Source organism: Paenarthrobacter sp. NPDC091669 (genome assembly GCF_044756725.1).
Classification (GTDB): Bacteria; Actinomycetota; Actinomycetes; order Actinomycetales; family Micrococcaceae; genus Arthrobacter; species Arthrobacter bambusae_C.
In genome coordinates, this window is record NZ_JBIVTK010000014.1 from 57,460 (window position 1) to 114,571 (window position 57,112).

The window sequence follows — 57,112 nt, forward strand, 5'->3', positions numbered from 1 at the left end:
GGCGGAAACCCACCGCGCCGCGGAAATCCGCATGGAATCGCAAAGGAGGCCCGGTGACCGCGCTTGAGGAATTGTCTGCGCTGGTGACCCGCTTCGAGGCTGGCGAACAGCAGCACTCTGCCCTGTGGGAGAGGCTGCCCGTCCTTCCGGAGACCAACCGGCCCGCCGCCGTACTCATGCTTTTTGGCGTGTTGGATGACGTGCCGGCTGAGTCCGGGCGCCCGATAGCCCCGGCCGACCTCGACGTCCTGTTGCTGGAGCGGGCGCACACCCTTGACGACCATCCCGGCCAGGTAGCTTTCCCCGGCGGCATGGTGGACCCGGAGGATGAGTCGGTGGTGGCTGCAGCGTTGCGGGAAGCAGTGGAAGAAACCGGGCTGGACGCCGGCGGAGTCCGCGTTCTCGGCGTCATCCCCGAGCTTGGACTGATCCGCAGCAATTTCCGAGTGACACCCGTGCTGGGCTGGTGGGATGCGCCGTCGCCTGTCCGCGTAGTTGATTACGCCGAATCCGCACAGGTGTTCAGGGTTCCGGTGCGCGACCTCCTGGATCCCGTCAACCGGGTCACGGCCACCATTTCCCGCTTCGGACGCACGTACACCAGCCCGGGCTTCACCGTGAACGGCGTGCTGATTTGGGGCTTTACAGGGATGGTCCTGAGCGGGCTCTTTGACGAACTCGGCTGGACCGTCCCCTGGGACACGGACAAACTCCGCGACGTCGATCTCTAGCAGCCGGTGTCTTTCCGCAGCGCCGGGGTTTTGAGTCGCGCTGGTTCGCTGTCAGGCGGCCCTGCGTGCCGCCGTCGAACGATCCACTACCAGTCCGGTGGCAGCGTTTTCGCGGACGGCGTTGATGCCTGCAATGACACCCTCAAGGTGTCTGAACGTCGGTGATTCGGCCACGACGGTTCCGTCGGCCGCGGTCAGGCGGAACCGGTACGTTTCGTCGTTGTCCTTAAGAATTTCAAACCTGCCAGCCATTGATGCTCCCCCTTGATGCTTCCTTGCACACATATGTGGACCAGCAATGTATCCACATAGTGAAAGTAACCAGAACCGGGGGAGAACAAAAGTTACTTGGCGGTACCGGTCATTCGGCCTCATCTGGCGAGATATGACTGGATAGTCCACGAGGTTGTGGGTACTGTGCGGCTACTTCGCCTTGTCGTAGGACTCGACGACGGCGACACTCACCGGGAATTCGACCGGGATGCGTCCGAACATCAGCTCCTTGGCCGCCGCGGCGGCCTCTTCGATGGCTTGGATACAGGCTTCCACCGCGTCGTCCGGGGCGTGAACCATCACTTCGTCGTGCAGGAAGAAGACGAGCTCCCCGGAAGGTGAGCCTTCGGCGCGCATGGCCCGCAGCCGGCGTCGTAATTCAGCGAGCCAGCACGCCGCCCATTCAGCGGCCGATCCCTGGACCACGAAGTTGCGGGTGAACCGACCACGGGATCGCGCCAGGTTATCTGCGCGGCGCTGTTCTTCCGCAGTGGTGGATTGCTGGCTGCGCAACCAGCCGGTCGACGGCGGCGGGCTGCTTCGGCCGAGCCGCGTGGTGACTGTCCTGCCGGCCTCGCCTTGGCGGGCTGCTTGCTCCACGAAGCCGACGGCGCGTGGATAGGTGCGCGTGAGCTGCGGCATGAGCCTGCCCGATTCGCCAGTAGTGGCGCCGTAGATGGCACCCAAAAGTGCGATCTTCGCCTTGGCCCGGTCGCCGCCGAAGCCCTGCGCGGCGATGCCCGCGTAGAGGTCTTTGTCGCGGGCAGCCTCGGCCATTTTCGTATCCTGGGCCAGTGCAACCAGCACGCGGGGCTCCAGTTGCGAGGCATCGGCGACGATGAGTTTGTGGCCGGGATTCGCATGGACCGCGCCCCGGATGTTCCGGGGGATCTGCAGGGCACCGCCGCCCCGGGACGCCCAGCGACCGGACACTACGCCACCCACCACATATTCCGGGTGGAACCGGCCGTCCTGCACCCACGCGTCCAGCCATGCCCAGCCGTTGGCCGTGTGGAGCCGGGAGAGTTTCTTGTAGGCGAGCAGGGGCTGGATGGCAGGGTGCTTTGATTCCTGCAGCTCCCATTGACGCGTGCTCTTCACCTCAATCCCGTTCCGGTGCAGCGCCCGCATGAGGTCCTGAGGGGAATCCGGGTTCAAACCGGGGGAATTGAGGATGGTCCGGAGCTCGGCGCAGAGCGCTTCAAGGGCCGGAGGCCGGTGTCCCATCGGCGGCCGGGGGCCAAGGACGTCGGCGAGGATCTGCTGATGCAGCTCTTCGCGCCACGGGACGCCGGCGTGTTGCATTTCGACCGCGATGATGGCGCAAGCCGATTCGGCGGCGAGCAGCAGTTGAAGGCGCTGCTTTCGCTGCTCGTCGGTGGGGACTTGGGCGACTGCATGCTGTTGGGCTGCGAATTCGGCTTTGAGTTCGGCCAGCCCCGCCTTGGTAGTCGACGGCGCAAGGTCGTCGAACAGTGCGCCTTGGTCTGCCGGCGGCGCCGGGGGTTGGAGGACGCGAGGCGGCGCCGAGTCGTCGTCCTGCGTGAGCTTGACCGCATGCCGGGCGTAGTCCGTGTCCGCCGTGAATTCCGAGTGCACCAGAATGGCCCCGCACAGCGCCAGATCGTGGCATCGCTCCAGCTCAATGCCTTGGGTCAGCAGTTCCGGATACCAGTCCATGGCGCGATGCCATACCCAGCGGGGCCGCTGGGCTTCAAATTCACGCACGACGCCGGGCAGCTCACCGCGGGTGACGACGCGTGCGTCAGCCGTGGCTTTTCCGGTGGGAGAGATCCTTTGTATGGCTGCGCCTTCCGGGTGGGCGGCAAGCAGCAAATACATGGTCTCCATTCTGCCTTGTGTGCGGTGCTGCCGTGGCACTGTTCCTCCACAGCGGTGCCAGGCCACGGGGTCGAGTGCACGTTGTGCACATACGGGCTTCAGGCCCTTATGGTGTTTTGCCGGGTCCACCATGGTGGGTCCATGAGCAAGAGAGATCGCTGGCACAGGCAGCCCATCAACAAGCCATTGGAACCGGACATGGACGGAACCTGGGTCCCACACGATACTGCCGGGATACTGCTCGTCTCCGCAGACCCCTATCTACAGGAAGAGGCGAAACGGATTGTTGCAGCCGCTGGTGGAAGCCTCTCGACAGCCACGGACGTGAGCGAGGCTGTGCACGGATGGGACAGTGCCGACGTGGTCTTGGTGGGCAGCGATGTCCGCGAGTTGCCTCCTCGACGACGTTCGCCCACAGTGTTGTTGGGCAGGGCTTCCGACGGGGACGAACTCTGGGAGTTGGCGGCTGCCCTGGGTGCTGAACGGGTTGCCGTTCTTCCCGAAGCTGCGGCCTGGCTGGCTGAACACCTCAGTATGTCCGGGTCTCCCGACCCCGGGGGCACAGTCACGGGCATCATCGGGGGCAGTGGCGGCGCGGGAGCAACCACTACGGCCATCTGGCTGGCTCAAGCGGCCGCTGATTACGGCGTGAGCACCATGCTCATCGACGGCGATCCTTGGGGTGGTGGCCTTGAACTGGCTGTCACGGCTGAGGACATCCCCGGACTCCGGTGGCCCGACTTCTCCGAAACCCGCGGAAGCCTGGATCCCGCGCAGTTTCGGGATTCTTTGCCCTTCGCCGGCGGCTTCGCTTACTTATCCTGGCCCGGAACCCGGGACGCGATCCACAGCCCGGACACGCGTGCAGTAGCCGCGGTCATGGACGCCGCCCGCCGCAGCTTCGAGCTCATCCTCGTGGACATAGGGCGCAGCGGAGAAGGGGTGCGCAACCTTGCCTGGGACTGCGACCGGATGATCCTGCTCGCAAGGGCGCATCTCAAATCCGCAGTTGCAGCAGGGCGAATCTTGAGCGAGCTTCCACCCATCGACGCAGGACTGGTGGTCCGTGGCAGCAGTGCCTCCTCCGTAGATGCCGGGCTCATTGCCGAGTCACTGGGACTGCCGCTGCTGGGCGTCCTCCCCGAGGTGAGGGGCGTGGCAGCCGGTACCGAAGTGGGACGGATCCTCGAATTCGGCCGGCGCAGGCCAGTCAACCGTTTTGCCATGTCAGTCCTCGGATTCGACGGTGCCACCCAGTGAACCCGTTCGAGGGAACGCGACGCAGGCAGGGCCGGAAACTTGATTCCCTGCTCCTTGAAACCGTGCGGGAATCTGTGCTCGCGGGCAACGGTCCAGTCACACCGTCCACGGTCGCAGCGGCGGTTCAGGCGAGCGGCAGGCTGCTGGGCACCGCCGGCGCCTTGGAAGCCGCCGAGTCCATCAACGCTGAGCTGAACGGACTGGGCCCCCTGCAACAGCTGGCCCAGGATCCGGCGGTGACAGACATCTTCGTCAACGGTCCCACCTCCGTCTGGCTGGACCGTGGGCAGGGGTTGGAAAGATCATCGGTGCATTTCGACACCGAGCAACAAGTCAGGTCCCTGGCGTCCCGGCTGGTGTCAGCCGGTGGCCGTCGGTTGGATGATGGGTCGCCCTGTGTAGACGTGCGCCTGAACGGCGGTTACCGGGTGCACGCGGTCCTCTCGCCGATATCCACTACCGGAACCCTTCTATCCATCCGTATCCGCCGAGCGAACGTGTTCACCCTGCCGGAGTTGAGGGAAAGCGGCATGTTTTCCGAGCAAGGCGAGTGGGTTCTGAGGGCCATCATGGGCCAGAGACTGAGTTTTCTGATCAGCGGCGCTACTGGCTCGGGAAAGACCACCCTGCTGTCCACCCTGCTCGGCTTGAGCCACCCGACGGAGCGGTTGGTCCTGATCGAAGACGCCGCTGAACTCAACCCCGTCCACCCTCACGTAGTGACGCTTGAATCCCGGCACGGAAACCTCGAGGGCGGGGGTGCGCTGGATCTCGGCGAACTGGTCCGCCAGGCGCTGCGCATGCGGCCGGACCGGCTGATCGTCGGAGAATGCCGCGGGGCTGAAGTCCGGGAACTGCTGACGGCCCTCAACACCGGGCATACAGGCGGCGGCGGGACCATCCATGCCAACGCGGCAGAGGCCGTGCCCGCGCGGTTGGTGGCCCTCGGTGCGCTGGCGGGGTTGAACGCTGAGGCCGTGCGGCTGCAGGTTTCCAGTGCCCTGGACGTCGTCATTCACGTGGACCGGACCCCCACGGGACGGAAAGTGGCTTCCATAGGGGTACTGACTGACACATCCGAAGGCCAGAAGGTCGTCTCTGCCCTCCACTGGCATCCGACAGGAATGACGTGTGGGCCCGCCTGGCCTGCCCTCGCCCGCCGGCTTGCTCCGGCGTTGCCCGCCGGTTTCGACTGGTCCGGTCTTGGCGGGGCACCGGGTACATCAGCTGAGACGTGGTCAGTGGACGGAGCGTCAGCACCCGCGGTGTTGGACACACAGCCGGACGCTTTGCCGGGCGCACAGCCGGACGCTTTGCCGGGCGCACAGCCGGACATACAGCCGGACGCGGTCCCGGACGGGAGCTGGGCGACCCTGAACGGTTCGCCGAGTCCCTGGCCCATCCCATGATCGGCGCATTCGTCCTCGTTGCAGGGCTCGCGGCCTGGCAGCACTTCCGGGGACATCGTGTTAGTGGCCGACGTGTACGGAAAAGTTTGGGGGAGCCTGGAGGAGGGACTGGTGCCGCCCTCCGCGCCCGTTCGGGTGTGGGGTTTCGTCACGCCTGGCGGCGAAAGCGAACTGAGCCCTTGCCACTTGTGGTGCTGGTGCAACAGCTGGCGGCCTTGCTGCGTGGTGGGCGGGGAACGTCGAGATTGTGGGAGGAACTCTGGTTGGTCCACGGCCCCCGAGCGACCAAAGATGGCGGCCCGGACACAGTGGCAGAAGCGGTGACTGCCGCACTCAGCCAGGAGTCGCTGCTGGTTGTGGCCGCAGCCAGGGCCGCATCCAGCCTGGGAAATTCTTCGGCTGAAGCAATCCGGGATACCGCAGCCCGGACATATCCCCGGCGCGGAAGCTCTGAGCGACGTGTGTGGATGGAGTTGGCGGCGTGCTTGGAGGTGGCAGAAACCAGCGGTTGCCCGCTTGCTGACCTCCTCACCCGTTTCGCCGCCCAGTTGGAAGCCGAAGAAGACGCAGAGGCCGCACGGCAAACGGCGCTCGCCGGACCAAAAGCCACAGTCAAGCTGTTGTCCTGGCTCCCGGTCTTCGGGCTGGTGCTGGGGATGGCGTTGGGCGTTGACCCGTTGGGAATCCTGCTGGACAACGTCCTGGGCGTTGCTACCTTCGCAGCCGGTCTCCTCCTGACGGTGGCCGGTCGCGTTTGGTCCTCACGGCTGGTGGCCTCCGCAGCCGGGAGTGCGTGATGCTTGGGCCCCTGGTGCTGGTGATGATCGTCGTCCTGGGCTTGGCGGCTTTCGTGTGGTTCACCGCGCCGACTCGTGCCAGGGCCCGCGTGCTGATCCGGAATGCCGACGCCGCGTCACTGACGCGCTCCTCCCGCCGTGGTCCGGCCGGTAGCCTGGACAACTTTCAGGGCCCGGACCTACGAACGCGGCTAGATCTCCGAATGCGGCCAGATCTTCGTGCGTGGGCGGATCCCGGGGGAGGGCCGGCCCCCACGGATTCTTCTGATCTGAAAGGTCCGTCCGACGGCCTCCGAGACACCGCGATGATGCTGGAGCTGGTGGCGTCAATGCTCGACGCCGGAGCTGGAATCGGGCGGGCACTCGAACTCATCTCCGCGTGCGCCTCACCACCCATCCGGCGATCGCTCAGGCCAGTGGTGGCCGCGCTTGCCATTGGCGCGGATTGGGAGACGGCGTGGCGGACCCCCGCCCAGCACGCGCCTGAGGTGGTCCGTCTCAAAGAGGCACTGGCTTTCGCTGCCTTAACCGGAGCCCCCTCGGCATCCATCCTCTACGCACAGGCCGCCAGGGAACGGCGCGAACAGTTCCGGGCGGCGGAGAAGCGAGCCGCCGCCTTGGGCGTGAAACTGGTAGTACCTCTGGGCCTTTGCTCACTGCCGGCATTCATCTGCCTGGGGATCGTGCCTGTCTTGATCGCCATGCTTCCCACCGGATGACCTGTTCCACGATGGTCGGCACAGACACGATGATCGGCACAGAGCGGGCTGCGAATGGCGCCCACTCTCCCTCCACATCCTGCTGATCGCGAGGGTTATCCACTTGGAGGAATCCCCTTCTTACGGGCAGCACCGAGCCACGGAAGAGTCGAATCAGTCGGCGGACCCGCTGGCTTTTTTGAAAGGAACCCACAGTGAGAACACTCTTCAGGGCCGAATCCGGCCGCCGCCAGGAGCGCCGTGCTGCCGGCCAGGATCGAGCCGCCGTTACCGGGAAGCAAGGAATGAGGACCTTTGGAATTGAGCAGTTTGAGCTCGAGGAATTCACGGATTCCGGTTTCGGAGAGGCGGGCCGCCGGGAGGCTGGAACGGACCTTCAACCCACCACGTCACACGGTGCGCTGGCCGTGCGGAATCCGGAGGGCCTCCGGGACCAGAGCACGCTGCGGAGGCGACCAAGGCGCCTTCATCGGAAGAAACTGTGGATGCACCATGAACGTCTCCGGACACGGGGAATGCTTCCGGGCTCGGAGAGCGGTATGGCCACGGCCGAGTATGCCATCGCTACCCTCGCCGCGGTGGGTCTCGCAGGGCTATTGGTGGTCCTCCTTCGGAGCGAAGAAGTCCGCGGCTTCCTGCTCAACCTGATTCGCACGGCCCTGTCCTTGCCATGACGCACGTGCTGCCTGCCGGCGGGAGGTCATCTGCTGCCTGTGTTGGACCAACATCCGGCCAGAAGGCCCGACCATCATCCAGCCAGAAGACGGGGCCGTCATCCAGCCAGAAGGAGGGCGGGGAGGAGTCGGGCGTCGTGACTGCGGAGTTCGCCGTTGCCTTGCCGGCCGTGGTCTTGCTCTTGGCTTTCCTGCTGGCAGGCGGCGCTGCGGGGATCACTCAACTGCGGTTGGAGGAAGCTGCTACGGCAGGAGCCCGGGCCTCCGCGCGGGGTGAGACGGGTGGTGCCGTGGAAGGAATTGTGAGGCGGCTTGCCGGTGACGGCGTCAGTTCCTCCGTTACCGACGACGCCGGGTGGCTCACGGTGACAGCCTCCGCCAGGGTAGGCGGAGCCGTGGGATCGCTGATCCCCTGGACGTTGACGGCGTCGGCCTCCGCCCGCGCAGAGTCAGCGGGTTCGGGGGCTGGTGCCGAATCGGTGGGCTCAGGGGCCGGCACGCCATGAACCCGTTTCTATCAACTGCCCTTCCTGAGCGCGGGGCGGGAACAGTTCTCGCGCTGACACTGGGTGCAGTGGTGATGGCCTTGCTCGTCGGCGTCCTGGTCCTGGCCCAGGCAGCCGTGATGGCGTCCAGGGCTGCGTCCTCTGCGGACCTGGCCGCGCTCGCCGCCGCCGATGCTGCCAGGGGCCTCACCTCAGGGGAACCATGCGCGGTGGCCTCCGAAGTAGCGGCGCGGCACGATGCGACAGTCACATCCTGCGCCGTGACAGGAGGGAACGTAGCTGACGTGGCTACCGAGTTGGCTCATCCCTTCGACTGGGGAGTCGCAACGGGCCGCGCGCGGGCAGGGCCACCTCCGTAGGCGCCGGTGTTTGCAGGTTTGACCTTTTGTTCGCATGGGTCGACCTGGAGGGGCCTAGACGGCATCCTTCAGCAACACACCAAGCAGCGTGACGGCGGCTGCCTTGTCCAGCGGGTTGTTCTTGTTGCCGCATTTGGGTGACTGGACGCAGGACGGGCAGCCGGCCTCACACTCACAGGCCTGGATGGCTTCTTTGGTTGCCGTCAACCAGATCTTGGCCTTTTCAAAGCCCCGCTCAGCGAATCCGGCGCCACCTGGATGTCCGTCGTAGACGAAGATCGTGGGCACACCGGTGTCGGCATGGAGGGCAGTGGAGACGCCGCCGATGTCCCAGCGGTCACTGGAGGCAACCAAGGGAAGAAGTCCGATGGCGGCGTGTTCTGCCGCATGAAGTGCCCCCGGGAACTCTGCTTCCACCAGACCTGCCCCGTGGAGAGAGCGGTTATCCACAACAAACCAGACGGCCTTCGTAAAGAGATCCCGGGCGCCCAGCTCCAAGGGTTCTTCACCCAGGATCTCGTTGGAAATCAAGGCTTTGCGTTGAAAGGAGACAACTTGTGTCGTCACTTTGACGTCGCCAAAATGCACGGTGATGTCGCCCCACTGGACCGATCGCGACGTTTCGAGGACCTCAATCTGGGTCACGTCGCGCGCCGTGGTGTAGAAGTCGGGGTTGACCCGGCGCACCATCACGCAATGGTCGGCCTCGTTGAGGTCCTCCACCAGGTAGCTCTCACCTTGGTGGACATAGATCGCACCTGTGTGGGCCTGGTAGTGGGTTTGCGGCGAGTCCATGGTCCCCAGGAGCGACCCTGTTTCGGCATCAACGATGCTCACGGGACCGCCTCCATCCGCCCGGAGGTTCACCATCCCGGCAGCACTCTCCGGATGAGTCCAGAACCATCCCGCGGGCCGTTTGCGGAGGTATCCCTGGACCACAAGACGGTCCAGCAGCCCTTCGGAGGTGGGGCCAAACAGATCAAGCTCGGCCGGTCCGATCGGCAGCTCAGCGGCCGCGGCACACAAATGGGGACCAAGCACGTACGGGTTGCCGGGATCAAAAACGGTGGCTTCCACAGACACATCAAAGATGGCCTCGGGATGGTTCACCAGGTACGTGTCCAAGGGGTCGTCGCTGGCCACAAAAGCGGCGATGGCATCCTGTCCTGCCCGCCCGGCCCGGCCAATCTGTTGGAAAAGCGAAGCCCGGGTGCCCGGCCATCCAGCCACCAGCACCGCATCCAGCCCCGAAATATCGATGCCCAGTTCCAAGGCCGAGGTACTGGAAACGCCCAGCAACTGACCGGACCTCAGGGCTTGCTCCAAGGCCCGGCGCTCTTCGGGCAAGTATCCGGATCTATAGGCAGCAACCCGTCCCGGCAGGCTGGGGTCCACCTCGTCCAGGAGTCTTTTGGTGATGGAGGCAATGGACTCGGCTCCGCGGCGGGATTTGATGAACGCGATGGTCCGCACCCGCGAGGAAACGAGGTTTGCCAGGATGTCCGCTGTTTCGGCTACGGCGGTCCGCCGCTGTTTGGCTCCGTTCTCACCCTTGACGTCCGTGAGTGCAGGCTCCCAAAAAGCAACTGTGGTGGAACCGTGAGGGGAGCAGTCCTCGGAAACCTCCCTGACAGGGGCACCGATGAGCCGGCCAAAAGAAACGCCGGGGTCGGAGGCAGTGGCAGAAGCGGCAATGAACACCGGCTCGGGGAACGTGTTTCCTGCACCGTAGTAGGCGCAGATCCGCCGGAGGCGCCGCATCAGGTTGGCCACATGGGAGCCGAAGACGCCGCGGTAGCTGTGGGCCTCGTCCACGATCACGTAGCGCAGCCGCCGGAAGAACTTTGCCCACCAGGTGTGGTTGGGCAGGATTCCAAAGTGCAGCATGTCCGGGTTGGCCAGAATGAAGTTCGCGTGATCGCGGATCCAACGGCGCGACGCAACGTCGGTGTCGCCGTCGTAGGTCTCTGCCCGTACGGTGGGCAGCTTCAGCGAGCGGATCCCCGCGAGCTGGTCTGCCGCCAGCGCCTTGGTGGGGGACAAGTACAGGGTGACGGCACCGTCGTCGTGGATCTTCCCGGGGTCGGCCAGGACTCGCAACTCGGAACGGTGTATCGCGTCCAAAGCCGGCAGTTGATACGCGAGCGACTTCCCGGATGCCGTTCCAGTGGCGATGACGACGTGCTGTCCGGAGTGGGCGAGGTCGGCTGCCTGGACCTGGTGGCGGAACGGTTCGTGAATCCCCAGGGCCTCATAGGCTCCCACGACGTCGGGGTGGACCCAGCCCGGCCACGGCTCGTTGACGGCCTTCCTTGCGGGGATGGTGTGGACATGGCGCAGCTGCTCAGGGTCCGGCGTCCGGCCCAGCAGGGAGATCAATGAATGAGGTGCAGCCACCAAATCATTCTGTCACTGTGCGGGCCAGCGAACGGCGGCACCCGAGGGCGCCGCCGTCGGACCCCACCCGATCAGCCGTCGAACCTGGCTCAACCACCCTCGGAGCGAGAAGCTAGGCCCCCGAAAGGTCGGACCCTTCAGTGCCGCTGGCGGACATCATCAGCACGTGGCCCACCACGTCCCAGCCGAGGTGTGAATAGAGCTTCTGACCGTCCAGGGAGGCGAGCAAAAGGCCGTTCTCAACGTCGTGCGAGAAGGCTTGGGCGGCGAGGGCCTTCATAATGAAGCTGCCCAGGCCGCGCCGCTGGAAGTCCGGTTCGGTGACGATCTTGTCGAAGACGGCAGTACCGTCCACTACGAAGACCCGTCCGCTGGCAGCTACCTGCTCGCCGGAATGGACCACGGCGTAGTGGACTCCGTTGGATTCGGAGGTGGCGAGTTCAAGGTCGTCGTCGGGCAGCCATGGGTCCTCGGAATCCTGGGTTTCCATGTCCACGATCATCATGGTTTGCGATGCGGACGTCACGGTCAGCCCGTGCTGTTCAGCCAGATACTTGTATCGTTGGACGTCGTTGGTGAGGACCGTCAGGATCCGGGTGGGGGCTTCTGCGGTCTTGCCCGCAAGGGTGGTGAACTCTTCGTCCGAGGGATCATGGGCAAAATACTCCCAGTCACCGGTTTTGTCGGCGCGAAGCGCAGCAGGAAAGCGGCCTTCTTGGCGTGACTCATAGCCGCGGCAGCCGGACCAGCCGGCTACCCAGACTTCCAAAAGGTGCGCAATGTCTTCAACCAAGGCGTCTGGACTCATGTAGAGAGAGTATGCCAGCACACCATGAAGCAACAGAGCCGGATCAGCCCCGGAATGCTTGCTTATGGAATTGTGACTTCTCCTTTCGGCAGGCGCTGCGCCAGCCGGGCCGGAAGTGTGGGCGGCCGGCGATTTTACTGCACCAAGTACCCTTGAATAGTGGCTTTGAACCGAATTGTGCTCTTCTATGGCTTTACTCCGATCGCCGACCCCGACGCCGTGCGTCTGTGGCAGCGTGCCCTCTGCGAGAAACTGGGCCTCACCGGCCGGATCCTCATATCGAAGGACGGCATCAATGCCACGGTGGGCGGCGAGCTGAACAACATGAAGCAGTATGTGAAGACCACGCGTGAATATAAGGGCTTCCACGGGATCGACTTCAAATGGTCGGAGGGAAGCGCCGCAGATTTCCCGCGCCTCAGCGTCAAGGTCCGCGATGAAATCGTGTCGTTCGGTGCTCCCGGGGAACTCAAGGTTGATGACAACGGCGTGGTGGGCGGCGGCAAGCACCTGCAGCCGGAGGAACTCCACGCGCTGGTGGAGGCCAGGAAGTCCAGCGGCGAGGACGTGGTGTTCTTTGACGGCCGCAACGCGTTCGAGGCACAGATCGGCAAGTTCAAGGACGCGATCGTTCCGGACGTGGACACCACGCACGACTTCATCAAGGAACTGGACTCGGGCAAGTACGACGACCTCAAGGACAAGCCGGTCGTCACCTATTGCACCGGTGGAATCCGCTGCGAAGTCCTGTCCAGCCTAATGGTCAACAGGGGCTTCAAAGAGGTCTACCAGTTGGATGGCGGGATTGTCCGCTACGGCGAAACGTTCAAGGACAAAGGGCTCTGGGAAGGTTCCCTTTATGTCTTCGACAAGCGCATGCACGTTGAGTTCAGCGAGGACGCCAAAACCATCGGCGAATGCGTCCGCTGCGCTGCCCCCACCAACAAGTTCGAGAACTGCTCCAACCTCAGTTGCCGCACCCTGACCCTGTACTGCGCCGAATGCGCCTCAAGCCCGGAAACGCTGCGCTGCCCCGGAGGATGCGAAGCCGCTTAGCGCGGTCTCAAAGCCTGCTCACCCGGTAGGCAAAATTCGCATCGGACCTGGAACCGACTGTGATGGAAAGGATGGCGTCCTTGTCCAGTTGAACCACGCTTACCCGCGCGTTGGCGCACCCCAACGTCAGGTCCACCAGGGCCACCTCGTTCAACGTGACGGAGAACGTCACCCTGCGGGTACCACGGCAGGCCAACGTCACAGCGTATGTGCCGCCGGGCAACTGCACTGTCTGCTCGGATTTGGACTCACCGGGGTTCAAATAGCCGGTGCTGGAGTAGAACGACTGACCTTGCGACTCAGGCAGCGCAGCCTTTGCCCATTCTTCAAGGGCATCACCGCTGACAGTTTCTTCCAGCGCCGGATCGGGCGGGAGGGCGACGTTTCCTGCTGTGGAAGTGGCGGTGGCCTCCGGCCTGCCGCCGTCCTCATAGGTGTATTCGCAACCGGCTACGCCGCCGCACAGGACAACGAGAAGCACGACGGCGGCCCTCGCCAGCCGCTGTGACATCACCGAGCAAGCTGCCTTGCTGCCCATGGACTGACTTTACGCCCGGGCGGCCATTGTCTGAAGACTTCCCGGTGGAAGAATCCGGGGCCTTCTAGCCTGCTGTCGGAGCCAGATGATATGCGTAGATCAGTGGGGCATCGACGCTGCTTGTCGAGATGTTGAGGGGACCGGCAGCAGGCACTTTGATTTTCACCACATCGAGGCTGCCGTTGCATGCTGCAGCCGCATCGGCGATTTTGTTTCCGCTCAAAGAGACTGCGAAGTAGGCCTTGCCGCCGCCGTCGCAGGCCATGGTGAGCGTGTAGGTTGCGGCGGGCACGTTGGGCGAATCCTTGACCAGGGGGTCCCGGTTGAGGATCTTGCCGGAGTCCTCAAGGACCGCGCCGCTTGCTGCCGGGAGGACCTTTTCCTTCCAAGCGGGAACGTCTGCATCTGCGATGTTGACCGGCGCCTGGCAGGCGCTGACCCCCAGCAGGACACCAGCGGCCAAGGCACCAAGGCCCGCGCGGCGCCTTGTGGAGGAGAAGTTGAGCATGATTCCACGCTACCGGGTTCCAGCGGCGTCCTTTGTCCACATAACCCGGAACGGGACCGCCCGACCCAGCGGGCCGCCCCTACACTTGCAGGGTGACTGACACAGCATTCTTGTTTACCGCCGGCAACACTGCCGATGCTCCCCGAAGCGACCAACCCGGGCTGCTCCAGGCGCTTGCCGGGGACCTTCGCGCCCTCTCCTACACCGTGGACGGCGTGGCTGCCCTGCTGGGGGAGTCGGCCTCGGCAGCGCTCAGCAGGGACCAGGTGGTTCCGGCGCTCCTGGCTACCGAGCGGTTGAAGGACTCGCATGATCCCGCGGTCCGGTCACTTGCTGTGATGGTCCGTCTCTGGCTGCTGGCCGTCCCACAGTCCGTGGCCGACGTTGACTCAGCCCTGCCCGGAATCCGTACCCAAGGACTCGTGGAACTCGGTTTGGCCTCCGTGGATGGCGGCGTCGTCCGGGTCACGGTAGATCTGCGCCCGTACGGTTGGGACGCGAATGCAGATGGCAGCGGCGGCGCCGAACTCTGGGTCGCCAGTGACCTGGCGGCCCATCAGCAGCCGGGAGTCCTGCGTCATGACCATGTCCTGGGCATTGGCGGCGCCTCCACGACGCTGGTCCAAACCACCTTCAGGCAACACACCAAACGCGCCCTGGACCTGGGGACCGGATGCGGGATCCAAACCTTCCACTTACTGCACCATTGCGAGCACGTTACGGCTACGGACATCTCCGAGAGGGCGCTGGCATTTACCCGGTTCAACCTGTTGCTGAACGCGGCGGAGCTTGAGCTGGATCCCCAGGATTTGGAAAGCCGGGTGAGCCTGCGCCTGGGATCACTCCTGGACCCTGTGGAGGGCGAGCAGTTCGGCTTGGTGGTGTCCAACCCTCCCTTCGTGATCACGCCCAGGACGGGTGGGGAATCGTCGTCGGACCAGTTCACCTACCGCGACGGGGGACTTCCCGGTGACGGGATCGTGGCGGCGTTGGTGCAATCCATCGCCAAGGTCCTGGAACCCGGGGGCACCGCACAAATGCTGGGCAACTGGGAGGTTACCGAGGGGGCGGACTGGAGAGACCGTCCCACTGCGTGGCTCGCGGACTCGGGTCTTGACGTGTGGTTCATCCAGCGCGAGCAAGTGGATCCGGAACAGTATGCCGAGACCTGGCTGCAGGATGCCTCGCAGAACCGTGACCGTGAGCAGTACAAGGAGTCGTACGCCGCGTACCTTGATGACTTCGCCTCCAGGAACGTGGAAGGGGTGGGCTTCGGCATGATCTGGCTGCGCCGCCCCGAGCCCGGACACCAGCCCACTATCAGCCGCTTCGAAGAGATCACCTATCCCATCGAACAACCCATCGGACCGCATCTGGGCGCAGCCGTGGAACGGGCCGATTGGGTGGCCGCCACCCCGGTGGCCGACGCGCATCTGGTAGTAGCGGAGGACGTGACCGAGGAACGCCATCAGCGACCCGGAGCTGCCCACCCCGGCGTCATTCTCCTGAGGCAGGGTGCAGGCCTCCGCAGGACCAACCTGCTCAGCACGGAGCTTGCAGGTTTCGCCTCTGCCTGCGACGGACAGTTGTCGGTCCGCCAGATCGTGGCTGCCCTGGTCTCGCTGTTGGGCGGCGGCGAGGACTTTGACGAGGATGCTTTCAGGGAGGGCCTGTACCGGGACGTCACCAACCTCGTCCTCGAGGGTTTCCTGCTTCCGGACCCGACGCAGACCAGCCAATGAGCAGCGACGCGAAGCCGCCGGAGACGAACTCCGATGGTCCGGCAAGTGACCCTGACTACACTGATCAAGTGATTGCGAACAACGAGACATCCCAAACGTCGGGCGACGTTCCGCGGCGGAAGCGGGCCGAGAAGACGGTTGAGATCACCGATCCCAAGGCTATCCGCGCCTTGGCGCACGCTGCCCGCATCGAAGTCATCTCAGAGCTTTACGCCACCCAGGTGAGCCACACAGCAACCGAACTCGCTGCCCGGACCGGCCTGACCCCCAGCGCCATGAGCTACCACCTCCGTGCCCTCCAGAAATGGGGAATCGTGGCACCGGCCGAAAACGCCGGCGATGCACGCGAGCGGCGTTGGAAGGCGGCCGGAACAGACTTCACCATCTCGGGAGGCAGCGTCGCCAGCCCCGAGATTGCTGTGGTTGACCTGGAGCTCGATGCGTTCCGTCGACGCGCTTCGGCCTTCGCCAAAGCCCGGGGGGAGCGCCGCCAGCGCGGTGAAGGGGGAGAAGAGCCGGTATCGGTGGTCCTCTCCAGCAACCTGCTCTATCTCACCAACCCGCAACGCAGGGAACTGGCGGACAGAATCCGCGAGGTCGTGAGGGAGTACGAACTCGAGGATCCCACGCAAATACCGGAAGGTGCCGAACGTGTGGCAACCTTGTGGTCAATGATCCCGGATGACCGCGTGGCACCCGGGCAATAACCCTCCGGCCTGGTCACCGAATGACCGCCCTGGTTTCCGTACCAAAACGCAGGATTCTGCAAACTATGGTGAACTAGGCCAATATGGGCACCAGCCCAATTACACATTTTTTCTGTAGGAGCACCGTGCCCAGCAAGGCAAAAACCGGCAAGAAACTCGTGATCGTGGAGTCTCCCGCCAAGAGTAAGACCATCGCCAAGTACCTTGGCGAAGGCTTCATCGTCGAGGCTTCCATCGGCCACATCCGGGACCTCCCGCAGCCGTCTGATCTCCCTGCAGAACTGAAGAAGACCTCGCTGGGCAAGTTCGCCGTCGACATCGAAAACGACTTCAAGCCGTACTACGTTGTCTCTCCGGACAAGAAGAAAAAGGTTGCCGAGCTCAAGGCCCAGCTGAAAGACGCTGATGCGCTCTACCTCGCAACCGATGGGGACCGCGAAGGCGAGGCCATCGCGTGGCACCTCCTGGAGGTCCTGAAACCCAAGGTTCCCGTCTACCGCATGACCTTTGGTGAAATCACCAAGGAAGCCATCCACCGTGCCATGGACAACCTGCGCGATGTGGACACCGCTTTGGTGGATGCCCAGGAAACCCGCCGCATCCTAGACCGCCTGTATGGCTACGAGATTTCTCCTGTCCTGTGGCGCAAGGTTGCCCGCGGGCTCTCGGCCGGCCGTGTGCAGTCCGTGGTGACCCGCATGGTGGTGGACCGCGAACGTGAACGCATGGCCTTCCGGGCCGCGTCCTACTGGGACCTCACGGGCCAGTTCGGTGCCGACTCGGGTTCCTTCAAAGCGAAGCTTGCTGCTGTGGACGGTTCGAAGGTTGCCAGTGGCCGTGACTTCAATGACAACGGCCAGCTCACCTCCTCTACCGTGGTGCACCTCAACGAGGAACTTGCCACGTCTCTGGCCGCGGGCCTGGAAAACGCCGAATTCCGCGTACGCTCCGTAGACACCAAGCCGTACACCCGCCGTCCGGCCGCACCGTTCACTACCTCGACGCTGCAGCAGGAAGCCGGCCGCAAGCTGCGCTTCTCCTCGAAGAGCACCATGCAGGTAGCCCAGCGCCTGTATGAAAACGGCTACATCACCTATATGCGTACCGACTCGTCGGCGTTGAGTGATGAAGCCCTGACGGCCTCCCGCCGCCAGGCCGCCGAGCTCTACGGCCCCGAGTACGTGCCCCAGAGCCCCCGCGTGTACGCCAACAAGGCCGCCAACGCCCAGGAAGCGCACGAGGCCATCCGTCCCGCAGGAGACTCCTTCCGCACCCCGGCACAGGTGGCCAAGCAGCTGAGCGGCGATGAGTTCCGGCTTTACGAGCTCATCTGGAAGCGCACGGTTGCTTCGCAGATGGCCGATGCCAAGGGATCCACGGCCACCATCCGCCTCGGTGCTGTGGCGGCAGACGGACGCGACGCCGAATTCTCGGCTTCCGGTACCGTCATCACCTTCCCCGGCTTCCTGGCCGCCTATGAAGAAGGCAAGGACGAGAGCCGCGGCGACGACGAGTCGGACGAAGCCCGTCGCCTGCCCAACGTTGCCAAGGGCGATTCCCTGAAGGCATCGGACATCCAGGCTGTCGGACACGAAACGTCACCACCGCCACGGTACACAGAAGCATCGCTGACTGCTGAACTGGAAAAGCGGGGCATCGGCCGTCCGTCCACCTATGCCTCCACGATTTCCACCATCCAGGACCGCGGTTATGTCCGGAAACAGGGTTCCGCCCTAGTTCCGAGCTGGATCGCTTTCTCGGTGATCCGTTTGCTGGAACAGCACTTCACGGACTACGTGGACTACGAGTTCACCGCGGACATGGAAGGCGACCTGGACAAGATCGCCAATGGCCAGGCCGCAGGCGCTGCCTGGCTCAAGCACTTCTACTACGGTGAAGACGCCGATCCGGGCCTGCTGAGCATCGTCAACAACCTCGGCGAGATCGACGCCCGCGAGATCAACTCCGTGCCCATCGCCGAAGGCATCACACTGCGCGTAGGCAAATTCGGGCCCTACCTGGAAAGCTCGATCCCGACCATCGACGAGAAGACCGGCGAGGTTGTTGAGTCCTCCAGGGCCAACGTCCCCGAGGAACTTGCTCCCGATGAGCTCACGGCCGCCAAGGCCATTGAGCTCATGGAGACTGCGGCCCCGGAGGAACGCGTCCTGGGCGAGGATCCGCACACCGGGCACACTGTGGTGGCCAAGAACGGCCGCTACGGAGCCTACGTCACCGAGATCATCCCGGAGATGACCGAGGAACAGCTGGCCAACCAGCCGGTTGAGTATTACAAGAACGGCAAGCCGAAGCCGCCCAAGAAGCCCGTCAAGGCCAAGCCGCGCACAGGTTCGCTGTTCAAGTCCATGACCGTGGACACGGTTACCCTTGACGAGGCGCTGCAGCTCATGAGCCTGCCGCGGGTACTCGGTGAGGATGCTGACGGCAACCCCATCACGGTGCAGAACGGCCGCTTTGGTCCATACCTGAAAAAGGGCACGGATTCCCGCTCCATCGGTTCGGAAGAGGAAATCTTCACGATTACTTTGGAACAGGCCCTGGAGATCTATTCCCAGCCCAAGCAGCGGGGCGCCCGTGCGGCCGTACCGCCGCTTGCCGAGTTCGGCCCGGACCCCGTTTCGGAAAAGAACATCGTGGTGAAGGAAGGCCGCTTCGGCCCGTACATCACAGACGGCATCACCAACATCACGGTCCCGCGCACCACCTCGCTGGAGGAACTGACCCGGGAACGCGCCGTCGAGCTTTTGGCTGAAAAGCGGGCCAAGGGCCCGGTCAAGCGGACCACCACCCGCAAAGCGCCGGCCAGGAAGACCGCAGCCAAGAAGTAGCTTCACCGAAGGCCGGGACAGCATGCGCGAATTGCGTCCCGGCCGGCATCGTGGTCGAGTAGAACCATGACTGAACAGACCGTTTCACCGGACAACGAACCCTTGAACGACCTCGAGGCGAAGCTCGCCTCGGCCGAGCAGCCGGACGCCAACCCGGTGGATGTCATCCTCGCTTTCCTCAACAACGAGGTCTACCTGGTCAGCTCCGAAGCCGTGGACGGCCCGGACTCGTCCGTGGAGCCGCTGGTGCTCTCCAACGCCGACGGCCAGCCCGTCCTGGCAGTCTTCAGCCACCCGACCCGCGTCGATGAGCGCTTCCTTGAAGCAGCCCCGCACGTCCTGGGCACTATGGGCTCGGCGATCCTCGGCAACATCGGGGATGAACTGGGCATGGTCATCAACCCAGGCAGTGAGTTCGGCTTCGAAATTGATCCTGAAGGCATCGCCAATATCCGCCGTGACTTCAAGCGCGCTGACGAAGCCGGGGAGCCCACGGAATAGGGCGGGTCCCACCATCCGGCCACTCTTCCGTCGACGAAACGTCGTCGCCAAGTTGCTTCACGGGCTTCGAATCGGTGAATAATGGCAGAATGCGTCTTGGCGTTCTAGACATCGGTTCCAACACCGTCCATCTGCTGCTGGTGGATGCTCATCCGGGCGCGCGCCCGGTGGCTTTCGCATCCCACAAACGTCCGCTGTCCTTGGTGCAATACCTTGACGGTGACGGCAACATCAACGACGCCGGCCAGCACGAGCTCATCGAGTTCGTGCTGGAAGCCTGGGAGTTCGCGGCCAGCCATAAAGCGGAGGACCTCCTGGCGTTCTGTACGTCAGCCATCCGCGAGGCCACCAACGGTCCGGAAGTCCTGGCCCGGGTGAAACACGAAACCACGGTGACCCTCCAGGAACTCACGGGCAGCGAAGAAGCCTCCATGACCTTCTTCGCCGTACGCCGTTGGTACGGATGGGGTGCAGGGCCCATCCTGGACCTGGACATCGGGGGCGGCTCGTTTGAAATGGCCTACGGAACGGACGAACTCCCTGAGTTCGCCACCTCCGTTCCCTTGGGCGCCAGCCGACTGACGCGGGACTGGCTGCACGATGACCCTCCAACAGCCAAGAGCGTCAAGGAACTGCGTCGCTACATCCGTTCCACCCTGAAGCCTGTGGTCCGCAATTTCCACGAGCTGGGCCGCGCGAATTTGGTAGCGGGCACCTCCAAGACCTTCCGTTCGCTGGCCCGCATCGCCGGTGCCGCTCCGAGCGCAGCCGGACCCTACGTGAAGCGCGAACTCCACGCGGCGGACCTCGGCCTTTGGGCCCAGCGCATTTCCGCCATGACGGTGGAGGACAGGCTGTACCTCCCGGGCGTTTCGGATGCCCGTGCCCGCCAACTGTTGGCAGGCGCACTGGTTGCTGAGGCTGCGCTGGAGCTCTTTGAGTTCCCCACCATGGAAATCTGTCCGTGGGCGCTGCGGGAAGGCCTGATCCTGCGGCGGCTTGACCAGTTGGTGTTCGAAGAGGCCTTGGATCCCGCTCCCCATGTGGGCAAGCGGAAGAAGGACAAGTCCAAAAAGAAAGCAGCCAAGGACGGTGCCAAGACCGTGGCGAATGATGAGCCCCACCCCGGGATCAGGGAATTTCCTGTCCCCGTAAACACCCCGTCCCCTGCACCAATCCCAGCCCCTGTGGCAGGCGGGCTGGCCTCCTGAGATGAGCAACGACGTCGAACCTGAAGTGAATGACCGCCAGATCCCCGTAGCGCTGTCCAGCGCGTCCGTCTACCCCTTGAGCGTCCACGACGCTTTTGCCGTGGCGCAGGACCTGGGTTACGAGGGCGTGGAGGTGATGGTCACCAACAACGCGGTGAGCCAGAACCCGGACGCCCTGATCCAGTTGAGCCACCGCTACCACCAGGAAATCGTCTCCATTCACGCGCCCACCTTGCTGCTGACCCAACAGGTGTGGGGCACCGCGTGGAACAAGATCGAGAAGTCGTGCCAGATGGCCGCGGATGTGGGGTGCGACACCGTAGTGGTCCACCCGCCGTTCCGTTGGCAGTCCAACTACGCCGAGAACTTCGTGGAAGGCGTCCGGGAGATCGCAGCCATGTACCAGGTGCATATCGCCGTAGAGAACATGTACCCGTGGCGTGTCCGCGGCCGCGAAGCGGTGGCCTACCTGCCGCACTGGGATCCGCTGGGGCAGGATTACGACGACGTCACGTGGGACTTCTCGCACGCAGCCACTGCGGGGGCCAACAGTTTGGAAGCCATCAAGGCGCTGGGCAGCAAGCTCCGGCACGTGCACCTCACGGACGGCTCGGGTTCCGGCAAGGACGAGCACCTGGTGCCCGGAACCGGTACACAGCAATGCGCGGACGCCCTCCAGCATTTGGCATCCACGGGTTTCGACGGCGTGGTGGTGGCAGAGATTTCCACCCGCAAGGCGAAGGTAGCGGGGGAGCGGGAGGAAATGCTGGCGGAAACCCTGCGCTTCGCGCGGCAGCACCTCAGCGTTCCGCTCCTGCGCAGCGTAGACAACTAACGGCGTCGAGCCCTGTCCTGAGGCTTGTTCGTCTGACGCGCCCTTCGACGGTGTGTCAGGCGGACGACTGCGGGATGAGCGCAACCGCGGCAGCGCTTAAAAGCGAAAGCACCGGCGGCCGAATCGGGAAATGGGGGAAAACCCGCCCGGCCACCGGTGCTTGTGGCGGACATCCCCATGCCCGCCTCATCACTCGCACCCTCAATGAGGTAACTACTAAGTTACGGACCAACCATGAGTGCTGCCTGCAATAACCTTGTGAGCAAGCTGGGAATCCGGAATCCGTTAGACCCCGTCCAAGGCCTACTGCAATGATGGAGCCATGAGCAACCGAATCGCATTCCTTGGCTGTGGATCCATGAACGAGGCAATCCTGGGAGGCCTGCTCGCCGCAGGGACGGACCCTTCAGACATTGTCGCCACCGTCCGCCGCGCTGAGCGGGCCGATGAACTTGCCCAGCGCCATGGCGTCATGGCCATCGCCGGCGAAGAGGAGCCGGACAACAACAAGCTGGCCACCAAGGGCTCGGGCATGGTCATCCTGGGCGTCAAACCGGTGGGCATCCTGGACCTGGCACGGGAGATCAGCCCGGCCCTGGCGAAGGACACGATTGTTGTCAGCGTTGCCGCGGCGGTGTCCATCGCCCAACTCGAAGCAGCGCTGCCTGACGGCCAGCCCGTGATCCGGACCATGCCCAACACGCCCTCGAGGCTGGGCCGCGGCGTCATCTCTGTCTCCCCGGGAACCCACTGCACGGCTGAGCAGCTCGAAAAAGCCAAGACGGCGCTGGCAGGTGCCGGCACGGTGGTGGAGATCCCCGAAGAGCAGGTGGACGCGCTGTCCGCCATCAGTGGTTCCGGCCCGGCCTACGCCTTCTACCTGGCAGAGGCCATGGCTGCGGCCGGCGTCGAGCTCGGACTCGACCAGGAGCTGTCCGTCATGCTGGCCCGCGAAACCGTGGCGGGCGCCGGCTTCATGTTGGCCGAACCGGGAGCAGATCCCACCGCCCTTCGTGTCGCCGTCACCAGCCCCAAGGGAACCACCGAGCGGGCCATCATGGCCTTCGACGACGGCGGCATGCCCAGGATCATCGCCGACGGCGCCCGCGCCGCTGCCGCCCGGGCAGCAGAGATCACCAAGCAGCTCGGCTAACCTCGGAGTTTTTGTACAGCTAACGCCTCTAAGAGCGCGTCTAAAGGGCGTTAGCTGTACAAAAACTCCATCCGGTTACGGGCGGGCTGCGAAGCGCTCCAGCAGGTCCACGTGTCCGGACACGATCAACATGTCGTGGCCGGATACTTTGGTTTCCGGCCGCGCGTACGTGAAGTCCTCGCCGGGAGTTTTCACGCCGACAATAGTCACGCCGTACTTGGAACGCACCTTGGATTCCTCCAGGGTGAAGCCCACGGTTTCCTTGGGCGGGTACATCTTGACGATCGCGTAGTCGTCGTCGAACTCGATGAAGTCCAGCATGCGACCTGACACCAAGTGCGCTGCACGAACCCCGGCGTCCGCCTCCGGGTAGATCACGTGGTTGGCGCCGATGCGGGTGAGGATCTTGCCGTGCGAGGGTGTGATGGCTTTGACCCACAGGTGCTGGATGCCGAGGTCCACCAGGTTCACGGTGATGAGCACCGAGGACTCGATGGACGTGCCCACGCCAACTACGGCTGAGCTGAACTCCTGGGCGCCGAGCTGGCGCAGTGCGTCGATGTTGGTTGCGTCCGCCTCCACCACGTGCGTGAGTACGGGCGCCCACTTTTGGACCAGGGTGCGGTCGCGTTCGATGGCCAGGACTTCGCGGCCCTGTTTGACCAGCTGCTCAGCGGTGGCGGATCCGAACCGGCCGAGGCCAATGACCAGCACTGGTGCGTTGTGTGCGGGGCGGTTGGCAGCCCCCGTGGTACTAGCCAATGATTGGCCTCTCTTCCGGGTAGTGGTACAGCTGGCTGCGCTGGCGCAGGGCCAGACCGGCGGCAAGGGTGACGGTGCCGACGCGGCCGGCAAACATCAAAGCGGTAAGGACATAAACGCCCGACGGCGGCAGCTCGGCACTGAGGTTGGTGCTCAGTCCCACGGTGGCGAAGGCGGAAATGGATTCGAAGAGCACCCGGTCCAACGACGCTCCGCTGATGGAGAGCAGCAGGAACGCGGCCACCGACACCAGAGTGGCGCCGGCAACGATCACCGAGATGGCCACGCGCATGGTGCCTTGGGGGATGGTGCGGCCATAGACTTTCACGTCGGCGTCGCCGCGGGCTTCGGCCATGATGGCCAGGAACATGACGGCGATGGTGGTCACCTTGATGCCGCCGGCCGTGGACGCGGAACCGCCCCCGGCGAACATCAGGGCGTCGGTGAGGAGCATGGTGGTGGATTCCATGTGGTTCTGGTCCACCAGGTTGAAGCCGCCTGATCGAGTCATCACGGAGGCGAACAGAGAATGGGTGATCTTGTCGCCGAGGTCCATGGTGCCGATGGTCCGCACGTTGTCCCACTCCATCAGGCCCCAGAGAACGGTGCCCGCTGCCAGCAGGATGAACGAGACCTGGATGGTGAGCTTGGTGTGGAGGTTCCACTTCTTCCAGTTGAGCCCGTTCTGCTGGAGCACCATCACCACAGGAAAGCCGAGGCTGCCCAGGAACACGCCCAACATCAGCGGGATGAGGATCCACAGATCGGTCTCGTACGGGACGATGCCATCGGAGTGCGGCGTGAATCCGGCGTTGTTGAACGCAGAAATCGAATAGAAGACGCCGTGCCAGACGGATTGCCAGAAGCTCTCGCCGAGCACCATGAAGCGGGGGATCAGCACGATGGCCAGGGCTGCTTCAATCACCACCGAGGTCACGATGACGATCCGCAGCAGGGTACCGACTTCACCGAGCCGGCCCGCGTTGTTCATGGCTTCCTGCGCGATCAGCTTGCCGCGCACACCCAGCCGCTTGCTGACCATGAGGGCCAACAGCGAGGCCAAGGTCAAGGTGCCGAGACCACCCACGAAGATGCCGATCAGGATCACCAACTGGCCGAAGAAGGTCCAGTGCGTGGCCGTGGAAACCACTGTCAACCCGGTGACGCAGACGGCGGAGACTGCCGTGAACATGGACTGGTGCAGGGGCGTGACAGTGCCCGCCGAGGAAGCCGCCGGCAGGGACAACAAGCCCGTGAACACCAGGATGACCACGGCGAAGACGGTCAACGCCAAACGGGCCGGTGACGTGTTGGCAATGTTGTCGATGAAGTCGCGCACGCGGGTAAAGATCCAGAGACCTTCCCGCTCCTGCTGGTTGGTTTGCCAGTTGGCCGGGCTCGTGGACCGCGACTGGCTTTGAGACATGGCGCTCTTCCTCGGTTGAACAAGCTTTCCTGAGTAGTAAACCACTATTCCCGCGGCGTAACCGGGCAGTAGGGGCCGCCAGGCTCAGGTAGCCTGTTCTGGATGAACTCCAGGCTTGGGACAACGGCTTCCAGCATTACGCGCTCCGCACTGCCAACGACGGTGGTGTGGGACCCAGCCATGACTGCCTACAATTTTGGCCCCGGCCACCCTATGGCACCGCAGCGGCTGGAACTGACGGCGCGGCTGGCCGAGTCCCTGGGGCTGTTTGGACACCAGCATGTGGCCGTCGAGGCACCCGCTGTGGCATCCGACGTCGAACTCTTAACGGTCCACAGCGCCGGCTATGTAGAAGCCGTTCGACGGGTCAGCGAGGATCCGTCCACGCCGGAGGAGGCCCGTGGCCTGGGCACGGAGGACGATCCCGCTTTTGCGGGGATGCATGAAGCCAGTGCCCGCCTTGCCGGTGGCTCGCTGCTGGCAGCTGACACCATCATTTCCGGCCGAGCCGTGCGCGCCGTGAACTTCAGCGGCGGGATGCACCATGCTGCACGCGAGCGGGCCAGCGGCTTTTGCGTCTACAACGACGTCGCGCTGGCCATTCAGAGACTGCTCGACGGCGGGGTGCAGAGGATCGTCAGCATCGACGTCGATGCGCACCACGGCGATGGGACGCAGAGTATCTTCTGGAACGATCCCCGCGTCATGACCATCAGCCTCCACGAAACAGGCCTCTCGCTCTTCCCCGGCACCGGCTTTGCCAATGAAACCGGTGGGCCGGATGCACCCGGGACCGCGGTCAATGTTGCGCTGCCCACTTTCACCGGAGACGCAGCCTGGTTGCGCGCCTTCCACGCCGTGGTCCCGCAGCTCGTGGGAGCCTTCCAGCCCGAGGTGATCGTGAGCCAACACGGCTGCGATTCCCATCGGGACGACCCCCTGACCCACCTGACCCTCAGCATCGACGGACAGCGTGAGGCGGCGTCCGCCGTCGCAAGCCTTGCCGCCCGCTATTGCGATAACCGTTGGATCGCTACGGGTGGTGGCGGCTATGACGTCACCGGCGTTGTGCCGCGCGCGTGGAGCCACCTGATCGGGATGGTGACGCAACGCCCGGTGCCGCTCAGCACGCCGGTGCCCGAAGCCTGGCGGACGTATGTGCGCGAAACCTATGGCGTGTGGGCTCCGGAGTCCATGGGCGACGACGTGGACGTGTGGTGGCGCTCCTGGGAGGTGGGCTACGACCCCGCGGACGAGGTGGACCGGACCATCATTGCCACGCGCAAGGAAATCTTCCCCCTGTACGGCCTGGACCCCTGGTTCGACTGACGCTTCGCTCCCACAGGCTACGGCCCGGTCCTCTCCGTCTGGAAAACCACCCCGGCGGCCCCCACCAGCCAACCGAGCAGCGAGAGCGCGAACGCACCGATGAGGTCCGTGGACGCCTGCCCCTTGAAGAGCCACAGCACCAGGACCAGCATGCCCATGGTCATGTAGACCATGATCGCGAAGATCACCCGCCCGGATAGCCTCGTAGCCACGTCGGCCGGGCTGACCAATGGACTGGGAGTGCCGGCGTCGGCATTGTCACGTTTAACCTCGGAAATGGTGAAGCCCAGGGCCGATGCCGTCAGCGAACTCAGCGACGTGGCGAGGACTCCCGCGGCGGTCACCAACGCGCCGTTCAACTCCGGGGCTTCTGCAGTACCCGTGGGCACCCATGTCCCCACCCGCACCAGGACAGTGGTCCACACGAGGACAAACAAGGCGAGGAACACGCCGGCAATGATGTCAAAGATGCGACGCCGGAAAAATTCAGTCATGGCCATGACCCCGTGCTTGTGGCGGCCGGGGCCTGGGAGCCCGGACGGACCGTGTCTCCGTTGTAGCATCGGCCCACCAGCGGGTCAACGATTTGGTACCCGTCGCGGCACGAAACAGGGATGCCAATTGGCGTATATGTCGCTAGGGTGGGAGGCATGGTGACTGACGACGTATTTGCCGTCATAGCTGAGGCAACCAGACGCGACATCCTGGTCTCCCTCCGCTCTGGGGATAAAGCAGTAGGCGAACTGGTGGAAGAACTGGCTGCGAGCCAGCCCACAATCTCCAAGCATCTGAAGGTGCTCCGCGAGGCTGACCTCGTCAGCATGCGCGCGCAGGGCCAGAAGCGCTTCTACGCCCTCAATCCCAAGCCGCTTGCCGGCGTCGCGAGCTGGCTTGAAACGTTCGACGTCGGAACCCCGGCTCCCGCCGTCGTCGTGCCTGCTGCTGCGGGGCCTTCCACCGCTGCCGCGGACGTGCCCGCCGCTGTGGCTCCCGCCGAAGCCGCCGTCGCGTCAGTCCCCAACCGCGCCGACGCCATTGGCCAGGCCGTCAAGGTCCACGCGAGCGGAACCCCTGTCTCCCTTGACCCCGCGTCCGACGACACCGTTCCCCAGCAAATTGGCCGCACCGTGGGCCGCGCTGCCACTAAGGCTGCTGACCTCCTTGCCAACCTTCCGAACCTGCCCAACCTTCCCAAGTTCGGGCGTAAGCGGTAGCGAACCTCTACTTAACGTGATCCTCATCACATTGTGAGTTTTTGTTTACCTTGCGTTTCCTTGTGTTTTCAACGATTTTCTACAGTTGTGTTAACTCATCTGTGAGGGTCACATTGGCTCCGGATGGAGATCCCATCTCCCTCGGTGCAACCATGAGCGGGACTGATCGTCTCGCCGCGGGTCGGCGCACTGAGGATAGGAACACGCATGGATTCAAGGCTCGAAGCTGTCCGCGGCACCGTGTTGGCACGGAACCCGGGGGAGAAGGAATTCCACCAGGCCGTCACTGAGGTCTTTGAAAGCCTCGGCCCCGTGCACGATCGCCATCCTGAATTCCTTGAGGGCGCCGTCCTGGAGCGTCTCTGCGAACCCGAGCGCCAGATCATCTTCCGCGTCCCATGGACCGACGACGCCGGCCGCGTCCACGTGAACCGCGGCTTCCGGGTGGAGTTCAACTCCGCGCTCGGACCCTACAAGGGCGGGCTCCGCTTCCACCCCTCGGTGTACCTGGGAATCGTGAAGTTCCTAGGCTTCGAGCAGATCTTCAAGAATGCACTCACCGGCATGCCCATCGGTGGCGGCAAGGGCGGCTCGGACTTCGACCCCCGCGGACGTTCCGATGCCGAAATCATGCGCTTCTGCCAGTCCTTCATGACCGAGCTTTACCGCCACATCGGCGAATACACCGACGTTCCCGCCGGCGACATCGGCGTGGGCGGACGCGAGATCGGCTACCTCTTCGGCCAGTACAAGCGCATCACCAACCGCTACGAATCCGGCGTCCTCACAGGCAAGGGCATTTCCTGGGGCGGCTCCCTGGTTCGCCCGGAGGCCACCGGTTACGGCACAGTGATCTTCGCCCAGGAGATGCTCAAGACGCGCGGCCAGTCCTTCGATGGCCAGCGTGTGGTGGTCTCCGGTTCCGGCAATGTGGCCATCCATGCGATCGCCAAGGCCCAGTCCCTCGGCGCCACCGTGGTGGCATGTTCCGATTCCGCCGGCTACATCGTGGACGAGGCGGGGATCGACGTCGCGCTTCTGAGCCGGATCAAGGAAGTCGAGCGCGGCCGACTCACGGAGTACGCCGCCCGCCGTTCCGGAGCCAGCCATGTTGCCGGCGGTTCCGTGTGGGATGTCAACGGCACCGTGGCGCTTCCGTGCGCCACCCAGAACGAGCTCGACGGCGATGCTGCCGCCAAGTTGGTCAGCAATGGCTTGATTGCTGTAGCCGAGGGCGCCAATATGCCCTCCACGCGGTCCGCGGTATCCGTGTTCCAGGAAGCCGGGATCCTCTTTGGGCCGGGCAAGGCCGCCAACGCCGGTGGTGTGGCGACGTCCGCCCTGGAGATGCAGCAGAACGCCAGCCGTGACTCGTGGTCCTTTGAGCACACCGAGCAGCGCCTCACTGAGATCATGGTGGGCATTCACGATCGCTGCGCCGAGACTGCCGAGCAATACGGTGCGCCCGGAAACTACGTGGTGGGCGCCAACATCGGCGGCTTCGTCAAGGTAGCCGACGCGATGCTGGCACAGGGCCTGATCTAGCGCCGCTTACCCAACTGGGTAGCAGTAGAGGCCGTTTTGAGCGTTCAAAACGGCCTCTACTGCTACCTACATGGCTGCGGTTAGTGCTGGAGCAGCCGCACGTGGTCCGGGTTCAGGTCCGCCACCTTGCTGACACCCAGCAACGCCATGGTCCGGGTCATGTCCTTTTCCAGGATCTGGATGGTGCGGTCCACGCCTTCGCGTCCGCCGGCCATGAGGCCGTAGAGGTATGCGCGGCCGATCAGCGCAAAGTCTGCGCCCAGGGCCAGTGCTGCAACGATGTCCGCGCCGCTCATGATGCCCGTATCCAACATGACCGCGGCCTTGCTGTTGTCTGCCTTCAGTGCCGTGGTGACCTCCGGCAGGAGGTGGAACGGGATGGGGGCGCGGTCCAACTGGCGGCCGCCGTGGTTGGACAGGATGATGCCATCGGCGCCGTGGTCCACTACCTTGCGGGCGTCTTCAACGGTCTGGATGCCCTTGACCACCAGCTTGCCCTTCCAGGTTTCGCGGAGCCAATCCAGGTCCTCGTAGGTCAGGGTGGGGTCGAACATGGAGTTGATGAGGTCGGCCACGGTGCCGGTGTAACGCGAGAGCGAAGCGAACGTCAGGGGCTCGTGGGTGAGGAAGTTGAACCACCAGGCCGGGCGGTACGAGGCGTCCAGGACAGTCTTGATGGTCAGCGCCGGCGGGATGGTCATGCCGTTGCGGACGTCGCGCAGGCGGGCGCCGGCAACCGCGGTGTCCACGGTGACCATGAGGGTGTCGTTGCCCGCTTTGGCGGCGCGTTCGATCAGTTCCAGGGAGCGGTCGCGATCCGTCCACAAGTACAGCTGGAACCAGTTCCGGCCGTTCGGTGCAGCCGCGGCAACGTCCTCGATGGACGCAGTGCCCATGGTGGACAGGGTGTAGGGAATGCCCGCAGCTTCAGCGGCCTGCGAGCCGGCGTACTCGCCCTCGGACTGCATCATGCGCGTGAAACCCGTGGGTGCGATGCCGAATGGCAGGCGTGATTCCTTGCCCAGGATGTCAGTGCGGAGATCGATCGTCGAGACATCGCGCAGGATACCGGGACGGAATTCGATGTCCTGGAATGCCTGGCGGGCGCGGCGCAGGGTGATCTCTTCCTCGGCGGCGCCATCGGTGTAGTCGAAGGGTGCCTGCGGGGTGCGGCGCTTGGCCATGTCCCGCAGTTCCCAAATGGTGCTGGCGCGCTTGAGCCGCGCGGTCTTGCTGAATTCGGGCTTCTTGAACTGCATGAGTGGAGCGAGGTCGGAAACCTTGGGGACGCGGCGCTTCAGTGCCGGCGGAAGCACAACGGCGGGACGCGGCTGGGGCGGACGTGTCACGTTTTCGTCGCTCCCGGCGTTGGCAGGCGCGGCCGTGATCTTGGGATCGAGGGTGTCGGTCATGCGGTTCTCCCTTGAATTCTGTGGTCTTACCACTGTGGTCTAACCACACTGTAATCCATGTGGTTGGACCACATCAACTAGTATTCCGTTATGCGTACCCACGAGTTGGTCCTGCAATGGATCGAGAAGCAGCTGTCCGATGGAGACCTTGCCCTCGGCGGCAGGCTGCCGGGTGAACGCGCCATGGCCGAGCAATTGAAGGTTTCCCGGACCTCCGTGCGCGAGGCAGTCCGCATCCTCGAGGCGATGGGCGTGGTCCGCGCCGGCGTGGGGTCCGGAAAAGACGCCGGCACAGTGGTCATCGCTGAGCCGGGGTCCGCGTTGGGTTCCACGCTGAGGCTGCATGTGGCCACGCGCCATCTTCCCGTGGCGGACATTGTGGAGACCCGCGTGCTGCTGGAATCGTGGGCGGCTGAACGGGCGCGGGTGGGTGTGCCGGAGCTGGAGGAAGCTGCGGAGCTGCTGGACCGGATGGACGTCGCCCCGGACATCGATACGTTCCTTGCCCTGGATGCCCGCTTCCATGTGGCGCTCGCGCAGGCCGCAGGCAACGCCGTGGTCAGCGCCATGATGGCCTCGCTCCGGGGCGCGATCGAGAACTACGCAGGTGAGCTGACCGGAAACCTGCCCGACTGGAACGCGACGTCCAGCAGGCTCCGGGCCGAGCATCGCGCCATACTCGCCGCGGTGAACAACCACGACGGCGGCAAGGCGGCTGAGCTGGTGGCCGCGCACATCCAGGGCTTCTACAAAGAGGCCGGAGTAGGCGCAAACCCTTCGCCCAGTTGACACTTCACCCCCATGCTTTTGGGAAACATGGGGGTGAAGTGTCAACTCGCGGGCTTGAGGGCGGGCGCTGCGGTGCTCTTGCGGATCTCCATCCTGGGCGAGAACTCGTCCTGCGCCTGGGTGGTGGCTTCGCCGGCCTGCTGGATCTGTTCGCGCATTCTCCGCCAGGCAAGGCTTCCCAGTTCGTTGATGGGCACGGCAGCGGTGGTCAGCGGGGGAGTGGTGTATTTGGCGAACGGGATGTCGTCGAAGCCCGTTACGGAAATGTCCTCCGGAACGCGCACCCCACGCTCGTGCAGGCCGCTGAGCAGCCCCATGGCCACGAGGTCGTTGAAGGCCAGGATTCCGGTAGCACCACTGGCAATGATGGCCTCGGTGGACTCATGGCCGGAATCGAAGTTGGATCCACCGTGGAGCATCTGCAGTTCGATCTCCGGGTGCTCGGCACGGAACTGGTCCAGGCCCACCAGTCGTTGGCGGTTGGAGGCACTGTGCTCGGGGCCCGACAGGAACACCAGGCGGCGGTGTCCCAGGGAGACCAGGTGCTGCGCCAGTTCCTGGATGCCCTGCCCGTAGTCCACGCTCAGGCTCGGAGTGTTGGTGGCAATGGTGGTGCGGTTGATGAGCACCAGCGGGTGCAGGGTGGGCGCGAGCTCTTCAAGTTCGGCGTCAGCCATGCGGGGTGCGCAGAGGACCACGCCATCGCAGCGGCGGCGGGCTTCCCCTGCCAGGATGGCTTCCTCGCTGGTGACTTCGGAGGAGTCGGCAATCAGGACGCGGTAACCATCCTGGGCAGCAGCGATGCTGAGTCCGCGGAGGATTGCCTGGAAGGTGGGATTAGCAAGATCCGGGACCACGATGCCGATGGTGTCAGTCTTGCCCAAGGCAAGGCTTCGCCCCACCGGATTGGGCTGGTACTTCAATTCCGCTGCGGCTGCACGAACCCGCGCCGCGATCCCGGGATCCACTGCGGCGTTACCGTTCATGACGCGTGAAACGGTGGCGTGCGAGACGCCGGCCTTCTCCGCGACATCAGCTATCCCGACGCGCCTGTTGGTGTTCCTGCGTGCCATGTGGCCCCTTCCCATTGGTCGTCTCCCGAATGCGCCGTCGTTGGAGCAGTGGTTGACGTGACCACCAGAGTCTTGATACAAAGCTTATAACGCTCTGAGAAAACGCTTTCTCATGATTCTTCCCATACGAAGCCGGGCCGTCAAGCGGTTCACTCCTGCCTTTTGAAAGGGGCATCCCACATGGTCACCGTCGACTCAGCCGAGACCCAGACCGAAACGGCCACACCCACAGCCCAGGCCGAAGGCCGCACGCGGACACGCATTGCCCTCATCGGCACCGGTGGCCGCTCGGAAATGTACATCCGGGCCATCTATGGGCAGCACGCGGACGTTGCAGAACTCATTGCGCTCTCCGACGTCAACCAGGGCCGGGTGGACTTCTATCAGGAGCTCATCAAGGAGCTTGGCGCAACAGAGCCCGTTGCCTCCTTTGAGCCGGGCCGGCTCACCAGCTTCATTCAGTCCAACGACATCGAGCGTGTCATCGTCACGACGCCCGACTACACCCACGCGGACTACATCGTTGAGGCGCTCGAGGCCGGTGCCGACGTCGTGGTTGAAAAGCCGCTGACGATTGACGTTGACGGCTGCCGCCGCATCACCGAAGCCGTGGCGAAAACCGGCAAGAACGTGGTGGTGACGTTCAACTACCGCTACTCGCCGCGCAACACGGCACTGAAGGAAGTCATCCAGAACGGCGTGATCGGCAAGGTCACCTCCATCGACTTCAGCTGGGTGCTGGACACCGTGCACGGCGCCGACTACTTCCGCCGCTGGCACCGTGAAAAGAAGAACTCCGGTGGCCTGCTCATCCACAAGGCCTCCCACCACTTCGACCTGGTCAACTGGTGGATCAACGATGTTCCCGAACGCGTCTTTGCCTCCGGTGGCCTGCGCTTTTACGGAGACAAAAACGCTGCAGAGCGCGGCCTGGGAGCCCGTCCGGAGCGTGGCACGGTTGATGGCCTTGGCCACGATCCCTTCCGCCTGGACATGCGCGACGACGAGCGCCTGAAGGCCCTGTACTACGACAACGAAAAGTTTGACGGCTACATCCGTGACCAGGACGTTTTCACCGGGGGTATCACCATCGAGGACAACCTTGCCCTCGTGGTGGACTACCAGGGTGGCCCCACGTTGAGCTACTCCCTGAACGCCCACAGCCCGTGGGAAGGCTACCGCGTCACCGTCAACGGCACCGAAGGCCGGGCGGAACTCGAAGTGGTGGAACGCGCCGCCGTCGAGTCCAGCACCGACAAGAAGACCGTGGTGGACCCGAGCGCCACTCCCATCGAGGAAGAGGATGCCGTACGCCGCAACGGTGAGCGCCTGGTGGTCCAGCGCCATTGGGAAGCTGCCTACGAAGTTCCGATCGTCAACGGCGAGGGCGGCCACGGCGGCGGTGACAACCTGCTGCTCTCGGACCTCTTCAACGGTCCCGGAATTGATCCCCTGGGCCGGCCATCCGGCTACATCGACGGACTCCGTTCCGTGTCGGTAGGCATCGCCGGCAACCAGTCCCTGGAGACCGACCTTCCCGTCCGCATCAGCGAACTTGGCCTCGGCGCCGACCTCAGCCGCAGCCAGGCCTGACCGGTCCACTACCAAGCAAGGACAAGACCATGAGCAGGATTTTCGTCACCGGAGGTTCCGGTCGCCTGGGACGCAGCGTTGTGGCTGGACTGGCGGACGCCGGCCACAAGGTGATCTCGGTGGACAGGGACGCTATCCCCGCGGAGCAACTTCCCGCCGGAGCCGAGCAGTACACCGCCGATCTTTTGGCACCGGGGGAAGCGGAGCGGCTCATCCGCGAAACAGCGCCCGACGCCGTCATCCACCTCGCTGCTATTGCCGTACCTTTCAGCGCGCCCGAGGACGTCATTTTCAGCACGAACACCCGGCTCGCCTACGCGGTGGTCAGTGCCGCTACGGACGCTGGCATCCCGAAGATCGTGACGGCGTCCAGCCCCACTGCCCTGGGCTATGGCTCACCGGCGGGGTGGCTGCCGCCGTCGTTCCCCCTGGACGAGCAGACGCCGCCCAAGCCGTGGAACGCCTATGCGTTGTCCAAGCTGATCGCTGAGCAGACCGTGCAGATGTTCGCCGCGGCACAGGGCGACAAAATCCGGTACGCGGCGTTCCGACCGTGCTACGTCCTGTCCCCGGAGGAATGGGAAGGCGCCCTGACGCAACAGGGGCACACCATCCGGCAGCGCCTGGACGATCCCGCACTGTCCGCACCGGCCTTGTTCAACTATGTGGACGCACGGGATGTGGCTGACTTCCTGGATGTACTGCTGGAGAAGATGGACAGCATCCCCAACGGCCAGGTCTTCTTTGTTGGCGCCAAGGACGCTTTGGCCACCGCGCCCCTGGCGGAATTGTTTCCGCGCTTCCTGCCGGGCAGCGGGCCCCTTACCGAACACCTGACCGGCACCAGCCCGGCGTTCTCCATCGACAAAGCCCGCGAGCTCCTCGGCTGGGAACCCAAGCGATCCTGGCGCACGGAACTCACCCCGCCGTATGAAGGCGCGGACACCGCATCTGACCAAGAGAACCACCCTGCAGCACTCAATGACGAGAACCACGCCGGCCTGGTCCCGGCGGGAGCAACCAAGGAGACACCATGAACTTCGACGGCGTACTGTTCTTCCCCGTCACACCCTTCGCTGAAGACGGCACGGTAGATGTGGCGTTGCTGAAGGAGCACATCACTTCCCGCCTGCCGTTCGGCCCGGGCGGTGTCTTCCCGGCCTGCGGCACCGGCGAGTTCCATGCGCTCTCCATCGATGAGATCCGCACCGTGGTGACCGCCGCCGTCGAGGCTGTTGCTGGAGCTGTTCCCGTGGTTTCCGGTGCCGGTGGACCGCTGGGTCACGCCATCGCGGCAGCCAAGGTGGCCGAGGAAGCCGGCGCGGATGCCCTCCTGGTGCTCCCGCCCTACCTCGTCACCGGCCCTACGGACGGGGTAGTGGCCTACGTCGAGGCCATCGCCGCCGCGAGCAGCCTGCCGGTGATCGTGTACCACCGGGGTACGGCCAAGTTCACCGCCGAGGCCATCACGCGCCTCACCGCCAACCCGAAGGTTGTGGGTTTCAAGGACGGAATCGGCGACGTCGGGCTGGCCCAGGAAATCGTCTCGGCGATCAACGCCAGCGGTCGCACCGACTTCGCCCTGTTCAACGGCCTGCTGACCGCAGAGTTGACCCAGGGTGCCTACCGTGGCCTGGGCATCCCGCTCTACTCCTCGGCAGCGTTCGCCATGGCCCCGGAAATCGCCAAGGCCTACTACGACGCCTACGTCTCCGGTGATGAAGAGCGCCGCCACGCGTTGCTCGAGGGTTTCTACGCTCCGCTGGTCCGCCTCCGCGACCAGACCCCGGGCTTTGGCGTTTCCCTCATCAAGGCAGGCCTGCGCCTTGCCGGGCTGCCCGTTGGCCCGGTCCGTCCTCCGCTGGTTGACCCCAGTGAGGAACAGCTGCTGGAGCTCAAGTCCATCCTGGCCAAGGGCCACGAGCTGGCCGGCAGCTGATGGCAGCCCGCATCACGGGCCTCACCACCCGGCTGATCACGGTCCCGCTGCTGCGCAGCTGGGGTGCCGAGGCGCCCGAGAACCATGTGATCGTCACCGAACTGACCACGGACGACGGCGGCACGGGCCACGGTTTCTCGTGGACACCCACCATTGGTCCCCAGGCGGTTCAAGCCCTCCTGGATTACGACATTGCACCGTTCATCCGTGGCCTCGAAGCCAACCCGGAGATCGTCTGGGACCAACTCTGGAAGCGCCTGCATGAAGCCGGCGGGGGAGGCCTCACCACCATCGCGATGGCCGGCGTGGACCTGGCCCTGTGGGACCTGAAAGCACGGCAGGCCGGCACCTCGGTCACAGGGCTGTTGGGCCAGCGCCGGGAATCGGTGGAGGTTTATGGATCCGGCGTGAACCTGCATTACACCTTGGACCAGCTCGTGGAGCAGGCCCAGCGATGGGTTGCCGCCGGGCATAACGCCGTCAAGATCAAGGTGGGAAAGCCCGAACTCCGGGAAGATGCCGAACGCGTTGCCGCAGTCCGGCAGGTCATCGGCCCGGACAGGTTGCTCATGATCGACGCCAACCAGCGGTGGGACCTGGCCCATACCTTCCGTGCCTTGGACGTTTTGGGGGAGTACGGACTGGAATGGCTGGAAGAACCGATCCGGGCCGACGACCTCTGGGCCTACCGGCGTTTGCGCAAGCACTCTCCGGTACCCATTGCCCTGGGGGAAAACGTCCACACCATCTACCGTTTCCGCGACTTCATCGAAGCTGAAGCCGTGGACATCATCCAGCCCAACATCGTCCGGGTGGGCGGCATTACGCCGTTCCGCAGGATCGTTGAGCTGGCCCGGGCCAACAGCATCAGGGTGGCGCCGCACCTGCTTCCGGAGCTCTCCGGGCAGCTGGCGCTCACCCTTGCCGAAGCCGTGAGCGTGGAGGACGTGGAAGACGCGTCCTTCGAGCAACTCGGACTATTGGCCGGGCCTTCGCCGGTACGGATCACCAACAGCAACGGCCAGAGCACCCTGAGCAGCACAGGCGGCCCCGGACTGGGCTTTGAGTTCACCGGTAAGCCCACGCAGCCGCTGCCAGCATCCGGGGACGTCATAACCGGGGCCGCAAGCCCTGGGAGCGCAGCATCTGAGAGTAAAGGAAACCGCATTGAGTACAGCAACTCTTGACCTGACAGCCATCACCGCCGCAGCCACCGAAGCCGCCAAGGTGACCGCAGCAGCTTCCGACGCCGAGCGCGCGGCCTGGCTGAACGCCGTCGCCGACGCCCTGGACGCCAACGTCACCGAACTGGTGGCCATCGCCGATTCCGAGACGAGCCTGGGAACCGTCCGGCTCACCGGGGAGGTGGCCAGGACCAGTGGCCAGCTGAGGTTGTTCGCCAACGTGATCACCGAGGGTTCCTACCTCGAAGCCGTGATCGATCACGCTGACCCGGCCTCCACCCCGCCGAAGCCCGACCTGCGGCGCATCCTGCGTCCGATCGGTCCGGTAGCCGTGTTCTCGGCGTCGAACTTCCCGTTCGCTTTCTCCGTGGCCGGTGGCGACACCGCCTCCGCACTGGCAGTGGGTTGCCCGGTGATCGTCAAGGCTCACTCGGGTCACCTTCGCCTCTCCGAGCGCACCGCTGAGATTGTCAGCGAAGCCCTGGCCAAGGCTGGAGCGCCGGAAGGGATCTTCGCCCTTGTCAGCGGCCGCGAGGCAGGCACAGCCCTGGTCCAGGACCCCGCCATTAAGGCCGTTGGCTTCACCGGCTCCATTCCCGGTGGACGCGCACTGTTTGATCTCGCAGCCTCCCGTCCCGAGCCGATCCCGTTCTACGGTGAGCTCGGCAGCCTGAACCCCGTGGTGATCACAGCGGATGCCTTGGCCGAACGTGGTCGGCAGCTGGCCGCAGGCCTGGCGGGTTCGTTCACGATGGGTGCGGGCCAGTTCTGCACCAAGCCGGGACTCGTGTTCATCCCTGCCGGTACTGACTTCGCCTCGCACCTGGCGGAGGCCAGCAAGGACAAGCCCACCGCTGCCATGCTCACCGAGCGCATCGCCGAGGCCTACCCCGACGGACTCCGTAACGTCGCAGACCAGCCAGGTGTCGCCGTCGTCAGTGGCACGGTTCAGCAGGACAGCCTGGCCGACGGCGCCGCACCCGTAGTGTTCTCCACCAGTGCAGCCAACGTGCTGGAGCGCCCCGAAGAGCTGTTGGAGGAGTGCTTCGGCCCCACCACGCTGCTCATCGAGTACGCCAACCAGGAGGAACTGTCCGCGGCCCTGGCAAAGGTTCCGGGCAGCCTCACCGGCACGGTGCACGCGGAACCGGGCGAAGACGTTTCCGCACTCGTGGAGCAGCTCAGCGGTTTGGCCGGCAGGGTCCTGTTCGACGGCTGGCCCACGGGTGTTGCCGTGAACTGGGCCCAGCAGCACGGCGGCCCGTACCCGGCCACCACATCGCTGTTCACCTCCGTGGGCGCTACCGCTGTACGCCGCTTCCAGCGTCCGGTGGCCTACCAGGATGCTCCGGAGACCGTTCTGCACCCGGCCCTGCACGACGCCAACCCGCTGGGCATCCCGCGGCGCGTGGACGGCGTGCTGACGCTCAGCTAACCCCCCGCCCGTACCCAACTGAGTCGCAATTAAGCGCGTTTTGAGCCCTCAAAACGCGCTTAATTGCGACTTACTTGGGTCAGGGGAGACTAAAAGGGCGGGGTCACCATCACGGTGACCCCGCCCCTTTCGCGTTGGGTGCAGGGGTGTTGGTGCAGGCGTTACGGGCGGAGCGTCAGCGGACGACGGCGGCCGTCCACGTCGGTGGTCGGCCACCGGTGGTCGGTGGTCAGGACGCGCACTCCGGAATCCGTGAGCAGGACGGTGTCCTCGATCTTCACACGAGGCCCGGACGGGTTCCACGTGAAGGGCTGGTTGAGCACCACCGTGTCCGTGACATCTGCCGTAACCCGCGGATCCCGGCCTGCATAACCGGCCGGCCCGCCCTGGTGGTGCAGCGTCCACTGATCCTCGCCGAAACCATGCCGGGCATAAGCCAGCTTGATCTCGGCGAAGATCTCATTGAGCCGGGCGCCGGGGACCGTGGCACGGAAGATGTCGGCTTCCACGGCGGCAATCCGGGCCTCGGCGTCGAGCTCCTGGGGAGTGCCGGCGTCGAACGCTACCCACCGGGTGACGTTTGCAACCAAGCCGTTCCGGCGGGCGCAGACCACCACCATGGCACGCCGTCCGATGGGGGAGTGTGTGGCCAGCGGATGGCGGAAGTCGCTGCGGGAAGCACCGTTGCAGAGCAGGACCAGCGGCTCGGCGCCCACCGCAACAATCCGCGCGGCCAGGTCCGAGACGAGCTGGAACTCCGTAGTTTCCGGGGTCGCGGCGGTGAGGACATACGTCATGGCAGCGGCGGCATCACTGGACAGTTCGGCATACCTGGCTGTTTCGGCCGGCAGCAATTCCTGGCGGGCCGCACGCAGTTCCGCGGTGACGGCTGCCTCCACCAAGGGGTCACCATCAACGGCCAGCCCGGCCGCGACCGCATGCAGTTGACCATGCCACGGCACAGTGTGAAGGCTGACGCCACCGGGCAATTCCTCGGCAGCGATGCGCCCGGCCTCGTTGTTGAACGTCACCAGGTGGTCGCCGTCGCGGTCCACCAGAAGGGCTGCGATGGGGTCGCCGGCCAGGCTGATGTGGACGCGGCTCCCGTCCAGGTACCAGGTGAGCGCTGTGTTGGACGTCAGAAGGAGCGAATCGCGGCCGGCGGCGTCCAGGACGTCCAGTACGCGACGGCGCTTCACCGCGCGGTCGGCCGTGTTGCCGGGTGCCGTGTTGCCGGGCGCCGTCCGGGCTGTTGCCGGTGCGCTCGCCGGCGTTGGTGCCTGGCCGGCCAAAGGCGTGGATTGAGTAGGCGTGGTCATGCCGGTTCCCCCAAAGATGAGATGAGTTGTTCAATGTCTTGTGTTGCCAGGAAGCCGTCCGTGACGAGCACGGTGACGGTCCGGCGCACCGGGTTGCCGGGCGCTGCGGTCACCGGGGCGTCCCAGGCCAGGGAAAGGCCGACGCCGGGATAGCCCGAGTGCCGCACGAACCACGGGTCCGGCGCCTGCGGTGAGGCAAGGAAAACCAGCGTTGCCGGATGCCCCAGCCTGGGGTCGCCGGTGACATGCGCCGCGCCGGTTGTTCCGGCGTCGAACGTTCCCGACCACGCCAGCCATGGCGCCGCGGTGCCGTGAACAGCGTCTTCCCCGCGCGAATCCGGAGTCCAGATGGTGGCATCGCCGACTTTCGGGAGCCGCCAGAAGAAGCCCCCGTAACCGCCCTGCGGCCGCCCGTTGGAACCGGGGCTGCCCAGCAGCGCCGGGCGTCCGGTGACGGATTCCAGCGTGAAATCCAGCGTCAGTTTCCACGCTGAATGTCCGACGGCGGCCCAGCGCCATTCGCGCTGTTCGCGGAGTACTGGTGATCCGTCCGGACCGAGCCAGCTCAACTGTTCGCGCCGCTGCCCCTCAGAGTCGTCAACGGAGTCCGTGACGATGCGGCCGTGGTTCTTCCGCCAGACGTAGGCCCCGGCGTCCCGGGTGTAGGTGCGGCCGCCCCAGAAGTTGATGCCGTCCACGTCCTGGATGGCGACGCCCGCGCCCAGATGCCACACGTGGTCTTCCGGGACGTGATCCGTCACCACGGTCCCCGCAAGTGTTCGAACGGGGTGCAGGTAAGGACGGGGCGACGACGTAGGGCGGATACGGGTTCCGTCCTGGAGCGTAGCGACGGGTGTGCCGTTGACGCGAAATTCCGGCAGGTTCGAGAGGGCGGCCCCTGAGTCGGCCGCAACGTCCGTCCAGGGTGCTCCGAGCTCAGCAAACGTGGCTTGTCCCAGCGCTGCCCGGCGGATCAATGATTCGATGCCGTGCACCACGGGGTGGGAGTCGTCGCCGTCGCCTTCCCATGTGACGTAGTCCGGGTGGATCAGCCGGGGCGCCTCTGCCGTACGGATCGCCTCAAGCACCGCCACATAGGCGCCCACGCCACTGAGGGGGCTGAGGAGATCCTCCTCGCTGCCGGCGGACAGCAGGTTCTCCAGCAGGTCGGTCCGCCCAAAGGTCTCGGTCCGCACACCCTGGGGCGTGGTGATCTCAACGCGGTCCTCGGTATAGAAAAGCGTCAACTGCCCCAACGTGCCGTAGACGGTGACTGCAGGTGCCGACTGCACAGGTGCGCACAACGTCAGGGCGCACGTCAGCACAGGTCCTCCCACCAAACCAGTGCCGGTGGTTCGGACCCTCACTACTGACGTGTCGTCGCTCTCGGTGTCATTGGCCCGGTAAAGGTCCGTTTCCACGGAGGCGACGTCCGAAACTGTTCGTGCCCCGGCAAGCCGCAACCCAGTAGCCACAGCGTGTGCCAAGGCGTTGGTGACCACGCCGTCCACCACGTCGGTCCCGTTCAGGCTCCGCTTGCCGGCCCAACGGGAACGCTTGAAGTAGGACTGGGTCCGCAGCCACAACCCTGTTGCGCTGAGGCCGCGGACCTCACCAATTTCCCCCGCGGCCACCAGCGTTTCAATGGCGGGGAGGGCTTCGGAGCCAAGGCTTTGGAACCCCACCTGCACCAGGCGGCCGGCGCTCGCAGCCGTTGCCATGACCTCTTGGTATTGCTCCATGGAAGCAACCGGGGGCTTTTCCAGGTACACGTTGGCACCGGCCTTGAGTGCCGCCAGGGCCAGGGGCGCGTGCGTTTGGATCGGCGTGGAAATGATCACGACATCCGGCCCGGTTCCTGCCGCCAACAGCTCATCGAGGGAAGGGAAGACCTCAACGCCGGGGTCAAGTTTTCCGTCGGCGGGCGGACGCGGATCGGCGACGGCCACCAGGTCCAAGGCACCGGCAGCAGCCAGCCGATCCAGGTTGGCGAGGTGCCGTTCCCCGAAGCCGTGGACGCCCACCAGGGCGACCCGGGGGAGCCGGGAGGGGACCTCCGCAGCGGAGGCTGTTAGGGGCTGGGTCATGAGGCTGTCCTAGTGAGGTCAGGTGCGGGGGAACTGCCGGATGGGGTGGGTTTCAGGGTGGCGGCAAGGAAGGCCGCGGCCTCGTCCTGCATGGCCCGGGTGAAGACATGGGGTTCCTGCCACAGGCTGCCGGTGTACCGGGTGGGCAGGTTCTCCAACAGGTGGTGGTGGGCATCGCGCATTCCCTGTTCCGGGAAAAGCTGGTCAGCCATGCCGTATTGGACAAGGACCTTGGCGTTGGAGCGCGCGGCCAGGTCCGGCCAGTCCCCAAGCTTCGCGAGACCGGGGGAGTGGAGCAACCACGAGTGGGCATCCAGATACGCCGGCAGCAGCGAGCCAAAGGTGGTCATCATGCAGGTCACCACGTAGCTGCGGATCAGGGGACTCAGGGCAGCGAGCACCATGGCACGCCCGCCTCCGCCGGAGAACCCGAGGCAGCCGAGCCGTCCGGAATCCACCCCTGGGAGCGTGGCGAGGACGCCCAGCGCGGCAAGGTCGTCATGCGCCACGGTCCCGGCGACGCTGCTGCCCAGCAGCGTCGCGGCTTTGGCCACGGTTTCCTCGTGGGCAGCTGCGGCCGCGTTGTATTCTTCCGCTGCGGAAGGTTCGACGCCGGACTCCCGCCAGAGTGCCCGCTGGCCGTTAACGGCGGTGGCGGTCCGCCAGGGCAAGGTGTCCAGGCCAAAGCCCCGGCTTCCCCACATGAAGGTGTCGTGGGCCAGCACTGCGAAGCCCTGCTGCGCCATCCACGTGGCGAGAGCGCGGCCGTCATAAAGCTTCTTTCGCACCTCGGCCGGGATGGGGCCGAAGGGGAGCAGTGCCTGGCCGCAGCCGCCCGCGGTGGAGGCGCCGCCGTCGTGAACTTCTTTGTTGTCCGGAAGAGGGCTGCCCGGAAGGGACACGAGCCGCTCCGCGCCGTAGGCCTTGACTCCACCATGGCAATGCAGGGCGAGGACGCCGGGCAGCGGGCCGGTTTCGCCGGTGGGCCGAACGAACCAGGCCGACGTCCTCGGCCCAAAGCCCAACTGCCAGGACATATGGGAGGTGGTGACGTCGTCGTGCACTGTCTCGGAGTGCACCGTATACCCAAGGTCCGGTGTTACGGAAGGAACGCCAAGTGTGTCGGCCAGTTCCTGGGCGGCCGGAGAAGCGGCGGTGAAGCGATGGCGGACGGCGTAGTCCGGCCAGTCTTCGTAGCGCGTCAGTGCGCTGGGGCGGATGGGCGTATCTGGCATGTCAGCCGCGCTCATGGCAGTGGCAGTCGGTGGGGAACAATGGTGTCCTGCCTTATCGATGCGTCAAGGTGTGCGGGGGCGCACGCCGGGCGTCTTCAGCGTGGGGAAATCGGATGGGGCGGCTTCGTCAGAAAACGCTTTCTCAAAAATTAGCAAAAGGCTGTACATGGGTCAAGAAAACGTTTACTTTGGTACGGAGCCGCTGAAGCCCGGGAGTCACATCCCGGTCCTTCAGGGGGAAGAGCCGGATCGCCGGCGTCCCGGAAGGCAAGCACCAACCAGACTCGAAGTCCGTGGATGGCCACGATGACCAAAGGAGACCACATGGCCGCTGTACTGCACACGGGGACGCCGCAAGGCGTTCGCGGGCCGGCGAGGGGGAAGCGATGAGCGCTATAGGCGAACTCTCAACGATGACCCGCCGCAAGGGCCCCATGACCAAGGAAGAGAAGAAGGCCAACGGCCGCGACAACAAGGCCGCGTACATCTTCCTTTCGCCGTGGTTGGTGGGTTTGGTGGCCATCACTGTTGGCCCCATGTTGATGTCGTTGTATTTGTCCTTCACGGACTACAACCTTCTCCAGCCACCTGAATGGGTGGGCCTGGATAACTTTGTCCGCATGTTCGGCGATGCCCGGCTTCACAACTCGCTGGGTGTGACCTTTACGTACGTGCTGGTGGGTGTTCCGCTGCAGCTCGCGGTGGCGCTGATCATCGCGCTGGTCCTGGACAAGGGTCTCCGCGGTCTTCCGTTCTACCGGTCCATCTTCTACTTGCCCTCCCTGCTGGGCGGCTCCGTTGCCGTTGCCATCCTGTGGAAGCAGATCTTCGGCACCACCGGCCTGGTCAACCAGGTCCTGGCGATGGTAGGCATCCAAGGCCCCGGCTGGATCTCCGACCCCAACACCGCCCTCGGCTCCATCATCCTGCTGCACGTCTGGACCTTCGGCAGCCCCATGATCATCTTCCTGGCCGGCCTGCGCCAGATCCCCGTGATGTATTACGAGGCAGCCGAAGTTGATGGCGCCACCACGTTGCAGAAGTTCTGGCGGATTACCCTGCCGATGCTGAGCCCCATCATCTTCTTCAACCTGGTGCTGCAGATCATCGGTTCGTTCCAGTCCTTCACCCAGGCGTTCATCGTCTCCGGCGGAAACGGCGGCCCGTCCGACTCCACCATGTTCTTCACCCTGTACCTGTACCAAAAGGGCTTCGGCCAGTTCGACATGGGTTACGCCTCAGCGATGGCCTGGTTCCTGCTGGTCATCATCGGTGTCTTCACTGCCATCAACTTCATCGCTTCAAAGTATTGGGTGTTCTACGATGACTAAACTCCAGACCCTCCCCGCAGCTTCTTCAGACGACGCCAAAGCAGGCAAGTCCGGAAAGAGCCCGCGCCGCCGCGAGTCCCGTGGCAGCCTCGCCTTCAGCCGCAGTGCCCGCATCAAAGGCCTGATCAAGCACGCCATCCTGATCATCGTGGGCGGAGTAATGATCTACCCGCTGCTGTGGATGGTGGTCTCGTCCCTGCGCCCGAACGATCTCATCTTCCGCGAGCCGGGCCTCTGGCTCGAAAACCTGGAAATGAGCAACTACACCGACGGCTGGTCCGCGCTGACGCACCCGTTCGGGCATTACATGGTCAACTCGGCAATCGTGGTGCTGGGCTCCATTCTGGGCAACCTGATTTCCTGCTCCATGGCGGCCTACGCTTTCGCCCGGCTGCAGTTCAGCGGCAAGAAGATCTTCTTCGGCATCATGCTGCTGACCATCATGCTCCCGTTCCACGTGGTGATTGTGCCCCAGTACATCCTGTTCTCGCAGATCGGCTGGGTGAACACCTTCTGGCCGCTGATCGTCCCCAAGCTCCTGGCCACTGACGCGTTCTTCGTGTTCCTCATGGTCCAGTTCATCCGCGGTATTCCGAAGGACCTCGATGAAGCGGCACGCATCGACGGCGCCGGCCACCCCAGGATCTTCCTGCGCGTGATCCTGCCCCTGATGGTCCCGGCCCTGGCCACCACCACCATCTTCACGTTCATCTGGACGTGGAACGACTTCTTCGGAGCCCTCATCTACCTGACGGACCCGGACATGTTTACCGTTCCTGTGGCACTGCGGGCATTCGTTGACTCGCAGTCGGCCACCAGTTGGGGATCGCTCTTCGCGATGTCCATCGTGTCGCTGCTCCCCGTGTTCCTTGTCTTCCTGTTCGGACAGCGGTTCCTCATCAAGGGCATCGCCACCACCGGCATCAAGTAGGCCGGAAACATCGCCGGAAGGGGGCGGCGGTTGCCGCCCCCTTGTGGTGGGTGCCGCCCGTGGCCAGGCGTCGACGGCGGTGCGTACCGCCGTCGTCATGCGCACCGACGATGCTGGGTACCGGCGTCGTGCCTTCAACAACTAAGACAAGTTGGTATCTTGTAATACAAGATTGTGACTTGTATCATCATCACCAGTAAGAAAACGCTTTCCCAATCGCATCAGGATCAATGAAGATCGGAGACAACAGTGCCGGTACATCCCAAAGGTGAGGCAGTCGCCCCCGCAGCAAGGTCAACAGCCTCGGCTCCCAAAGCCCAGGCCGCCAGGGCCCCGCGCAACAAGCGCAAACTTCGCGCCTCAGCGTTGGTCGCTGCAACGGCAGCAGCCGTACTCGCCCTCACCGCTTGCGGCGGCGGCGGAGGTTCGGACGCCAAGAGCGCCGACGGCAAGGTGGAGCTGCGCTTCGCTTGGTGGGGCGGCGACAAGCGGGCCCAGGTGACCCAGGCGGCTATCGCAGCCTTCGAAGCCGAGAACCCCAACATCAAGATCAAGCCCGAGTACGGCGACTGGAGCGGCTACTGGGACAAGCTGGCCACCCAGGTGGCAGCCAACGATGCTCCGGACATCATCCAGATGGACGAGAAGTACATCACCGAGTACTCCACCCGCGGCGCCCTGTTGGACCTCTCCAAGTACCAGATCGATACCTCCAAGCTCGACGAAGCCGCGCTGGAAGCCGGCAAGGGCGAGAAGGGCCTGACCGGCATCGCTGCAGGCATCAACGCTGCGACCATCCTGGCCAACCCGGCAGTCTTCCAGGCAGCCGGCGTCGCTATCCCGGATGACAAGACCTGGACCTGGGAAGACTTCGAGCGCGTTGCCGCCGAGGTCACCGCCAAGTCGCCCAAGGGCACCTACGGCGCCGCCGCTTATGGCACGGATGAAGCATCCCTCGGAGTATGGCTCCGCCAGAACGGCAAGTCCCTCTACACGGAGGACGGCAAGCTGGGCTTTGAGCCTTCGGACATTGCCGAATGGTGGGGCTTCCTGAAGGAACTCAGCGAGAAGAAGGCTGTTCCGTCGGCATCCGAGGTTGTTGAAGCCGAAGCCGCTCCGCTGGACCAAAGTGGCCTGGCTACCGGCAAGAACGGCCTGGCCTTCTGGTGGTCCAACCAGCTTCCGGCGCTCGAGAAGGCTGCCGGTGGCGAACTGCAGATCCTGCGCTTCCCGTCCAAGACGGGCAAGGCTGAAGATGCCAAGCTCTGGTACAAGGCTTCCCAGTTCTGGTCCGCATCATCGCGCACCAAGCACCCGGAAGAGACTGCCAAGTTCATCGACTTCCTGACCAACAACGTCAAGGCAGGCGAGGCCCTGCTGGCAGATCGTGGCGTGTACCCGAACTCCGAGGTCCGTGAGGCCATCGCACCCAAGCTGGCCAAGGCCGACGTCAAGGTTGTCAGCTTCATCGACGGGATCAAGGGAGAACTTGGTGACGCTCCGGCGGCCCCGCCGAAGGGTGCAGGCGCCATCCAGGAAATCATCAAGCGCTACACCTCGGAGGTCCTGTTCAACAGGCTCTCCACTGAAGAGGCAGGCAAGAAGGCTGTGGACGAAATGAAGTCCGCCATCAGCTAGCTGTTCCTCAGAAACAACCGCGCCCCGGACGGATCATTCGTGATCCGGCCGGGGCGCGGTTTTTTCGCGTGTGGTCCCCTGCCTGGGTCAGTCCTCCGCGATGACGGCCACGGCTCCGGCGGGGACGACGCCGGTGAAGCGCAGGCCGCTGAGCAGTTCGGCGCCGTCGGCCTTGACCGTGACGTCTTCCCGGCTGTGGTTGATGGCGAACAGGAAACTGTGGCCGTCGTCGGTGCGCCGGCGGGAAAGTTCGACGCCGGCAGTCGCCTCAGCCACGGCCGTCACCCCGGCTTCGTCCACCAGTCGAGCGGTCAGGGCATCGATGCCGGCGGCATCCGGGAGCGTGGCGAGGTACCAGGCCGAACCGTTGCCGACGGATCGACGCGTCAGTGCCGGGACGCCGTCGAGCGGGTAGTCGGTGAAGGTCGCCAGCACCTCGGTGTTCGCGGCGACGTGCACGTGCTCGCTCCACACAGAGCCGGCAGTTCCATCGCTCAACGTGACCGAGGTGCCCGGGAACAGCGGGTGGAATTCCTCGCTGCGGATGCCCAGCAAGTCACGGAAAGCGCCGGGGTATCCGCCCAAACGGACGTGGTCGCGCTCATCGACGATGCCGCTGAAGTAGCTGATCAGGACCGTGGCGCCACGGTCCGCAGCGGCGGAAATCGAGGCGGCGGCCTTGTCCGTCACGGAGTACAAGGTGCAGACCAGGATGAGGTCGTATCCGTAAAAGTCCGCGGAGGGGTGGACGAAGTCCGCGGAGATTCCGCGGAGGTACAGGGAGCGGTGGAACGCCCGCATCGTATCGAGGTATTTCAACGAATTGTTGGGGTGCGAGTCCAGCTCCGACGCCCACCATGCCTCGTAATCGAACACCATTGCCACCCGGGATTCCACCCGCGATCCCTTGACGGGTTCCAGCCTCGCCAACGCCTCGCCAAGGTCCACCACGTTGCGCCATACCTGGGTGTCGCGGCCACCATGGGGAACCATGGCCGAGTGGAATTTCTCCGAGCCGGCCTTGCTCTGCCGCCACTGGAAGAACATGACGGCATCGGCACCGCGCGCCACGTGGGCGAGGGAGTTGCGGAGCATTTCGCCGGGCATCTTGGGCTGGTTGTGCGGCTGCCAGTTGACTGCCGACGTGGAGTGTTCCATCAGGATCCACGGCCGGCCCCCTGCTACGCCACGGGTGAGGTCTGCGCTGAACGCGAGCTCGATTTCGCGTTCCGGGTCCGCAGCCACCAAGTAGTGGTCGTTGGCAATCACGTCCATGTCCTTGGACCAGTCAAAGTAGTCCAGGGCCTTGGTGGCGCTGGAGACCATGAAGTTGGTGGTGGCCGGGATGGCCGGGGTGACCTCACGGATCACGGCCAGCAGTTCGCGGTAGTAGTCCATGAACACCCACGAGTTGAAGCGGGCAAAGTCCAGTTGCTGGCCCGGGTTCAGCGTGGTGGGAGCTGCGCCCGGCGGGATGATTTCCTCGAAGGAAGCGTAGTGCTGGGACCAGAACGCTGTACCCCATGACTCGTTCAGGGCCTCGATGGAGCCGTAGCGACGTTCCAGCCAAGCCCGGAAAGCGGCGGCATCTTCTTCGCCGTGGAACTCGCCAACATGGCAACCGAGTTCGTTGTCCACGTGCCACAGTGCCAGTGCGGGATGGGCCTTGTAGCGTTCCGCGATGACCCGCGTCATGGCGGTGGCGTACCTGCGGTAGACAGCCGACGACGGCGTGTAGTGGCGTCGCGAGCCACGTTCCAGCCGCACTCCTTCCGCAGTGACGGGCAGGATCTCGGGGTATTTGCGGGCAAGCCAGGCAGGGGGAGAAGCGGTGGCGGTGGCGAGGGCCACCTTGATCCCTGCTCCATGGAGGTTGTCCAAAACTTCGTCCAGCCAGCCGAAATCGTAGCTGCCTTCGGTGGGTTCCAGTAGGCCCCAGGAGAAGATGGCGACGCTCAGGAAGTTCACGCCGGCTTCCTTCATCAGCTCGATGTCTTCCAGCCGGATGTCTTGGGGCCACTGCTCAGGGTTGTAGTCGCCACCGTAGGCGAGGCCGTCGATGCTGTTCCAGACAGATGGACTGCTGGTGTTTTCGGGGGAGGTCAAGGGGACTCCTTCGTCATGGTGGCGGTCTTGGTCTCTGCTGTGGCTGGTGCGTATAAGAGCAGCGTACCGATGAAATCACCGGGAAACAGGTTCTTTGGAAAACGCTTGCCCAGATCCACAATTAGGGATATTGTATCGATTCAGAACGAGTGTAAGCGAGATCACTGCCACGTTGTAGAGAACTCGACAAGCTTGCACCAACTGAGCAAGGAGGCTCTCATGATCGATAGAAGGAAATTCCTCGGAACAGTGGCACTCGGCACCGCATCTGCCGCGTTCCTGGCTGCCTGTGGCCAATCCTCATCGCCGGCCCAGACTGGTTCGGCGGAGAACCCGGTCACCATCACGTACACGTGGTGGGGCAACGATGACCGCGCAGAACGTACCCGCAAAGCCATTGCCCTGTTCGAGTCCAAGAACCCGGACATCAAGGTCAACGGCAACTTCTCCGACTTCGCCGGCTACTGGCAGAAGCGCGCTACCGAAGCTGCCGGCGGCGGCCTCCCGGACGTGATGCAGTGGGATCTGTCCTACCTGCGTGACTATGGGCAGCGGAACCAGCTCCTTGACCTGGGCACGGTGAAAATCAACACGGACGCTTTCGAGAAGTCGCTCCTTCCCTCGGGCCAGATCCGCGGCAAGACCTACGGCATCCCCACCAGCACCAATGCCTTCGCGGTCTACTACGATCCCGCCAAGCTGGCTTCCCTGGGCATCGCGGAGCCGGATGGATCCTGGAACTACAAAGAATTCAACGCCTTCCTGGCCGAGGTTGGCGCCAAGGGCAACGGCACCCTGTTTGGCGGCACTGATTACACCGGGATCTGGTGGAACTTCAACATCTGGCTGCGCCAGAACAACATCCAGGCCTTCACCGACGACGGCAAGCTCGGCTTCTCCAAGGATGACCTGAAGAAGTGGTGGAACCTGACCGCTGACCTGCGCGGCACCGCGGCGATTGTGGGCGAGGACAAGGCAACCCAGTTGCTGCCCAAGTCCCCGTTCGGCTCCAACGTCACGGCCACGGAAGTCACCTGGGATAACTTCATGGCCGGCTACCTCGCTGACAGCGGCGCGAAGGAACTCAAGCTCGTTCCTGTTCCGTCGGACGACCCTGACAACCTGGGCCTGTTCCTCAAGCCCTCCATGCTGATGGTGGCCAGCGCGAAGACCAAGAACAAGGACGCTGCTGCCCGGTTCATCGACTTCATGGTCAACGATCCCGAGGTGGGCCAGATCTTCAAGACCTCCCGCGGTGTTCCGGCGTCGAAGACCCAGCGCGATGGCACCACGTTCGAAGGCACGGACAAGCTGGTGGTGGACTACGAGAAGTCCATCGAGAAGTACCTCAAGGATGCCCCGGAACCGCCCATTGTTGGTTTCGGCACCCTGGAATCCACGTTCAAGCGGGTCACGCAGGACCTGAACTACGGCAAGTTGACCGTGGACGGCGCAGCTGATGCGTGGTTCAAGGAAGCCGAAGACCTTATCAAGCAGAACGCCTAAGCAGACCTTCTGTGTCTGATCCGGCCTTCACAACTGACGGAATATTCTCGTGACGCAAAGCCCAACCCTGAGCAGGCGTGCCGCCTCCGCTCCCACGCCGCCGCGTAAATCGCGGCGGCGTGGGGCGGACACCCGCGCCGGTTACACCTTCCTGTTGCCTTGGCTGCTGGGATTCATCGCCCTGACCGTGGGCCCGATGATTTCCTCGCTGTACCTTTCCTTCACCAACTACAACCTTTTCGATGCTCCCAAATGGATCGGTTTCGATAACTACGTCACCCTCTTCCAGGACGAACGGTTCCTGCAGTCGGTAGGCGTGACCTTGCAATATGTGGTCTTCGGAACCCCGCTCAAGCTCGCGGCGGCGTTGGCGATCGCGATGCTGCTCAACAGCAAACGCAAGGGCCAGGGCTTCTACCGGTCCGCGTTCTACGCGCCGTCGTTGATCGGTGCTTCGGTATCCATCGCGATCGTATGGAAGGCCATGTTCGGCGATTCCGGACCGGTGGACCAGGGCCTGTCCTTCTTCGGGATCAACCTCGGCGGCTGGGTAGGCAACCCCAACATGACCATGGGCATGATGATCCTGCTGACCGTCTGGCAGTTCGGTGCCCCCATGGTGATCTTCCTGGCGGGCCTGAAGCAGATCCCCACGGACCTGTATGAGGCAGCGTCGATGGACGGTGCCGGCCCGGTCCGGAAGTTCATCAACATCACCTGGCCGATGCTCTCGCCGGTGATCTTCTTCAACCTGCTCATGGAAACCATCCACGCGTTCCAGATCTTCGCCTCGGCCTACATCATCTCCAACGGCGAAGGCGGCCCGGCAGGCTCCACCCTCTTCTACACCCTCTACCTGTACTTGCGCGGTTTCTCCGATTTCCGGATGGGCTACGCCTCGGCGATGGCCTGGCTCCTGGTGATCGTGGTCGGCATCATCACGCTGATCTTCTTCAAGACCTCCAAGTCCTGGGTCCACTACAGCGGTGATGCAAAGTGACAACCATGGCAACTCCCACCCAGTCCGCACCCACGAAGCCCTCAACGGCACCGGTGTACAACCCGAAGTCCGAGTCCACCACGGTCAAACGGATTAAGAGCACCATCTTCCACGTCGTGGCCCTGGCCTTGGTGGCGATGGTCCTCTACCCGGCCCTGTGGATGATCTCCGCGTCCTTCAAGCCGAACTCCGAGATCGGCGGCGCGAACAACGCGTTGTGGTCGGCCAACTTCAGCTTCGACAACTTCGTCACGGCCATGGAAGGCATCGGCGGGGTCTCCACCCTGACGTTCTTCACCAACTCCCTGATCCTGGCCGTCGGCGCCGTGGTGGGCACGGTGCTCTCGGCGTCGATCTCCGCCTACGCGTTTGCCCGGATCAACTTCCCGGGCCGCGGATTGTTCTTCGGCATGATGATCGCCACCCTGCTCCTGCCTTTCCACGTGGTGATCATCCCGCAGTACATCGTGTTCCAGCAGCTTGGCCTCGTGGACACCTACGTCCCGCTGCTGATCGGCAAGTTCCTCGCCGCCGATGCGTTCTTCGTCTTCCTCATGGTCCAGTTCATGCGTGGCCTCCCGGCCGAACTGGATGAGGCAGCCCGCATCGACGGCGCAGGACACGTCCGCATTTTCGGCTCCATCATGCTCCCGCTCATGAAGCCGGCCCTGATCTCCACCTCGATCTTCTCCTTCATCTGGAGCTGGAACGACTTCCTGGGCCCGCTGCTCTACCTCAACACCCCCGAGAAATACCCGCTCCCGCTCGCGTTGCGGCTCTTCGTTGACCAGACCCAGTCCTCGGATTATGGAGCCATGATCGCCATGTCCGTCCTGGCGCTCCTCCCGGTCCTGGTCTTCTTCCTCGTCTTCCAGCGCTACATCGTAGAAGGCGTCTCAACACAAGGCCTCAAAGGCTGACGGACACGGAAGAGAATACTGAAGAATGAGCACTATGAATGCCACTGGCGCGTCATCGGGGAAGCCCGGAATTCCGGTCAACCGCTTTGCCCTCTTTGCCGAGACCATCCTGGCGGGAGTCATCGTGCTCGTCTTGTCTGTCCCCTTGGTGACGGCGCCGGCTGCCTATGCGGCCGGCGTCGCGCACCTGGAAAGGCACCTCAGCGGCAGGGACGATTCCCTCCGCAGCCTGTGGGGCAATTTCCGTCGTGCGCTTCCCGGCAGTTGGAAGTTTGGCATCACGACGGCGGCAGCCGCCGTCGTGATTGTCCTGAACCTGTTGCTCGCCCTGGTGGGTCAACTGCCCGGGCGAGCCGTCATCCTGCCGGCCACCCTGATACTGGCTGCGGCCGGGGCGGTCCTCCTGCTCCGCACCGCCGCCAACTGGAGCGGTGGCGTGAACTGGGACGGCGATGCGGGCCAACAGCCCGTTGAAGTACCAGGTCCGCAACGTTGGGCCGCTGCCTACGCAAGCGCCAAGAATGATTCCGTGCGTGATTGGAGCGGTTCCTTGCTGCTGCTTGCCGCCCTCTTCATGGCGATCGTGTTCGTCTGGATGTTGCAGGCGTTGTTCGTGATCGTGCCCGGGACCCTGGTCCTGGCCGCCGCGGCCATCAAGATCCGCTCCCACCGCTGAGTTTTTGTACAGCTGATGCCCTTTAGGAGCCTCCTTAAGGGCATTAGCTGTACAAAAACTCCATTAGAAATCCGCCCCCAAACCGCTGAATCGAGCAGTCCACCCCGTGTCGCCGCGCCCGTTCCCACTGCGCCCCAAATCCTCCACCACAGCCGAAGCATCCGCCCCGCGGACACGCTCCACAGAGACCTGGCATTACCCGCTGCGACACCACAATTACCGGATCTTCGTGGCCCTCTCCCTGGTGGGGAGCGGCGGCGTGTGGATGCAACGGCTGGCGCAGGACTGGCTGGTTCTCCAGCTCACGGGGAGCCCGGCCGCTGTGGGCCTCGCCGTGGCGTTGCAGTTCCTGCCCATGCTGGTGGTGGGCCCCATCAGTGGCGTGCTGGTGGATCTTTTCCCCAAACGACGCATCCTCCTTGTCTGCCAGTCAGTTGCGGTCTTGCTGGCTGCCGGACTGGCGGTGTGGAACGCTGCCGGTGGCACTGACGTCTGGGTGGTCTACGCCTCCTGCATTGCCTTGGGCATCACCAGTGCCATCGATGGGCCGGCGCGGCAGGTGTTCGTCAACGAGGTGGTGGGCGATACCGGGCTCCCCGCAGCCATCGGCCTGAACAGCGCAGTGAGCCAACTGGGTGCCATGGTTGGACCCGCACTTGCCGGCGTGGTGATTGCCCAGGCAGGTCCGGCCGCGGCGTTCGCTGCCAATGCCGGCTTGGGAATGGCCGTCCTGGTGATGATCGTGTCCATTCGGCCAGGCGGGCTCCACCACTCACCCGAGGTCAGCGGGCAGGAGCCGCGGCGCGGCCGGATCCTTGCTGGTTTCCGCTTTGTCCGGGAGCGTCCGCCGTTGCTCCTGACCATGCTGCTGGCAGGTTTGTTGGGCGCTTTCGGTATGAACGGACCCGTGGTCCTGGCGGCCTTCGCGGACCAGGTGTGGCACAGCGGTCCTGCTGGATTCGGCCTCTTCAACACAGTCAGCGCCTTGGGGGCCTTGGTGGGTGCTTTGGTGGCCACTCGGATCAAGCGCTTTGGCCGGAAAGGGATCGTGGCCAGTGCCGGGCTTTTTGGCCTAACGCAACTGCTGGCAGCCTTGATGCCCACGCAGGAGTGGTTCGTGGTGATGCTCATTGTGGTGGGCTTCATGACGCTGCTGTTCCTCACGAGCGCAACTACCGCCGTCCAATTGGAGTCCGGGGCCTGCGTTCGCGGCAGGGTCCTGGCCCTTTACTTCCCGTTGCTCTTGGGTGGGCACGCGCTGGGTGGTTTGCTGGCGGGGTGGCTGACGGAGGACTTTGGCGTCCGTACTGGACTGGTGGTGACCGGTGCGTTGGGTATGGCCTCAGCCGCTGTGATTGGTTTCCTGCTGTGGAGCTACTCAAGGCGCCGGCGCTGGGCACCTTCCCCGCGATGAGCGGTTTTGTGAATGTTTGGGAGGAAACAAACAAAAGTTCCTTGACGGGTGACGTAGAGCACACCTAGGCTGAGAAAGCGTTTTCTCCGACGTGCATCTGCAAGACTCACCCTGCCCAGACAAGGACCCCAGATGTCGATCCGTGCAACAAAGAAGTTCGCGCTTAAAGCTGCAGCCGCCGTGGCCGTTGTAGCCATCACCATGACAGGTTGCGGCAGCTCGCCGCAGGCCTCCTCCGACGGCACAGTCACCCTGCGCTTCAGCTGGTGGGGCTCGGATGTCCGCCATAAGATGACCCAAAAACTCATTGACGCTTTCGAGGCCCAGAATCCCACCATCAAGGTCAAGGGCGAATACGGCGACTGGTCCGGCTATTGGGACAAACTCGCTACTCAGGTTGCCTCGCAGGATGCGCCGGACATTATTCAAATGGATGCCGCTTATCTGGGCGAGTACGCCGAGCGCGGTGCCCTCCTGGAACTGAAAGACGTAGACCTTGGCAAGTTCGATTCTGCCGTTGCAGATGCCGGCAAGGTTGAAGGCAAGCAGTACGCCGTCACTGCCGGCGTGAACGCCCAGGTAGTTCTGGCCAACCCATCGCTCCTGTCGGCCAGCGGCGTCACGTTGCCCGATGACAAGACCTGGACCTGGGACGAATACAACAAGGCGGCGGCCGCCATCACCGAAGGCAGCAAGAGCGGCGTCTATGGTTCCGGAGCCGTCAGCGGTGACGCTCCCATGAATCTCTGGTTCCGCCAGCACGGCAAGTCGCTGTTTACCTCCGACGGCAAGTTCGGCTTCGACGAGGGCGACCTGACGGGCTGGTACGAATACCAGGCCGAACTCCGCGATTCCAAGGCCGTGCCGCCCGCCTCGGTGATGACCGAGGACGCCACCGCTTCCGTGGACCAACAGGGCCTGGCTACCAACAGGTTCGGGCTCGCCTGGTACTGGTCCAACCAACTGAGCGCGCTGACCAAAGCCTCCGGCCAGCCCTTGGAGATCCACCGTCCGCCGAGCACGGACGGCAGCGCCGCCAGTGCCAAGCAGTTCTACAAGTCCTCACAGTTCTGGTCGGCGAGTTCCCGCACCAAACACCCGGCCGAGGTGCAGAAGTTCATCGATTTCCTGGCCAACAATGTGGAGGCCGGGGAGATTGCCCTCGCAGACCGCGGCATCCCGGGCAACTCGGAGGTCCGCGCCGCAGTCCTTCCCAAACTGACACCGGAGGACGCAGCCACGGCACAGTTCATTGACGAGATCTCCTCCGAATTGGGGGACGCAGTGCCGGTACCCCCGGCAGGTTCCAGCTCCGCCGTCGAGGCCTTTGGCCGCTACGGCCTGGAGGTGCACTTCAACCGGATGTCACCCGCGGACGCTGCCAAGAAGGCCATGGACGAAGCCAGGAGCGCGCTGGGTTAGCCCAGCGGGCTGAAAGTCCACGTGCCAGGTCCGGCCGGAACTGTACGGCCGGGAAGGACCATCTGGGCCGTAACCCCTGCGGGAATGCTGCACTCCAGCTCCATGCCGTCGGCCGTCCGTTGCCAGGAAACGGCAACCACTCCACGCTGCGTGGGCACGCTGCCCTCGGCACGTTCCAGCCGGCACACCGGCGGTTGGATCACGACGGCGGATGCCCCCGGCGCTGTCACCCGGACACCGAGGAGGTACTCGAGGATCTCCCGGATCACGGACGCAGACCAGGCGTGGGACTGACTGTAGTCGCTGCCCTCATCGAGTTCCCAGGCCTCCCAGGTGAAGGACCCACCGGCCTCCAGCAAACGTGCCCAGCCAGGCTGGCCAGGCTCGGTCAGGAGATCCAGGACAGCGTCCACGCGCCCCTGCGAAAGCAATGCCCGGAACAGCCGGTGCACCGTCATGGGGCCCTGCCGCATCCCCATTCCGGCGATGCGTTCGGCATCCTTGGCCGCGTGCACGGAGGGGGTAATGCCCAGCGACAGCGGGAAGGACGTCGCATGCTGTGAGGCATTCAAGCTTGGCCGGCCGTCGGCGTGCAAACCATCCACCATCACGCCGTCCACGCGCAGCCGGGTGTTGATGTGCCCCGCCAGCTCCTCCGCCGCATCCCTGTAACGGGCGGCTTCGTGCGCAAGGCCTGCAGACCCGCAGAGCCGGCTGACGGCGTCGAGCACTGACCAGGACTGGGCGTTCACCGTGGTGCGCGCCGCGCAGTCCATGTCGTAGCCGAAGCGGCCCGGCGCCGGCCAATCCACGATGCCGTGGAGGTACGGACCCGCGCCGCCGCCAAGGTTGGTGACCAACCCGGCGGTGGGACCACTGGCGGGGATGTGCCGGAGCACGTACCCGGCCGTGTCCTGGAGGCAGGGGAGGAGTTCGTGGACCAGCGCGTCA

At 64.3% G+C, this 57,112-nt stretch carries 51 protein-coding genes (2 of these 51 running past the window's edge); 35 read left to right on the forward strand and 16 right to left on the reverse strand.

Going from position 1 to position 57,112, the window contains the following annotated elements:
* Nucleotides 1-67, forward strand: partial view of an endonuclease III gene (nth, locus tag ACIQLI_RS19950; RefSeq protein ID WP_400391609.1) — the final stretch only. It extends 737 nt beyond the left edge of the window; 67 of the gene's 804 nt are visible here — the last part of the coding sequence; the start codon falls outside the window, past its left edge; its stop codon occupies nt 65-67.
* Nucleotides 54-731, forward strand: a complete 678-nt coding sequence (locus ACIQLI_RS19955) for an NUDIX hydrolase (RefSeq protein WP_400391611.1) — start codon at nt 54-56, stop codon at nt 729-731. The genes nth and ACIQLI_RS19955 overlap by 14 nt, the downstream gene beginning before the upstream one ends.
* A gap of 51 nt (nt 732-782) precedes the next feature.
* Here ACIQLI_RS19955 and ACIQLI_RS19960 read toward each other — a convergent pair whose 3' ends face one another.
* Together ACIQLI_RS19960 and ACIQLI_RS19965 are read right to left on the reverse strand one after the other, a co-directional pair.
* Entirely contained in the window at nt 783-983 is a 201-nt protein-coding gene (locus ACIQLI_RS19960; protein ID WP_354512305.1) for a DUF1508 domain-containing protein, read from the reverse strand.
* Nucleotides 984-1,154: 171 nt separating this feature from the next.
* Nucleotides 1,155-2,846 carry a bifunctional 3'-5' exonuclease/DNA polymerase gene (locus ACIQLI_RS19965; protein ID WP_400391614.1) on the reverse strand — a complete coding sequence of 564 codons (1,692 nt, stop codon included), beginning with the start codon at nt 2,844-2,846 and terminating at the stop codon, nt 1,155-1,157.
* Between the two features lie 141 nt (nt 2,847-2,987).
* Here ACIQLI_RS19965 and ssd point away from each other — a divergent pair, with 141 nt between their 5' ends.
* The 7 genes from ssd (at nt 2,988) to ACIQLI_RS20000 (ending at nt 8,570) form a co-directional block, all read left to right on the forward strand.
* A complete protein-coding gene (gene ssd / locus ACIQLI_RS19970) occupies nt 2,988-4,106 on the forward strand; it encodes a septum site-determining protein Ssd (protein ID WP_400391617.1) in 1,119 nt (372 codons plus the stop codon).
* Nucleotides 4,103-5,515 (forward strand): TadA family conjugal transfer-associated ATPase, encoded by a 1,413-nt coding sequence (locus ACIQLI_RS19975; protein WP_400391619.1) that lies wholly within the window; start codon nt 4,103-4,105, stop codon nt 5,513-5,515. Before ssd ends, ACIQLI_RS19975 begins: the two co-directional genes overlap by 4 nt.
* 320 nt (nt 5,516-5,835) lie before the next feature.
* Nucleotides 5,836-6,312: a type II secretion system F family protein gene (locus ACIQLI_RS19980; protein ID WP_400391622.1), complete on the forward strand. Its 477-nt coding sequence runs from the start codon at nt 5,836-5,838 to the stop codon at nt 6,310-6,312.
* Nucleotides 6,312-7,031 (forward strand): type II secretion system F family protein, encoded by a 720-nt coding sequence (locus ACIQLI_RS19985; protein WP_400391624.1) that lies wholly within the window; start codon nt 6,312-6,314, stop codon nt 7,029-7,031. Before ACIQLI_RS19980 ends, ACIQLI_RS19985 begins: the two co-directional genes overlap by 1 nt.
* 194 nt (nt 7,032-7,225) lie before the next feature.
* Complete coding sequence (locus ACIQLI_RS19990) at nt 7,226-7,705, forward strand: DUF4244 domain-containing protein (protein ID WP_400391626.1); 480 nt, start codon at nt 7,226-7,228, stop codon at nt 7,703-7,705.
* Between the two features lie 137 nt (nt 7,706-7,842).
* Entirely contained in the window at nt 7,843-8,211 is a 369-nt protein-coding gene (locus tag ACIQLI_RS19995; RefSeq protein WP_400391629.1) for a TadE family type IV pilus minor pilin, read from the forward strand.
* Nucleotides 8,208-8,570 (forward strand): Rv3654c family TadE-like protein, encoded by a 363-nt coding sequence (locus ACIQLI_RS20000; RefSeq protein WP_400391632.1) that lies wholly within the window; start codon nt 8,208-8,210, stop codon nt 8,568-8,570. The genes ACIQLI_RS19995 and ACIQLI_RS20000 overlap by 4 nt, the downstream gene beginning before the upstream one ends.
* A 54-nt stretch (nt 8,571-8,624) precedes the next feature.
* Here ACIQLI_RS20000 and ACIQLI_RS20005 read toward each other — a convergent pair whose 3' ends face one another.
* Both ACIQLI_RS20005 and ACIQLI_RS20010 read right to left on the reverse strand, forming a co-directional pair.
* Nucleotides 8,625-10,967: a DEAD/DEAH box helicase gene (locus ACIQLI_RS20005; protein WP_400391635.1), complete on the reverse strand. Its 2,343-nt coding sequence runs from the start codon at nt 10,965-10,967 to the stop codon at nt 8,625-8,627.
* Between the two features lie 112 nt (nt 10,968-11,079).
* Entirely contained in the window at nt 11,080-11,775 is a 696-nt protein-coding gene (locus ACIQLI_RS20010) for a GNAT family N-acetyltransferase (protein ID WP_354229355.1), read from the reverse strand.
* Nucleotides 11,776-11,934: 159 nt separating this feature from the next.
* On the opposite strand from ACIQLI_RS20010, the gene ACIQLI_RS20015 reads away from it, so the two are divergent.
* The gene (locus tag ACIQLI_RS20015; protein WP_089596116.1) at nt 11,935-12,831 is read left to right on the forward strand and encodes a rhodanese-related sulfurtransferase; all 897 of its coding nucleotides are present in this window, start codon (nt 11,935-11,937) and stop codon (nt 12,829-12,831) included.
* A 7-nt stretch (nt 12,832-12,838) separates the two neighbouring features.
* Here the strand turns inward: ACIQLI_RS20015 and ACIQLI_RS20020 are convergent, their stop codons facing one another.
* Together ACIQLI_RS20020 and ACIQLI_RS20025 are read right to left on the reverse strand one after the other, a co-directional pair.
* The gene (locus tag ACIQLI_RS20020) at nt 12,839-13,369 is read right to left on the reverse strand and encodes a hypothetical protein (protein WP_354229359.1); all 531 of its coding nucleotides are present in this window, start codon (nt 13,367-13,369) and stop codon (nt 12,839-12,841) included.
* A 64-nt stretch (nt 13,370-13,433) separates the two neighbouring features.
* On the reverse strand, nt 13,434-13,877 hold the full coding sequence (locus tag ACIQLI_RS20025; protein WP_400391639.1) for a hypothetical protein: 444 nt from the start codon (nt 13,875-13,877) through the stop codon (nt 13,434-13,436).
* A 92-nt stretch (nt 13,878-13,969) separates the two neighbouring features.
* On the opposite strand from ACIQLI_RS20025, the gene ACIQLI_RS20030 reads away from it, so the two are divergent.
* From ACIQLI_RS20030 to proC, 7 genes are all read left to right on the forward strand, one after another.
* Nucleotides 13,970-15,619, forward strand: a complete 1,650-nt coding sequence (locus ACIQLI_RS20030; RefSeq protein WP_400391641.1) for a methyltransferase — start codon at nt 13,970-13,972, stop codon at nt 15,617-15,619.
* Nucleotides 15,616-16,326 (forward strand): ArsR/SmtB family transcription factor, encoded by a 711-nt coding sequence (locus tag ACIQLI_RS20035; protein ID WP_400391644.1) that lies wholly within the window; start codon nt 15,616-15,618, stop codon nt 16,324-16,326. Before ACIQLI_RS20030 ends, ACIQLI_RS20035 begins: the two co-directional genes overlap by 4 nt.
* Before the next feature lie 125 nt (nt 16,327-16,451).
* Nucleotides 16,452-19,175, forward strand: a complete 2,724-nt coding sequence (topA, locus tag ACIQLI_RS20040) for a type I DNA topoisomerase (protein WP_400391646.1) — start codon at nt 16,452-16,454, stop codon at nt 19,173-19,175.
* 66 nt (nt 19,176-19,241) lie between these two features.
* Nucleotides 19,242-19,676, forward strand: coding sequence for an SseB family protein (locus tag ACIQLI_RS20045; protein WP_354229369.1), 435 nt, complete (start codon nt 19,242-19,244; stop codon nt 19,674-19,676).
* A gap of 89 nt (nt 19,677-19,765) precedes the next feature.
* Complete coding sequence (locus tag ACIQLI_RS20050) at nt 19,766-20,887, forward strand: Ppx/GppA phosphatase family protein (RefSeq protein ID WP_400391649.1); 1,122 nt, start codon at nt 19,766-19,768, stop codon at nt 20,885-20,887.
* Nucleotide 20,888: 1 nt separating this feature from the next.
* A complete protein-coding gene (locus ACIQLI_RS20055) occupies nt 20,889-21,722 on the forward strand; it encodes a sugar phosphate isomerase/epimerase (RefSeq protein WP_207594530.1) in 834 nt (277 codons plus the stop codon).
* A gap of 322 nt (nt 21,723-22,044) precedes the next feature.
* Nucleotides 22,045-22,875 (forward strand): pyrroline-5-carboxylate reductase, encoded by an 831-nt coding sequence (gene proC / locus ACIQLI_RS20060; protein ID WP_400391652.1) that lies wholly within the window; start codon nt 22,045-22,047, stop codon nt 22,873-22,875.
* A gap of 75 nt (nt 22,876-22,950) precedes the next feature.
* On the opposite strand, the gene ACIQLI_RS20065 is transcribed toward proC, so the two are convergent.
* Nucleotides 22,951-23,589 (reverse strand): TrkA family potassium uptake protein, encoded by a 639-nt coding sequence (locus ACIQLI_RS20065; protein WP_011775951.1) that lies wholly within the window; start codon nt 23,587-23,589, stop codon nt 22,951-22,953.
* 40 nt (nt 23,590-23,629) lie between these two features.
* Nucleotides 23,630-25,063, reverse strand: a complete 1,434-nt coding sequence (locus ACIQLI_RS20070) for a potassium transporter TrkG (RefSeq protein ID WP_354229378.1) — start codon at nt 25,061-25,063, stop codon at nt 23,630-23,632.
* Between the two features lie 102 nt (nt 25,064-25,165).
* On the opposite strand from ACIQLI_RS20070, the gene ACIQLI_RS20075 reads away from it, so the two are divergent.
* Nucleotides 25,166-26,392 carry an acetoin utilization protein AcuC gene (locus tag ACIQLI_RS20075; protein ID WP_400391656.1) on the forward strand — a complete coding sequence of 409 codons (1,227 nt, stop codon included), beginning with the start codon at nt 25,166-25,168 and terminating at the stop codon, nt 26,390-26,392.
* Between the two features lie 17 nt (nt 26,393-26,409).
* On the opposite strand, the gene ACIQLI_RS20080 is transcribed toward ACIQLI_RS20075, so the two are convergent.
* A complete protein-coding gene (locus ACIQLI_RS20080; RefSeq protein ID WP_354229382.1) occupies nt 26,410-26,886 on the reverse strand; it encodes a hypothetical protein in 477 nt (158 codons plus the stop codon).
* A 156-nt stretch (nt 26,887-27,042) separates the two neighbouring features.
* Here ACIQLI_RS20080 and ACIQLI_RS20085 point away from each other — a divergent pair, with 156 nt between their 5' ends.
* Together ACIQLI_RS20085 and gdhA are read left to right on the forward strand one after the other, a co-directional pair.
* Complete coding sequence (locus ACIQLI_RS20085; protein ID WP_400391658.1) at nt 27,043-27,606, forward strand: ArsR/SmtB family transcription factor; 564 nt, start codon at nt 27,043-27,045, stop codon at nt 27,604-27,606.
* 207 nt (nt 27,607-27,813) lie between these two features.
* The gene (gene gdhA / locus ACIQLI_RS20090; protein WP_400391660.1) at nt 27,814-29,151 is read left to right on the forward strand and encodes an NADP-specific glutamate dehydrogenase; all 1,338 of its coding nucleotides are present in this window, start codon (nt 27,814-27,816) and stop codon (nt 29,149-29,151) included.
* Between the two features lie 80 nt (nt 29,152-29,231).
* Here the strand turns inward: gdhA and ACIQLI_RS20095 are convergent, their stop codons facing one another.
* Entirely contained in the window at nt 29,232-30,563 is a 1,332-nt protein-coding gene (locus ACIQLI_RS20095; protein ID WP_400391663.1) for an alpha-hydroxy-acid oxidizing protein, read from the reverse strand.
* Between the two features lie 90 nt (nt 30,564-30,653).
* Here ACIQLI_RS20095 and ACIQLI_RS20100 point away from each other — a divergent pair, with 90 nt between their 5' ends.
* A complete protein-coding gene (locus tag ACIQLI_RS20100; protein WP_400391665.1) occupies nt 30,654-31,352 on the forward strand; it encodes a FadR/GntR family transcriptional regulator in 699 nt (232 codons plus the stop codon).
* A gap of 41 nt (nt 31,353-31,393) precedes the next feature.
* On the opposite strand, the gene ACIQLI_RS20105 is transcribed toward ACIQLI_RS20100, so the two are convergent.
* Nucleotides 31,394-32,425 (reverse strand): LacI family DNA-binding transcriptional regulator, encoded by a 1,032-nt coding sequence (locus tag ACIQLI_RS20105; protein WP_354229395.1) that lies wholly within the window; start codon nt 32,423-32,425, stop codon nt 31,394-31,396.
* A 180-nt stretch (nt 32,426-32,605) separates the two neighbouring features.
* On the opposite strand from ACIQLI_RS20105, the gene ACIQLI_RS20110 reads away from it, so the two are divergent.
* Genes ACIQLI_RS20110 through ACIQLI_RS20130 form a run of 5 tightly spaced genes read left to right on the forward strand, consistent with a single transcriptional unit; the run spans nt 32,606 to nt 38,576 of the window.
* Nucleotides 32,606-34,018 (forward strand): Gfo/Idh/MocA family protein, encoded by a 1,413-nt coding sequence (locus ACIQLI_RS20110; RefSeq protein ID WP_400391668.1) that lies wholly within the window; start codon nt 32,606-32,608, stop codon nt 34,016-34,018.
* A gap of 29 nt (nt 34,019-34,047) precedes the next feature.
* Nucleotides 34,048-35,055, forward strand: coding sequence for an NAD-dependent epimerase/dehydratase family protein (locus ACIQLI_RS20115; protein WP_400391671.1), 1,008 nt, complete (start codon nt 34,048-34,050; stop codon nt 35,053-35,055).
* The gene (locus ACIQLI_RS20120) at nt 35,052-35,957 is read left to right on the forward strand and encodes a 5-dehydro-4-deoxyglucarate dehydratase (protein WP_311214034.1); all 906 of its coding nucleotides are present in this window, start codon (nt 35,052-35,054) and stop codon (nt 35,955-35,957) included. Before ACIQLI_RS20115 ends, ACIQLI_RS20120 begins: the two co-directional genes overlap by 4 nt.
* Nucleotides 35,957-37,144, forward strand: a complete 1,188-nt coding sequence (locus ACIQLI_RS20125; RefSeq protein ID WP_400391674.1) for a mandelate racemase/muconate lactonizing enzyme family protein — start codon at nt 35,957-35,959, stop codon at nt 37,142-37,144. The genes ACIQLI_RS20120 and ACIQLI_RS20125 overlap by 1 nt, the downstream gene beginning before the upstream one ends.
* On the forward strand, nt 37,125-38,576 hold the full coding sequence (locus ACIQLI_RS20130; RefSeq protein WP_400391677.1) for an aldehyde dehydrogenase (NADP(+)): 1,452 nt from the start codon (nt 37,125-37,127) through the stop codon (nt 38,574-38,576). The genes ACIQLI_RS20125 and ACIQLI_RS20130 overlap by 20 nt, the downstream gene beginning before the upstream one ends.
* A gap of 161 nt (nt 38,577-38,737) precedes the next feature.
* Here ACIQLI_RS20130 and ACIQLI_RS20135 read toward each other — a convergent pair whose 3' ends face one another.
* The 3 genes from ACIQLI_RS20135 to ACIQLI_RS20145 are packed head-to-tail and all read right to left on the reverse strand — an operon-like array spanning nt 38,738 to nt 43,217.
* Complete coding sequence (locus ACIQLI_RS20135; protein WP_400391679.1) at nt 38,738-39,895, reverse strand: M24 family metallopeptidase; 1,158 nt, start codon at nt 39,893-39,895, stop codon at nt 38,738-38,740.
* A complete protein-coding gene (locus ACIQLI_RS20140; protein WP_400391682.1) occupies nt 39,892-41,982 on the reverse strand; it encodes a DUF6807 family protein in 2,091 nt (696 codons plus the stop codon). The genes ACIQLI_RS20135 and ACIQLI_RS20140 overlap by 4 nt, the downstream gene beginning before the upstream one ends.
* On the reverse strand, nt 41,979-43,217 hold the full coding sequence (locus ACIQLI_RS20145) for a dienelactone hydrolase family protein (protein ID WP_400391685.1): 1,239 nt from the start codon (nt 43,215-43,217) through the stop codon (nt 41,979-41,981). Before ACIQLI_RS20145 ends, ACIQLI_RS20140 begins: the two co-directional genes overlap by 4 nt.
* Nucleotides 43,218-43,603: 386 nt before the next feature.
* Here ACIQLI_RS20145 and ACIQLI_RS20150 point away from each other — a divergent pair, with 386 nt between their 5' ends.
* From ACIQLI_RS20150 to ACIQLI_RS20160, 3 genes are all read left to right on the forward strand, one after another.
* Nucleotides 43,604-44,548, forward strand: coding sequence for a carbohydrate ABC transporter permease (locus tag ACIQLI_RS20150; RefSeq protein WP_089596094.1), 945 nt, complete (start codon nt 43,604-43,606; stop codon nt 44,546-44,548).
* Nucleotides 44,541-45,479 carry a carbohydrate ABC transporter permease gene (locus ACIQLI_RS20155; RefSeq protein ID WP_354229413.1) on the forward strand — a complete coding sequence of 313 codons (939 nt, stop codon included), beginning with the start codon at nt 44,541-44,543 and terminating at the stop codon, nt 45,477-45,479. The genes ACIQLI_RS20150 and ACIQLI_RS20155 overlap by 8 nt, the downstream gene beginning before the upstream one ends.
* A 249-nt stretch (nt 45,480-45,728) precedes the next feature.
* A complete protein-coding gene (locus ACIQLI_RS20160; protein WP_400391688.1) occupies nt 45,729-47,117 on the forward strand; it encodes an ABC transporter substrate-binding protein in 1,389 nt (462 codons plus the stop codon).
* 87 nt (nt 47,118-47,204) lie between these two features.
* Here ACIQLI_RS20160 and ACIQLI_RS20165 read toward each other — a convergent pair whose 3' ends face one another.
* Entirely contained in the window at nt 47,205-49,223 is a 2,019-nt protein-coding gene (locus tag ACIQLI_RS20165) for a beta-galactosidase (RefSeq protein WP_400391691.1), read from the reverse strand.
* A 219-nt stretch (nt 49,224-49,442) separates the two neighbouring features.
* Between ACIQLI_RS20165 and ACIQLI_RS20170 the strand changes: the two genes are divergently transcribed.
* From ACIQLI_RS20170 to ACIQLI_RS20195, 6 genes are all read left to right on the forward strand, one after another.
* Nucleotides 49,443-50,729 carry an ABC transporter substrate-binding protein gene (locus tag ACIQLI_RS20170; protein WP_400391693.1) on the forward strand — a complete coding sequence of 429 codons (1,287 nt, stop codon included), beginning with the start codon at nt 49,443-49,445 and terminating at the stop codon, nt 50,727-50,729.
* 49 nt (nt 50,730-50,778) lie between these two features.
* Nucleotides 50,779-51,729, forward strand: coding sequence for a carbohydrate ABC transporter permease (locus ACIQLI_RS20175; protein ID WP_400391696.1), 951 nt, complete (start codon nt 50,779-50,781; stop codon nt 51,727-51,729).
* Complete coding sequence (locus ACIQLI_RS20180) at nt 51,726-52,649, forward strand: carbohydrate ABC transporter permease (RefSeq protein ID WP_400391699.1); 924 nt, start codon at nt 51,726-51,728, stop codon at nt 52,647-52,649. The genes ACIQLI_RS20175 and ACIQLI_RS20180 overlap by 4 nt, the downstream gene beginning before the upstream one ends.
* A 25-nt stretch (nt 52,650-52,674) precedes the next feature.
* Nucleotides 52,675-53,325, forward strand: a complete 651-nt coding sequence (locus ACIQLI_RS20185) for a Poxvirus protein I5 (RefSeq protein WP_400391702.1) — start codon at nt 52,675-52,677, stop codon at nt 53,323-53,325.
* Nucleotides 53,326-53,431: 106 nt separating this feature from the next.
* Nucleotides 53,432-54,739 carry an MFS transporter gene (locus ACIQLI_RS20190; RefSeq protein ID WP_400391705.1) on the forward strand — a complete coding sequence of 436 codons (1,308 nt, stop codon included), beginning with the start codon at nt 53,432-53,434 and terminating at the stop codon, nt 54,737-54,739.
* Between the two features lie 132 nt (nt 54,740-54,871).
* Entirely contained in the window at nt 54,872-56,161 is a 1,290-nt protein-coding gene (locus ACIQLI_RS20195) for an ABC transporter substrate-binding protein (protein WP_400391708.1), read from the forward strand.
* Here ACIQLI_RS20195 and ACIQLI_RS20200 read toward each other — a convergent pair.
* Nucleotides 56,158-57,112: the 3' end of a family 78 glycoside hydrolase catalytic domain gene (locus tag ACIQLI_RS20200; protein WP_400391711.1), read on the reverse strand. Its footprint extends 2,195 nt past the window's final position; 955 of the gene's 3,150 nt are visible here — the last part of the coding sequence; the start codon falls outside the window, past its right edge; it ends in the stop codon at nt 56,158-56,160. The two genes, ACIQLI_RS20195 and ACIQLI_RS20200, sit on opposite strands and share 4 nt — an antisense overlap.

Excerpts from the sequence above, each read along its gene's own strand:
- ACIQLI_RS19960 (WP_354512305.1), bottom strand. The coding sequence starts at position 983 with ATGGCTGGCAGGTTTGAAATTCTTAAGGACAACGACGAAACGTACCGG.
- ACIQLI_RS19965 (WP_400391614.1), bottom strand. The coding sequence starts at position 2,846 with ATGTATTTGCTGCTTGCCGCCCACCCGGAAGGCGCAGCCATACAAAGG.
- ssd (WP_400391617.1), top strand. The coding sequence starts at position 2,988 with ATGAGCAAGAGAGATCGCTGGCACAGGCAGCCCATCAACAAGCCATTG.
- ACIQLI_RS19985 (WP_400391624.1), top strand. The coding sequence starts at position 6,312 with ATGCTTGGGCCCCTGGTGCTGGTGATGATCGTCGTCCTGGGCTTGGCG.
- ACIQLI_RS20000 (WP_400391632.1), top strand. The coding sequence starts at position 8,208 with ATGAACCCGTTTCTATCAACTGCCCTTCCTGAGCGCGGGGCGGGAACA.
- ACIQLI_RS20010 (WP_354229355.1), bottom strand. The coding sequence starts at position 11,775 with ATGAGTCCAGACGCCTTGGTTGAAGACATTGCGCACCTTTTGGAAGTC.
- ACIQLI_RS20020 (WP_354229359.1), bottom strand. The coding sequence starts at position 13,369 with ATGGGCAGCAAGGCAGCTTGCTCGGTGATGTCACAGCGGCTGGCGAGG.
- ACIQLI_RS20025 (WP_400391639.1), bottom strand. The coding sequence starts at position 13,877 with ATGCTCAACTTCTCCTCCACAAGGCGCCGCGCGGGCCTTGGTGCCTTG.
- ACIQLI_RS20035 (WP_400391644.1), top strand. The coding sequence starts at position 15,616 with ATGAGCAGCGACGCGAAGCCGCCGGAGACGAACTCCGATGGTCCGGCA.
- ACIQLI_RS20045 (WP_354229369.1), top strand. The coding sequence starts at position 19,242 with ATGACTGAACAGACCGTTTCACCGGACAACGAACCCTTGAACGACCTC.
- ACIQLI_RS20050 (WP_400391649.1), top strand. The coding sequence starts at position 19,766 with ATGCGTCTTGGCGTTCTAGACATCGGTTCCAACACCGTCCATCTGCTG.
- ACIQLI_RS20055 (WP_207594530.1), top strand. The coding sequence starts at position 20,889 with ATGAGCAACGACGTCGAACCTGAAGTGAATGACCGCCAGATCCCCGTA.
- proC (WP_400391652.1), top strand. The coding sequence starts at position 22,045 with ATGAGCAACCGAATCGCATTCCTTGGCTGTGGATCCATGAACGAGGCA.
- ACIQLI_RS20070 (WP_354229378.1), bottom strand. The coding sequence starts at position 25,063 with ATGTCTCAAAGCCAGTCGCGGTCCACGAGCCCGGCCAACTGGCAAACC.
- ACIQLI_RS20075 (WP_400391656.1), top strand. The coding sequence starts at position 25,166 with ATGAACTCCAGGCTTGGGACAACGGCTTCCAGCATTACGCGCTCCGCA.
- ACIQLI_RS20080 (WP_354229382.1), bottom strand. The coding sequence starts at position 26,886 with ATGACTGAATTTTTCCGGCGTCGCATCTTTGACATCATTGCCGGCGTG.
- ACIQLI_RS20085 (WP_400391658.1), top strand. The coding sequence starts at position 27,043 with ATGGTGACTGACGACGTATTTGCCGTCATAGCTGAGGCAACCAGACGC.
- gdhA (WP_400391660.1), top strand. The coding sequence starts at position 27,814 with ATGGATTCAAGGCTCGAAGCTGTCCGCGGCACCGTGTTGGCACGGAAC.
- ACIQLI_RS20095 (WP_400391663.1), bottom strand. The coding sequence starts at position 30,563 with ATGACCGACACCCTCGATCCCAAGATCACGGCCGCGCCTGCCAACGCC.
- ACIQLI_RS20100 (WP_400391665.1), top strand. The coding sequence starts at position 30,654 with ATGCGTACCCACGAGTTGGTCCTGCAATGGATCGAGAAGCAGCTGTCC.
- ACIQLI_RS20105 (WP_354229395.1), bottom strand. The coding sequence starts at position 32,425 with ATGGCACGCAGGAACACCAACAGGCGCGTCGGGATAGCTGATGTCGCG.
- ACIQLI_RS20110 (WP_400391668.1), top strand. The coding sequence starts at position 32,606 with ATGGTCACCGTCGACTCAGCCGAGACCCAGACCGAAACGGCCACACCC.
- ACIQLI_RS20115 (WP_400391671.1), top strand. The coding sequence starts at position 34,048 with ATGAGCAGGATTTTCGTCACCGGAGGTTCCGGTCGCCTGGGACGCAGC.
- ACIQLI_RS20120 (WP_311214034.1), top strand. The coding sequence starts at position 35,052 with ATGAACTTCGACGGCGTACTGTTCTTCCCCGTCACACCCTTCGCTGAA.
- ACIQLI_RS20125 (WP_400391674.1), top strand. The coding sequence starts at position 35,957 with ATGGCAGCCCGCATCACGGGCCTCACCACCCGGCTGATCACGGTCCCG.
- ACIQLI_RS20135 (WP_400391679.1), bottom strand. The coding sequence starts at position 39,895 with ATGACCACGCCTACTCAATCCACGCCTTTGGCCGGCCAGGCACCAACG.
- ACIQLI_RS20140 (WP_400391682.1), bottom strand. The coding sequence starts at position 41,982 with ATGACCCAGCCCCTAACAGCCTCCGCTGCGGAGGTCCCCTCCCGGCTC.
- ACIQLI_RS20145 (WP_400391685.1), bottom strand. The coding sequence starts at position 43,217 with ATGCCAGATACGCCCATCCGCCCCAGCGCACTGACGCGCTACGAAGAC.
- ACIQLI_RS20150 (WP_089596094.1), top strand. The coding sequence starts at position 43,604 with ATGAGCGCTATAGGCGAACTCTCAACGATGACCCGCCGCAAGGGCCCC.
- ACIQLI_RS20155 (WP_354229413.1), top strand. The coding sequence starts at position 44,541 with ATGACTAAACTCCAGACCCTCCCCGCAGCTTCTTCAGACGACGCCAAA.
- ACIQLI_RS20170 (WP_400391693.1), top strand. The coding sequence starts at position 49,443 with ATGATCGATAGAAGGAAATTCCTCGGAACAGTGGCACTCGGCACCGCA.
- ACIQLI_RS20185 (WP_400391702.1), top strand. The coding sequence starts at position 52,675 with ATGAGCACTATGAATGCCACTGGCGCGTCATCGGGGAAGCCCGGAATT.
- ACIQLI_RS20195 (WP_400391708.1), top strand. The coding sequence starts at position 54,872 with ATGTCGATCCGTGCAACAAAGAAGTTCGCGCTTAAAGCTGCAGCCGCC.